The sequence below is a fragment of the Streptomyces sp. NPDC058685 genome (assembly GCF_042714725.1).
Taxonomy (GTDB): domain Bacteria; phylum Actinomycetota; class Actinomycetes; order Streptomycetales; family Streptomycetaceae; genus Streptomyces.
The window spans coordinates 62,304-117,942 of the sequence record NZ_JBHXSL010000002.1 but is presented as its reverse complement, the minus strand read 5'-3'; the positions used below and the strand labels follow the sequence as shown (position 1 = coordinate 117,942).

Below are 55,639 nucleotides of genomic sequence, written 5' to 3'. Positions count from 1 at the left end.
TGTCGGTCTTCGACTTGGCGTCGATGCCGTCTTCCTGGAGGTAGCCGACGACCTTCTCGCCGCCCTGCCAGCCCTCGGCGTACTGCCCGCGGACCGTACCGGTGCCGAGGTCCTTGGGCAGCTTCACCGCGCCCAGCACCTTGGTCTTCTCGGCGGCGAGGGCGTCCGCCTCGAAGGAGGCGGGCTCCTCCATCGCGGTCAGCGCGAGGAGTTGGAGAAGGTGGTTCTGGATGACGTCACGGGCGGCGCCGATGCCGTCGTAGTACCCGGCCCGGCCGCCGATGCCGATGTCCTCGGCCATGGTGATCTGCACATGGTCGACGTACGACCGGTTCCAGATCGGCTCGAAGAGCGTGTTGGCGAAGCGCAGGGCCAGGATGTTCTGGACCGTCTCCTTGCCGAGGTAGTGGTCGATCCGGAAGACCTCGTTGGCCGGGAAGACCTCGTGCACCACCTGGTTGAGCTCCTTGGCGGAGACCAGATCGTGGCCGAACGGCTTCTCGATGACGGCGCGGCGCCAGGAGCCCTCCTTCTGGTCGGCGAGCCCGTGCTTCTTGAGCTGCTGGACGACCTTGGGGAAGAACTTCGGCGGGACGGACAGATAGAAGGCGAAGTTGCCGCCGGTGCCCTGCTTCTTGTCCAGGTCCTCTATGGTCGCCTTCAGCTGCTCGAAGGCGTCGTCGTCGTCGAAGTCGCCCTGGACGAAGCGCATCCCCTGGATGAGCTGCTGCCAGACCTCCTCACGGAAGGGGGTGCGGGCGTGCGCCTTGACGGCGTCGTGGACCTCCTGGGCGAAGTCCTCGTCGTGCCACTCGCGCCGGGCGAACCCGACGAGGGAGAAGCCCGGCGGGAGCAGTCCCCGGTTGGCCAGGTCGTAGACGGCGGGCATCAGCTTTTTACGGGACAAATCGCCCGTGACACCGAAAATGACCAGGCCCGACGGCCCCGCGATACGCGGGAGCCGTCGGTCTGCGGGGTCACGAAGCGGATTGGCTTCGTACGTACCGGACAAGGTGGTCAGCCCTCCGAAGGGGCGAGGCGCTTGAGTTCGGCCTCGGTCGACTTGAGCAGGTCGTTCCAGGACGCCTCGAACTTCTCGACGCCCTCGTCCTCGAGCAGCTGCACGACGTCGTCGTACTTGATGCCGAGCTTTTCGACAGCCTCGATGGCGGCGCGCGCGTCGTCGTACGTGCCGCGAACCGTGTCACCGGTGATCTGGCCGTGGTCGGCCACGGCCTCCATGGTCGACTCCGGCATGGTGTTCACCGTGCCCGGCGCGACCAGCTCGTCGACGTACAGCGTGTCCTTGTACGCCTTGTCCTTCACGCCGGTCGAGGCCCACAGCGGACGCTGCTTGTTGGCCTGCGCCTTGTCGAGCGCGGCCCAGCGGTCGGAGGAGAAGACCTCCTCGAACGCCTCGTAGGCGAGCCGGGCGTTGGCCAGAGCCGCCTTGCCGCGCGCCTCCTTGGCCTCCGGGGTGCCCAGCGCGTCCAGCCGCTTGTCGATCTCGGTGTCCACACGGGACACGAAGAACGACGCCACCGAATGGATCTTCGACAGGTCGAGTCCGCGCTCCTTGGCCTGCTCCAGGCCGGAGACGTACGCGTCCATGACCTCGCGGTAGCGCTCCAGCGAGAAGATCAGCGTCACATTGACGCTGATGCCGCGGCCGATGGTCTCGGTGATCGCCGGCAGGCCCGCCTTGGTGGCCGGGATCTTGATGAGCGTGTTGGGCCGGTCCACCAGCCAGGCGAGCTGCCGGGCCTCGGCGACGGTGGCCCTGGTGTTGTGCGCCAGGCGCGGGTCGACCTCGATGGAGACCCGGCCGTCCTGGCCCTGCGTCGCGTCGTAGACCGGACGCAGGATGTCGGCGGCGTCACGGACGTCGGCCGTCGTGATCATGCGCAGGGCTTCCTCGACGGTCACCCTGCGGGCCGCGAGGTCGGTGAGCTGCTGGTCGTAGCCGTCGCCCTGCGAAATCGCCTTCTGGAAGATCGACGGGTTGGTGGTGACGCCCACCACGTGCTGCTGGTCGATCAGTTCGGCGAGATTGCCGGACGTGATCCGCTTGCGTGACAGGTCGTCGAGCCAGATCGCGACGCCTTCGTCGGAGAGGCGCTTGAGTGCGTCTGTCATGAGAGTTGCATCTCCTACTTGTCGTGTACCGGCGTCAGCGTGCGGCGGCTTCGAGAGACTCCCGCGCGGCCCTGGCGACATTGTCGGCAGTGAAGCCGAACTCGCGGAAGAGAACCTTGCCGTCCGCCGAAGCGCCGAAGTGCTCCAGCGAAACGATGCGGCCGGCATCACCGACGAAGCGGTACCAGGTGAGTCCGATACCGGCTTCGACCGCCACCCGAGCGCGTACGGCGGGCGGCAGCACCGAGTCGCGGTACGCCTGGTCCTGCTCGTCGAACCACTCGACCGACGGCATCGAGACCACCCGGGTCGGGATGCCCTCGGCCTGGAGCTGCTCGCGCGCCTCGACGGCCAGCTGGACCTCGGAGCCGGTGCCGATCAGGACGACCTGGGGCTCGCCGCCCTCGGCGTCGAAGAGGACGTAACCGCCGCGCGCGGCGTCCTCGTTGCGCTCGTAGGTCGGCACACCCTGCCGGGTCAGTGCCAGACCGTGCGGGGCGCCCTTGCCGAACTCCTTGGTCCAGCGGCGCATGATCTCGCGCCACGCGATCGCGGTCTCGTTGGCGTCCGCCGGACGGACGACGTTCAGACCGGGGATGGCGCGCAGCGAGGCCAGGTGCTCGACCGGCTGGTGCGTCGGGCCGTCCTCGCCGAGGCCGATCGAGTCGTGCGTCCACACATAGGTGACCGGCAGGTGCATCAGGGCCGACAGCCGCACCGCGTTGCGCATGTAGTCGGAGAACACCAGGAAGGTGCCGCCGTAGACACGGGTGTTGCCGTGCAGCGTGATGCCGTTCATGACCGCGGCCATCGCGTGCTCACGGATACCGAAGTGGATGGTGCGGCCGTACGGGTCGGCGCCCGGCAGCGGGTTGCCCGCGGGCAGGAACGACGACGTCTTGTCGATCGTCGTGTTGTTCGAGCCCGCCAGGTCCGCGGAGCCGCCCCACAGCTCGGGGATGACCGCGCCCAGCGCCTGAAGGATCTTGCCGGAGGCGGCGCGGGTGGCCACACCCTTGCCGGTCTCGAAGTCGGGGAGCTTCTCCTCCCAGCCGCCGGGCAGTTCGGTCGAGCGGATCCGGTCGAACTCCGCGGCACGCTCCGGATTCGCGGTGCGCCACGCGGCGAAGATCTTCTCCCACTCGCCACGGGCCTCACGGCCGCGGTCGAGCGCCCCGCGGGTGTGGGCGATGACCTCGTCGGAGACCTCGAAGCTCTTCTCCGGGTCGAAGCCGAGGACACGCTTGGTGGCCGCGACCTCGTCGTCGCCGAGCGCCGAGCCGTGCGCGGCCTCGGTGTTCTGCGCGTGCGGGGCCGGCCAGGCGATGATCGAGCGCGCCGCGATGAAGGAGGGGCGCTCGGTCTCGGCCTTGGCGGCCTGGAGGGCACGGTAGAGGCCCTCCGGGTCGAGGTCGCCGCTCGGCAGCTGCTCGACGCGCTGGACGTGCCAGCCGTACGCCTCGTAGCGCTTGAGGGTGTCCTCGGAGACGGCCGTCTCCGTGTCGCCCTCGATGGAGATGTGGTTGTCGTCCCACAGCAGCACCAGGTTGCCCAGCTTCTGGTGCCCGGCCAGCGAGGACGCCTCCGAGGAGATGCCCTCCTGGAGGCAGCCGTCACCGGCGATGGCCCAGATGGTGTGGTCGAACGGGGAGGTGCCGGGGGCGGCGTCCGGGTCGAACAGACCGCGCTCGTAGCGGGCGGCCATGGCCATGCCCACCGCGTTGGCGACACCCTGGCCGAGCGGGCCGGTCGTCGTCTCGACGCCGGTGGTGTGTCCGTACTCCGGGTGTCCGGGGGTCTTCGAACCCCAGGTCCTGAAGGCCTTGAGGTCGTCGAGTTCCAGGCCGTAACCGGCCAGGTAGAGCTGGATGTAGAGGGTCAGCGACGAGTGACCGGCGGACAGGACGAACCGGTCACGGCCGGTCCAGTCCGGGTCGGCCGGGTCGTGCTGCATCAGCTTCTGGAACAGGACGTACGCGGCGGGCGCGAGGCTCATGGCCGTACCGGGGTGGCCGTTGCCGACCTTCTGTACGGAATCCATGGCCAGGACGCGGACGGTATCGACGGCCCGCTGGTCCAGATCGGTCCACTCGAGGTCTGTGGTGGTCGGCTTGGTGCTCACCCTGAGTCAGGGCTCCTCTCCACATGTCGTATCCCGGTGACGACGGAAGCACCGGGCGTTGTCGAGCCTACCCCCGGAACAACGCGCACCTTTTCGAGTGCATGCCTTTCGAAAAATCGGACACAGCCAGGGTGCAGCCCCGGGGACGACTTCGCCTCCCGGCGGCGCGCTCGACGAGCTTCGACGACCTATACGCACAGGCCGGGGTCGCTGCTCAACACGACGCCACCCCCGTGCGGGACGACGTATGGGCAACGTCTAGAGTGGCGTGGTACGCGCAAGTCTTTACCGGGCCCTTTCTCCTTGCCCGGGCTTGCAAGGAGTCTCTGTCAGGGGTGTGCGTGACGGCCGTCGAATCCCGTCCAGCGGGTGGTGGCACCGCCCATGCCGTCGAGGCCGCGGGGGAGTTCCCGAGGAACCGCGGTCACCGGCCGTTCGGAGCCCGGGTCAAGGCCTTCGTGGCGTTGACCAAGCCGCGGATCATCGAGTTGCTGCTGATCACCACGGTGCCGGTGATGTTCCTGGCCGCTCAGGACGTGCCCGACCTGTGGCTGGTGCTCACCACCTGTGTCGGCGGTTACCTCTCCGCGGGTGGCGCGAACGCGCTCAACATGTACATCGACCGCGACATCGACGCGCTGATGGACCGTACGTCGCAGCGGCCGCTGGTGACCGGCATGGTGTCGCCGCGCGAGGGCCTGGTCTTCGGCCTCACCCTCACGGTGGTCTCCACCCTCTGGTTCGGACTGCTCGTCAACTGGCTGTCAGCGGCTCTCTCGCTCGGCGCGCTCCTCTTCTACGTGGTCGTCTACACGATGATCCTGAAGCGGCGCACCGCGCAGAACATCGTGTGGGGCGGCATCGCCGGCTGCATGCCGGTCCTGATCGGCTGGTCCGCCGTCACCAACTCGGTGTCCTGGGCCGCGCTCATCCTCTTCCTCGTCATCTTCTTCTGGACGCCGCCGCACTACTGGCCGCTGTCGATGAAGGTGAAGGAGGACTACGCGCGCGTCGGTGTGCCGATGCTCCCGGTCGTCGCCTCCAACAAGGTGGTGGCCCGCCAGATCGTCCTCTACAGCTGGGTGATGGTCGCGGTCTCCCTGCTGCTCACCCCGCTCGGCTACACCGGCTGGTTCTACACGGTGGTGGCGCTGGCGGCGGGCGGTTGGTGGCTGTGGGAGGCGCACGCCCTCCAGGCACGCGCCAAGGCCGAGGTGATGGGCGGCAAGCTCAAGGAGATGCGGCTCTTCCACTGGTCCATCACCTATGTCTCGCTGCTCTTCGTGGCGGTCGCGGTGGACCCCTTCCTGCGCTAGCGCCGCTTGCGGCGGGCTTTGCCCTGTCGCGGCACCAGCCCTCTTTCTCCGTGCCGTCCCGGATCTGATGCGGCCCCGCCGTGGCCCATGCCACGTGCACCCGCCGTGGCCGGTGCGCCCTACCCGCGAGTAGCATCGCCCCATGGCAGACACGCAGCAGGCAGACAGCCAGGTGGGGCGCAAGGCGGCCCGGATCGCCAAGCAGATCGGCGCCTTCGCCAAGGCGCACGGCGGCGCCGACGGGACCATCGAGTACCTCGGCCAAGCGGGCACCCGGATCGTGCTCATCGGCGAGGACGGCGAGTGGGGCGACCTCGTGGCGCCGACGCACGCGATCGCGGCCGCGGCCGCCGAGAAGGCCGGCCTCACCCTCCATGACTCCTTCGACGGCGACCTGGCCGCCAAGGTCCGCACAGGGCCGTACGAGTGGAGCCGTATGGCGGGCATCCAGGTCGGCGGTCCTTCCAACGGCTGAGCAACACCTCGCCGGGGTGTCACCCGTTAGGACTGTGGAAACACGGTCCACGACTGGGAGCCCGGATGATCGACACCCCGACCCTCGTGGACCAGTACTGTCACGGGGTGCTCCGCACCGAGCTGGGTCTCGGCACCTTCGAGGCGCATCTGGGCCGCACCACGGGACCGCCCGCGCCGGGCACGACCTTCTTCGACACCCAGACGGGGTTCGCCGTCCGGCGCTGGTGCCCGCCCCTGCTGGGGCTCGAACCGCACTGCCCGCCTGCCCGCTACCTCGCCCGGCGCCGTGAGCTCGGGGTGCTGGAGGCGGGCAGACGGCTGCTGAGAGGCAGCGGCATCTCCACCTATCTGGTGGACACCGGGCTGCCCGGGGATCTCACCGGACCGCCGGAGATCGCCGCCGCCGGCGCGGCCGAGGCCCGCGAGATCGTACGGCTCGAACTTCTCGCCGAACAGGTCGCCGACACCTCGGGCACCGTCGAGGGCTTCCTCGCCAACCTCGCCGAAGCCGTCCACGGCGCCGCCGCGTCCGCGGTGGCCTTCACCTCCGTCGCCGCCGTGTGCCACGGGCTCGCCCTCGCGCCGGATCCCCCCGGCCCCGGCGAGGTGCGCGGGGCGGTCGGGCGCTGGCTGGCGGCGCGCCAGGTCGGCGGCGCGCTCACCGACCCCGTCCTCGTACGGCATGTGCTGTGGGTCGCCGTCGCCTCCGGGCTGCCGCTCCAGCTCCATGTGGGGGTGGAGGACCCGATGCTGCTGACGAGTTTCGCCGCGGCGACCGCGGGGCTCGGAACCGACCTCGTGCTGCTGCACGGTTATCCGTACCACCGCCACGCGGCCCATCTGGCGAGTGTCTTCCCGCATGTGTACGCGGACCTCGGGCCGGCGCTCGTGCACACGGGCGCCCGGGCGGCCGCGGTACTGGCGGAGATCCTGGAGCTCGCGCCGTTCGGCAAGCTGCTGTTCTCCAGCGGCGCGCGCGGGCTGCCCGAACTGCATGTGGTGGGCGCCAGGATCTTCCGGGAGTCGCTGGCGCGGGTGCTCGGCGACTGGGTCGGCGACGGTGCCTGGTCCCGGGCAGATGCCCAGCGGGTGGCGACGATGATCTCTTCGGCCAATGCCCGCAGGGTCTACGGGCTCCGGGAAGCGGTGTGATCAGCGGGCCCTGACCGCGGCAGCGGGCGGTGAGTGGGTGCTCAGGCGCGGGACAGTGCCACGTCGCTCTGGGCCGGGATCTCCGCCGTCGGGCTGGGCCGCTCCCGCAGGCTCAGCGCGAGGCGCAGCACCGCGATCCACATCAGCGCGGACCCGAGCATGTGGGCGGCGACCAGGGCCTCGGGGACCTGGGTGAAGTACTGGACGTAGCCGATGACGCCCTGTGCCAGGAGCACCAGCAGCAGGTCGCGGGCGCGGGCCCGGGTGTCGTCGGGGGCGTCCACGACCCGCAGCACCAGCCACATGGCGAGCGCCAGCGCGCAGACCACCCAGGCCGCGATCGCGTGGATGTGTGCGGCGTCCACCCAGTCCCACGGCATGCGCGGTACGTCGCTGCTGTCACCGGCGTGCTTGCCGGAACCGGTCACCGAGGTGCCCAGCGTGATCAGCAGCGCGGAGGTGACGACGATGGCCCAGGACAGCCTGCGGACCGGGCGCGGGACCCGGGGACGCGGTGCGGTGTCGCCCTCGCCGGCCCGGTGCCAGGTGATCACCGCGACGGTGAGCAGCGCGTTGGCGGCCAGGAAGTGCCCCGCCACGGTCCACGGGTTGAGGCCCGCCCACACCGTGATGCCGCCCAGCACCGCGTTGCTCGCCACGATCCAGAACTGCGCCCAGGCGAGCCGGGTCAGCCCGCGGCGCCGCGGCTCGGTGGAGCGCGCCGCGATGATGGCCCAGCCGACCGCGGCCGACAGGACGTAGGTCAGCATCCGGTTGCCGAACTCGATCGCGCCGTGCAGGCCCTGCTCGGGTGTGGCGAAGAGGCTGTCGTCCGTGCACTTGGGCCAGGTGTCGCAGCCGAGACCGGAGCCGGTCAGGCGGACCGCGCCACCCGTGACGATGATGACCACGCTCATGACGACGGCGGAGAGCGCGGCGCGCCGGAGTGTCCTGGGGGTGGGCGTCCAGCGTCGGGCGATGAGGGCGAGGGGGGTTTGCACGGGCACCATGGTAGGCGGGGCCTTGTGCATGCATTCACGAGGGTCGGCTTCGGGTGCCGGAAGGGTCGGACATACGCCTGAATGCCGGGCGGGACCGTCCGTTCGCGTCCGCCGGATGCCCAGGCGCGTACGCCGCGAGCCGCCGGAGTCAGGGCGAGTGCACCCCGTCCGGCGGGTGTCGGGACGCCGCGTCGGGTCCGGGGTGTCAGGGCGCCCGCGCCGGGGCGACGGTGTCAGCTTGAGCCGGGGCGACGGTGCCAGGGCGCCCGCGCCGGGGCCGGCGGTGTCGCGTGCACACCTCGTGCGCCCTCGGGCGTCAGGGCGCGTCCGCCGTGGGCCCCGCGCCCGCTTCGGGCCGGGCGGCCTCCAGGCCCGCGCCTCCGCGCGCTCCCGCTCCCGGCTGCTGTTCCACCTCCGGCCCGTACGTCCGGCGGTACCGTGACCCGTCGAGGTGGTCCTCCTCCTCCCACCACACGGCGATCCGCCATGATGCCGACGGGCCCGGACGCGCGGGGGAGTGCAGGAACGCGTCGGTCAGCTCCTGTCCCACGGCCGCCGCACTGCGGTCCGTCACCGCGTCCATGCCCCGCCACGGGTACTCCATCGGGAGCCAGGGCCCGCCCTCCGCGCCACGGATGTCGAAGCGCCACACCGCTCGCCACGACCGGGCCCGCAGCATCCGGCGTACCTCCGCGGGGTCCAGGTCCAGGCCCTCGGCGATGGTGTCCGGTTCCGCGCCCTCGATGCGGGCGGCCACCACCGCCAGCGGGAGCAGCCGGTCGGGCAGCAGGTCATCGGACCGGAGCCGTGTCAGCCCGCCCTTGAACGGGCAGCGCCGCAGCCGCCGTTCCAGCTGGTCGCCCAGATGCTCCAGGGTCGCCGCCTGCAGACTCTCCCGCGCCTGCGCCCCCGACCACAGCTCGTGGTACTCCCGCTCCGCCCGCACGGCCCAGGCCGCCGCCTCCACCGGATCGCCGAGCTCCTCCAGCCGGTCGCCGAGGAAGGCATGGGCCTGGGCCAGGCCCTCCCGGTTCTGCGGGTCCGACAGATCGAGGCTCTCCCAGACCGTGATGGCGCGGTGGACGGCCGCCAGCGCGGCGATGCCGTCCGCGCGGGCCTCGGCCGGAGGCCGGTCGCCGACCGGCTGGAAGGCGTAGCGCGGCAGCCCCAGTTCGTCGCTGAGGGGTTCGGCGAGATACACGGCCTGGCTGATCAGCGCCCTGGCGTACCAGCGGGCGTGCTCGGGGTCGTGCACGGCAGGCTCCGCACACGTCCGTACGGCCTCGTGCACGGCGATCAGCGCGTCCGCGCGGCGGCCGGTGTCGAAGTGGTGCCGGGCCAGATCTCCGTAGCGCAGACTCAGCCGCGCGGTGAGCGGGAGATCGTGTTCGGCGTGCGGGGTGAGGGCGGCGATCAGCTCGATGAGCATCCGCTCTCGTACGTCCGGCGACACCCCGGCTCTGCCGGATCTGACCTTCGTCCACTCCGCGTCGAGCCGGAGTGCGGCAGTCCGTTCCATCGAGGCCTCCCACGCGCTGATCTTCGCAGCCATACTGGCGCGTGGGTCAGTACCTACGGAAGACGCCGGTCACTTCCGGCACGCAGGAAAGCGGGCGCGTCACTTCCGGCCCGGAGGAAAGCGGCGGCGCGTCACTCCCACTGGAACCAGCGGGCCGCCGCGCCGAGCCCGAGCACCGACCATCCGGCGAGGATGCCCAGATCGCCCCACGGCAGGGACGTGCCGTGCTGGAGAACATCGCGCAGCCCGTCGGAGAGCGCCGAGATCGGCAGCAGCGCGAGCACCGACTCCACACCGTCCGGGAACCGGTCCAGCGGCACGATCACCCCGCCGCCCACCAGCAGCAGCAGGAAGACCAGGTTCGCGGCGGCGAGGGTCGCCTCGGCCCGCAGGGTTCCGGCCATCAGCAGGCCGAGGCCGGAGAAGGCGACGGTGCCGAGGACGAACAGCAGCAGGACGGAGAGCGGGTCCCCGTGCGGGGACCAGCCGAGCGCGAAGGCGATCACCGTCAGCAGGGCGATCTGGAGCACCTCGGTGGCGAGGACGGAGAGCGTCTTGGCGCTCAGCAGGCCCCAGCGGGGCAGCGGCGAGGCGCCGAGCCGCTTGAGCACCCCGTAGCGCCGCTCGAAGCCGGTGGCGATGGCCTGGCCGGTGAAGGCGGTGGACATCACGGCGAGGGCGAGCACACCGGGGGCGAGGAAGTCGACGGGCTCACCCGTGCCGGTGTCGATGATGCCGACGGTCGAGAACAGCACCAGCACGAGCGAGGGGATGACGACGGTGAGCAGCAGCTGTTCGCCGTTGCGCAGCAGCATCCTCGTCTCGAACGCGGCCTGCGCCCCGATCATCCGGGCCAGCGGCGCGGCACCCGGCCGCGGTGCGTATGTACCGGCGCTCATCGGCGCAGCTCCTTGCCGGTCAGCTCCAGGAAGACATCCTCGAGGGTGTGGCGCTCGACGGAGATGCCGTCCGGCATCACCCCGTGCTGGGCGCACCAGGACGTGACGGTCGCCAGCAGCTGCGGGTCGACCTGGCCGGTTATCCGGTACGCGCCCGGCGTCAGCTCGACCGCCTCGGTGCCGTCGGGCAGTGCCTTCAGCAGCGAGCCGACGTCGAGCCCGGGCCGGCCGGTGAAGCGCAGGGTGTTCTCGGCCCCGCCCCGGCACAGCTGCTCGGGACTGCCCTGGGCGATGATCCGGCCCGCGTCGACGATGGCGACATCGTCGGCGAGGGCTTCGGCCTCGTCCATGAAATGGGTGGTCAGCACGGTGGAGACGCCGTCGGCGCGCAGTTCGCGCACCAGGTCCCAGGTGGAGCGCCGGGCCTGTGGGTCCAGGCCCGCGGTCGGCTCGTCGAGGAAGAGCAGCTCGGGGCGGCCGACGACGGCCATAGCCAGCGCGAGCCGCTGCTGCTGTCCGCCGGAGAGGCGCCGGTAGGACGTACGGCCGCAGCTGCCGAGGCCGAGCCGCTCGATCAGGGCGTCCACGTCGAGCGGGTGGGCGTGCAGCTTCGCCATGTGGCGCAGCATCTCCTCGGCGCGTGAGCCGGAGTAGACCCCGCCGGACTGGAGCATCACACCGATCCGGGGGCGCAGGTCCGCCGCGTCGGCGATCGGGTCGAGTCCGAGCACCCGGACCATGCCGCCGTCGGGGCGGCGGTAGCCCTCGCATGTCTCGATGGTGGTGGTCTTGCCGGCACCGTTGGGGCCGAGGACAGCGGTCACCAAGCCCTGGGGGACCTCGAGATCGAGGCCGTCCACGGCCGTCTTGGATCCGTACCGCTTGACCAGGCCCCGGATCTGGACGACGGACTCGCTTCGCATGCGGGGAAGTCTAGGCGGGCCATGTGGTGGTTCGGGGAGCGGGTCACAAGACGTACCGGATCGAGGCGGGCCACGCCGGGCCCGGGCACCTGCGTCTGCGTTTCCTGACCAATTCCGGCGTAACTTTCGCTGAATACGATCAAGGTTGAGCGGCCCGTTCCACCGCATCGAATTCCGGAGAACGGCCAGCTCAGAGCATGTTCGGAGGCTACCCGGCGGATGATTTCGTTAGGTAACCCTTAGTGACGCAGCGCACCGGTCCGTCGGCCGGACGGCGGTTGTCACCTCCGGAGGAATTACGCAACAATGGTGTTGTGAAAAACGTCGGCGAGGCTCCGCAGGAGGAACTCACGACCGGTGTGCGCTCGGACCATTCGACGCGCAACCGGGTCGCGCGGTCCGTGCTGGACCACGGCCCGTCCACCGTGGCCGACCTCGCCTCACGCCTCGGACTGACCCAGGCAGCCGTACGCCGTCACCTCGACACGCTCGTCGCCGACAATGTCGTCGAGCCCCGGGAACAGCGCATCTACGGCGCGCGCACCCGCGGCAGGCCCGCCAAGGTGTTCGCCCTGACCGACTGCGGCCGGGACGCCTTCGACCAGTCGTACGACGCACTGGCCGTGGACGCCCTGCGCTGGATCGAGCGGTCCGCGGGCGGCGGAGCGGCGGGAGAGGCGGCCGTCGCCGCCTTCGCCCGGGACCGTATCGAGGCCCAGGCGGAGACCTACCGCAAGGCCATCGATGCGGCCGCCCCCGACCGGCGCACGGAAGCGCTGGCCAAGGCCCTGAGCGCCGACGGGTACGCTGCTGCGGCGCGCAGCGCCCCCAATGCCCAGGCGGGGGAACAGCTCTGCCAGCATCACTGCCCGGTCGCTCACGCCGCCGAGCGGTACCCGCAGCTGTGCGAGGCGGAGACGGAGTTCTTCTCCCGCCTGCTCGGCACGCATGTTCAGCGTCTGGCCACCATCGCCCACGGCGACGGGGTGTGCACGACGTTCATTCCCAAGACCACACCATCATCAGCATCTGCAAGCACGGCCGGGAGGAACCCCGCATGACTCTCCCCACGGAGACTGCCCACCCCGAACTCGAGGGCCTGGGTACGTACGAATTCGGCTGGGCCGACTCCGACGCGGCAGGCGCCACGGCCAAGCGCGGCCTCTCCGAGGCGGTCGTCCGCGACATCTCGGAGAAGAAGAACGAGCCGGAGTGGATGCTGAAGCTGCGGCTCAAGGGTCTGCGTCTGTTCGACAAGAAGCCCATGCCGAGCTGGGGCTCCGACCTGTCGGGTATCGACTTCGACAACATCAAGTACTTCGTGCGCTCCACGGAGAAGCAGGCGGCGTCCTGGGAAGAGCTGCCCGAGGACATCAAGAACACGTACGACAAGCTCGGCATCCCGGAGGCGGAGAAGCAGCGCCTCGTCGCCGGTGTCGCGGCCCAGTACGAGTCCGAGGTCGTCTACCACCAGATCCGTGAGGACCTGGAGGAGCAGGGCGTCATCTTCCTCGACACGGACACCGCGCTGAAGGAGCACCCGGAGCTCTTCCAGGAGTACTTCGGCACGGTCATCCCGGTCGGCGACAACAAGTTCGCGTCGCTGAACTCCGCCGTCTGGTCCGGTGGCTCGTTCATCTACGTGCCCAAGGGTGTCCACGTCGACATCCCGCTCCAGGCCTACTTCCGTATCAACACGGAGAACATGGGCCAGTTCGAGCGGACGCTGATCATCGTCGACGAGGACGCCTACGTCCACTACGTCGAGGGCTGCACCGCCCCGATCTACTCCTCGGACTCGCTGCACAGCGCCGTGGTCGAGATCATCGTCAAGAAGGGCGGCCGCTGCCGCTACACGACGATCCAGAACTGGTCGAACAACGTCTACAACCTGGTCACCAAGCGGGCCGTGGCCTACGAGGGCGCGACCATGGAGTGGGTCGACGGCAACATCGGCTCCAAGGTGACCATGAAGTACCCGGCGGTCTACCTGATGGGCGAGCACGCCAAGGGCGAGACCCTGTCCATCGCCTTCGCGGGCGAGGGCCAGCACCAGGACGCCGGCGCCAAGATGGTCCACATGGCTCCGAACACCTCCTCCAACATCGTCTCCAAGTCGGTGGCGCGAGGCGGCGGCCGCACCTCCTACCGCGGTCTGATCGAGATCGGCGAGGGCGCGCCGGGCGCGAAGTCCAACGTGCTCTGTGACGCGCTGCTGGTCGACACGATCTCCCGCTCGGACACCTACCCCTACGTGGACGTCCGCGAGGACGACGTGTCCATGGGCCACGAGGCGACCGTCTCCAAGGTCTCCGAGGACCAGCTCTTCTACCTGATGAGCCGTGGCATGACGGAGTTTGAGGCGATGGCGATGATCGTGCGCGGCTTCGTCGAGCCGATCGCCAAGGAGCTCCCCATGGAGTACGCGCTGGAGCTCAACCGGCTGATCGAGCTGCAGATGGAGGGCTCGGTCGGTTAGTCCCGGCCCGCCCTTCCCGCAGCGACTGATTTCTTTACGCAGAGGCAGAGAGAGAGCACCCCGACAGCCATGGCTGAGGCTCAGAACATTCCGGTGGGATCCACCACCGCCGGTTCGATCGCGGTGGCCGCAGAGTCCACCGTCGCCACTCGTATGAGTGCGCCGCCCTCGTTCGACGTGGCGGACTTCCCGGTCCCGCACGGCCGCGAGGAGGAGTGGCGCTTCACTCCGCTGGAGCGGCTGGCCGGCCTGCACGACGGCACCGCCGTCGCGACGGGCGGTGCCGTCACCGTGGAGATCGACGCGCCCGAGGGCGTCACCGTGGAGACCGTCGGCCGCGACGACGCCCGGCTCGGCCGGGCCGGCACCCCGGTGGACCGGGTCGCCGCCCAGGCGTACTCCTCCTTCGAGAAGGCCTCGGTCGTCACGGTCCCCAAGGACACGGTGCTCACCGAGCCCGTCCGCATCACCGTGCACGGTGAGGGCGGCACGACCTTCGGCCACCAGCTCGTCGAGCTCGGCGCGTTCGCCGAGGCCGTCGTGGTCATCGACCACACCGGTGACGCGGTCCTCGCGGCCAACGTCGACTTCGTGGTGGGAGACGGCGCCAAGCTCACCGTCGTCTCCGTGCAGGACTGGGACGGCAAGGCCGTCCACGTCGCCCAGCACAACGCGCTGGTCGGCCGCGACGCCTCCTTCAAGTCCGTCGTGGTCACCTTCGGCGGCGACGTCGTGCGCCTGCACCCGCGGGTCTCCTACGCGGGCACCGGTGGCGAGGCCGAGCTCTTCGGCCTGTACTTCACCGACAAGGGCCAGCACCAGGAGCACCGTCTGCTGGTCGACCACAACACCCCGCACTGCAAGTCCAACGCCGTGTACAAGGGCGCGCTCCAGGGCGACGACGCACACGCGGTGTGGATCGGTGACGTGCTCATCCAGGCCGCGGCCGAGGGCACCGACACCTACGAGATGAACCGCAACCTCGTCCTCACGGACGGCGCGCGGGTCGACTCGGTGCCGAACCTGGAGATCGAGACCGGCGAGATCGTCGGCGCCGGCCACGCCTCCGCGACCGGCCGCTTCGACGACGAGCAGCTCTTCTACCTCCAGGCCCGCGGCATCCCCGCCGAGGAGGCCCGCCGACTGGTGGTCCGCGGCTTCTTCGCGGAGCTGGTCCAGCAGATCGGTCTCCCGGACGTCGAGGAGCGACTGCTCGCCAAGATCGACGCGGAGCTGGAGGCGTCGGTCTGATGTCCTTCGTCAAGGCCTGTGCGCTGAGCGAGCTGGAGGAGGACACCCCCAAGAGGGTGGAACTCGACGGCACGCCCGTCTCGCTCGTCCAGACCGAGGGCGAGGTGTTCGCGATCAACGACATCTGCTCGCACGCGAACGTCTCCCTGTCCGAGGGCGAGGTGGAGGACTGCCAGATCGAGTGCTGGCTGCACGGCTCCAGCTTCGACCTCCGCACCGGCAAGCCGTCCGGACTGCCCGCGACGCGCCCCGTCCCCGTATACCCCGTCAAGATCGAAGGGGACGATGTGCTCGTCTCCGTCACCCAGGAGTCCTGAGTCACCCATGGCAACGCTTGAAATCCGCGACCTGCACGTTTCCGTCGAGGCCGAGAACGGCCCCCGGGAGATCCTCAAGGGCGTCGACCTGACCGTGAAGCAGGGCGAGACGCACGCCATCATGGGCCCCAACGGCTCCGGCAAGTCGACCCTCGCCTACTCCATCGCGGGCCACCCCAAGTACACGATCACCGGTGGCACCGTGACCCTGGACGGCGAAGACGTCCTGGAGATGTCCGTCGACGAGCGCGCCCGCGCCGGCATGTTCCTCGCCATGCAGTACCCGGTCGAGGTCCCCGGCGTCTCGGTCTCCAACTTCCTGCGCACCTCCGCCACCGCGATCCGCGGCGAGGCACCCAAGCTGCGTACGTGGGTGAAGGAGGTCAAGACCGCCATGGAGCAGCTCCACATGGACCCGGCGTTCGCCGAGCGCAACGTCAACGAGGGCTTCTCCGGCGGTGAGAAGAAGCGCCACGAGATCCTTCAGCTGGAGCTCCTCAAGCCGAAGATCGCGATCCTCGACGAGACGGACTCCGGTCTGGACGTCGACGCGCTGCGCACCGTCTCCGAGGGCGTCAACCGCGTCCGCGAGACCGGTGAGGTCGGCACCCTGCTGATCACCCACTACACGCGCATCCTGCGCTACATCAAGCCCGACTTCGTCCACGTCTTCGCGAACGGGCGGATCGCCGAGTCCGGCGGTGCCGAGCTCGCCGACAAGCTCGAGTCCGAGGGCTACGAGGCATACACGAAGGGTGGCGTATCCGCGTGACACAGCTGCCGGGCCTCCTCGACACCGAGGCGATCCGCAAGGACTTCGCGATCCTCGACCGGGTGCTCCACGACGACAAGAAGCTCGTGTACCTGGACAACGCGGCGACCTCGCAGACGCCGCGCCAGGTGCTGGACGCCGTCACCGAGTACTACGAGCGTCACAACGCCAACGTCCACCGCGGTGTGCACGTCCTCGCCGAGGAGGCCACGGCGCTGTACGAGGGCGCGCGTGACAAGGTCGCGTCCTTCATCAACGCTCCGAGCCGCGACGAGGTGATCTTCACCAAGAACGCATCGGAGTCGCTCAACCTCGTGGCCAACATGCTCGGCTGGGCCGACGAGCCCTACCGGGTGGACCACGAGACCGAGATCGTCATCACGGAGATGGAGCACCACTCCAACATCGTTCCGTGGCAGCTGCTCTCGCAGCGCACCGGCGCGAAGCTGAAGTGGTTCGGCCTCACCGACGACGGCCGGCTCGACCTGTCCAACATCGACGAGCTCATCAACGAGAAGACGAAGATCGTCTCCTTCGTGCTGGTCTCGAACATCATGGGCACGATCAACCCGGTCGACGCGATCGTCCGCCGTGCGCAGGAGGTCGGCGCGCTGGTGCTGATCGACGCCTCGCAGGCCGTGCCGCACATGCCGGTCGACGTCCAGGCGCTGGGCGCGGACTTCGTGGCCTTCACCGGCCACAAGATGTGCGGCCCGACCGGTATCGGCGTGCTGTGGGGCCGGCAGGAGCTGCTCGAGGACCTGCCGCCGTTCCTCGGTGGCGGCGAGATGATCGAGACCGTGTCGATGCACTCGTCCACGTACGCTCCCGCGCCGCACAAGTTCGAGGCCGGTACGCCTCCGATCGCCCAGGCCGTCGGTCTCGGCGCGGCGGTGGACTACCTGAACGCCATCGGCATGGAGAACGTCGCCGCCCACGAGCACGCGATCACCGAGTACGCGGTGAAGCGGCTCCAGGAGGTGCCCGGTCTGCGGATCATCGGCCCCGTGACGGCCGAGGACCGCGGTGCCGCGATCTCGTTCACGCTCGGTGACATCCACCCGCACGACGTCGGCCAGGTCCTGGACGAGCTGGGCATCGCCGTCCGTGTCGGCCACCACTGCGCCCGCCCGGTCTGCCTGCGGTACGGAATTCCTGCGACCACGCGAGCGTCGTTCTATCTGTACTCCACGCCCGCCGAGGTCGACGCACTCGTCGACGGGCTGGAGCACGTCCGTAACTTCTTCGGATGAGGGATTGACGCGTGAAGCTGGATTCGATGTACCAGGAAGTCATCCTGGACCACTACAAGCACCCGCACGGGCGTGGTCTGCGGGACGGCGACGCCGAGGTGCACCACGTCAACCCGACGTGCGGTGACGAGATCACGCTGCGCGTGAAGTACGACGGCGACCGCATCGAGGACGTGAGCTACGAGGGCCAGGGCTGTTCCATCAGCCAGGCCAGCGCCTCCGTGCTCAACGACCTGCTGGTCGGCAAGGACCTCGCGGACGCGCAGAAGATCCAGGCGACCTTCCTGGAGCTGATGCAGTCCAAGGGCCAGATCGAGCCCGACGACGCGATGGAGGAGGTGCTGGAGGACGCGGTCGCGTTCGCCGGTGTCTCCAAGTACCCGGCCCGGGTGAAGTGCGCACTGCTGAGCTGGATGGCTTGGAAGGACGCGACCGCACAGGCGCTGGGCGAGAGCCCCGAGAGGAAGACGGCATGACGGAGAACGCAGGGGCGGCGCTGAAGCCGGCCTCCGAGGAAGAAGTCCGCGAGGCGCTGTACGACGTCGTCGACCCCGAGCTGGGTATCGACGTGGTCAACCTCGGTCTGATCTACGGCATCCACATCGACGACGCCAACATCGCGACGCTGGACATGACGCTGACGTCGGCGGCCTGCCCGCTGACCGATGTGATCGAGGACCAGGCGAAGTCGGCGACGGACGGTCTCGTCAACGAGCTGAAGATCAACTGGGTCTGGATGCCGCCGTGGGGTCCGGACAAGATCACGGACGACGGGCGCGAGCAGCTGCGCGCGCTGGGGTTCAACGTCTGATCCGTCTTCCCGTACGACACAAGCGGCCGTGACCGCCGGGCCATCCGGTGGACACGGCCGCTTCGTCGTGTGTGCATCCGGGTGTTGTGTACGGCTGTACGCAACGTTGTGTACGCTTGTACGCATGGGATACGGACTGCTCGCCGCGGCCATCGTGGCGGAGGTGGCCGGCACCACGGCCATGAAGTACAGCGACGGATTCACCAGGCTGTGGCCCTCGGTGCTCACCGTCATCGGCTATGTGATCGCCTTCTCGCTGCTCGCCCAGACCCTCAAGACCATGTCCGTGGGCACCGCCTATGCGATCTGGGCGGGCATCGGCACCGCGGCGGTGGCCGCCATCGGCATGATCTTCCTGGGGGAGTCGGCCGGCCTGGTGAGGATCGGCGGCATCCTGCTGGTGATCGCCGGAGTGGTGGTGCTGAATCTGGGCGGGGCGCACTGATGCCCCGCCGTTACGACCCCGAGCGCCGCCAGCGCATCATCGACGCCGCGATCCGGGTGGTCGGGCGCCGCGGGATCGCCGGGCTCAGCCATCGCACGGTGGCGGCCGAGGCCGATGTGCCGCTCGGTTCGACGACGTACCACTTCGCCTCGCTGGACGAGCTGCTGGTCGCCGCGCTGCGGCAGGCCAACGAGGGCTTCGGCGCGGCGGTGCGCGACAGCCGGGCGCTCGCCGACCCGGACGCCGATCTCGCCACCGAACTCGCCCGGCTGATGGGGGAGTGGCTCTCGGGCGAGCGAACCGGGGTGGAGCTGGAGTACGAGCTCTATCTGGCGGCACTGCGCAGGCCCGCCCTGCGGCCGGTGGCCGCCGAGTGGACCGACTCGGTCGCCGAGATCCTGGCCCGCAGGACCGATCCCGTCACGGCCCGCGCCCTGATGGCGATGATGGACGGCGTCTGTCTCCAGGTGCTCCTCACCGACGCGTCGTACGACGCGGAGTACGCGCGCGACGTGCTGGCTCGCGTCATCGGCTGACCGGCCGCCGTTCGACCGGCCGCCGTCCGAACAGCCTCTGAACACCGCCGCGGACAAAGCCCGTTGACCTTGATCCGGCCCGCTGCGATAGTCAGTTCCCTATAGAGACTCACTCGGGGGGCGGAGTGACCATGCTGCGGAACGTGCCACGGACCGTGCGGATGCTCGCCTTCGGCGCGTTCTTCAACTCCGCCGTCAGCTTCACCTTCGTCTATCTCTTCCTCTATCTGACCGGCCCTCGCGGTCTCACCGTCGCCGAGGCGGGCGTCATCAGCGGAATCGGAGGCGCCGGCCTCGTCGCCGGCAACTTCACCGGCGGATGGTTCGGCGACCGCCACGGTCATCGCAGGGCCCTCCTCGCCGGCGCGACGGTCGCCGGCGTGGTGCTCGTCGCCCTGCCCGTGCTCCCGATCCCCGTGCTCTGCGCCGCCCTGCCGCTCGCCGAGTACGCCACCGGGGTCGTCCGCGCCGCGAGCGCCGCCCTTGTCGCCGTCTCCGTCCCCGAGGGCTCGCGCCGTCAGGGCTTCGCCGTGATGCGCTTCGCGGGCAACGCCGGCTTCACCCTCGGCCCGCCGCTCGGCGCGCTGCTCGCCACCACCGTCTCCTACGACTGGCTCTTCGTCGCCGACGGCCTCGGCACCCTCGCCTTCGCCGGCTACGCCTCGCGCGTGCTCCCGGCCCGGGCGGCCGTGCACGCCAAGCCCGTTCGCGACCCCGACGCCCCTGGCGTCCTGCACGAACTGCGCGCGCGGCCCGCCGTGCTGGTGCTGCTCCTCGCGATCGGCTGCGTCGATCTCGTCTACCGGCAGCAGTACTCGACCCTGCCGCTCTCGCTCGCCGACCACGGCCTGGACACCCAGGTCTACGGCTGGCTCCTCGCCGTCAACGGCGGGGTCATCCTGTGCCTCGAACTCCCCGTCGCCCACGCCCTGCGCAGACGCGCGCCGCTCCCCGTCATCGGTACCGGGCTGCTGCTCGTCGGGCTCGGCTACGCCTTCCTGATACCCGGCGCGGGACTCCTCTTCGCGATCACCATGATGCTGTCGCTGACCGCCGGCGAGATCCTCTACAAGACCACCGCCACCGCCTATGTGGCTGACGAGGCGCCCGCCCACGCGCAGGGCAGGTTCCAGAGTCTGTACGCCGGCGCCTCCATCAGCGGGCAGGTGCTGGCCCCGCCGATCGGGGGTCTGCTGTACTCGGCCGCCCCCGGTCTGCTGTGGCCGGCGTGCGCGGTGCTCGCCGGAGCCGCGGGGCTCGCGGTCCTCGCGACCGGGACGTGAGACCGGTTCGCCCGGCGGGCGCCGCGCCGGTTAGGTTTTCCCCATGACCGACACCACTGCTCCTCGCACCACCGGCGCCGTCGCCGCCGGGCTCGCCACCATCGCGGCCGACGGCACCGTCCTCGACACCTGGTTCCCCGCCCCCGCGCTCACCGCCGAGCCGGGTCCCGCCGGCACCGAGCGGCTCACCGCCGAGCGGGCCGCCGAACTGCTCGGCGAAGGAGCCGCGAAGGCCGTCGGCCCCGACGCCCGCCGCGGTGTCGAGGTCGTCGCCGTCCGCACGGTCATCTCCTCGCTCGACGAGAAGCCGCTCGACGCGCACGACGCCTACCTCCGCCTCCACCTGCTGAGCCACCGGCTCGTCAAGCCGCACGGCCAGAGCCTGGACGGACTCTTCGGCCTGCTCGCCAACGTCGCCTGGACCTCGCTCGGTCCGGTAGCCGTCGACGCGCTGGAGACGGTACGGCTCAACGCCCGTGCCGAAGGACTGCACCTTCAGGTGACCAGCGTCGACAAGTTCCCGCGGATGACGGACTACGTCGCCCCGAAGGGCGTCCGTATCGCCGACGCCGACCGGGTGCGCCTCGGCGCGCACCTCGCCGAGGGCACCACCGTGATGCACGAGGGCTTCGTCAACTTCAACGCCGGCACGCTGGGCACCTCCATGGTCGAGGGCCGGATCTCCGCGGGTGTCGTCGTGGGCAACGGCTCCGACATCGGCGGCGGCGCCTCCACGATGGGCACGCTCTCGGGCGGCGGCAATGTCATCATCTCCGTCGGCGAGCGCTGCCTCGTCGGCGCCGAGGCCGGTGTGGGCATCGCGCTCGGCGACGAGTGCGTCGTCGAGGCCGGTCTGTACGTCACGGCGGGCACCCGGATCACCATGCCCGACGGCCAGATCGTCAAGGCCCGTGAACTCTCCGGCGCCTCCAACATCCTCTTCCGCCGCAACTCGGTCACCGGCGCCGTCGAGGCCCGGCCGAACAACGCGGTGTGGGGCGGCCTCAACGAGGTCCTGCACAGCCACAACTAGGGTCCCCTGTCAGGGGCTCAGGGGCTCAGGGGCTCCGGCCTCACGCGTCTCCGAGGGCGGCGAGCAGTTCGCCGTACGCCCTGCGCAGCCCGTCGGCCGCCTCGCGGCCGGCGGGCTGCAGCGGTTCCCGGACCGGCCCCGCGTCCAGCAGCGCCTTCGCCGTCACCGTGCCCGGCAGCCCGGAGGCCATCATCAACTCCGTGAGCGGCAAGAGGAGTTGGTTCAGACGGGCGGCCCGGGCGGTGTCACCCCGGTCGAAGGCGTCGAGCACCGCGCGCAGCGGCCCCGGGACGATGTTGGCGACCGTGCTGACGAAGCCCGCCCCGCCGACCGCGTACAGCGGCAGATTCAGCTCCTCGCACCCGGAGTAGTACGCGAGCGGGGTCCGCGCGATCACCTTGGTGGAACCCAGCAGGTCGTACGCGCAGTCCTTGACCGCCACGATCCGCGGATGGTCCGCGAGCCGCAGCATCGTCTCGACCTCGATCCGGGTGCCTGTGCGGCCCGGGATGTCGTAGAGCATCACCGGGACGCCGACGGCGTCCGCGACCCGGCGGAAGTGCGCCTCCAGGGCCGCCTGCGGCGGGCGGCTGTAGTACGGGGTCACCACCAGGACCCCGTCGGCGCCCGCCGCTTCGGCGGCCCGCGCCTGTTCCACCGTGTGCCGGGTGTCCGCGGTGCCGGTGCCCGCCACGACCGGCACGCCGTCGCCCACCGCCGCGCGCACCGCCCGGACCAGGGCCGTCTTCTCGGCGTCCGACGTGGTGGGGGACTCGCCGGTGGTCCCGCTGAGAACCAGCCCGTCGCAGCCCTCGGCCACCAGATGGGCGGCATGACGTGCGGCGGCGTCCAGATCGGGTCCGCCGGCGTCGGTGAACGGGGTGATCATCGCGCAGAGCGCCCGGCCGAAGGGGTGCGGTGTGGTCATCCCAGCAGTCTCGGTCCGCGAGACCGTGAAGGTCTACTTAGATCTTCTTGGGGTGAGGGGCAAGCAGAACTGAAAGGTTGTCCGGCGTACGTCTGGCATGATCGCCCCCAGGGACATGTCACAGGGGAGGGGGCCCGGCATGACAGGCGGGACAGGCGGGACAGAGGGGACAGGCGGGGCAGTCAGGGCGCGACGGAACGGCGCGGTGCCGGTAGCGGCGCTCACGGCGGTGGCCGCGCTCGTGCTCGCGGGCTGCGCGGAGGCGTCGGGCGGTGCGGGGGAGAGCGCTGCGAGCGCGTCGCCCGACTCGCGGTGGAAGGTGCGTGCCGACAAGCTCACCGGGACACCGGCTCCGTACACCGCTCCTCCGTCGATCACGCCGGGGCCGCGCATCCCGAACGACGGGGAGCAGTTCCAGGAGCCCACGCCAACCGCCTGTCCCGACACGGGAGTTGCCGTCGTCACCGGTGTCGTCGACGCCGCGATGGGGCGGCGGGCCACCACGATCCGGCTGACGAACTGCGGAAAGAAGCCGTACCGCGTCGAGGGGTATCCGCGGATCGGCGCCCTCGACAAGGACCGTGACCCGCTGAAGCTGAAGGTCACGCACGGCGCGTACGCGTACACGGACTCCAGCAGGGACCAGGGGCCTCGGCCCCTGACGCTGGCGCCCGGCAGGAGCGCCGTGTCGGTCCTGAACTGGAACAACAGGGTGACCTCGTTCGACGCCGTCCGGCCGGGGGCGTATCTGGTGGTCGCGCCCGTCCGCGGGGAGAAGGAGCAGACCGTGCCCTTCTTCCTCGACATCGGCACCTCGGCCGAGTTGGACGTCACCGCCTGGGCACTTCCGCGGGAGGAGCCGGGCAGTTGACCTCGACCGAGGTTGATGTTTCAGGCTGGTGATCAGCGGCGCACCGCCGGGGTGCGCCGAGCCGAGGGGACATCGCCATGACCGTGACCGTGCAGCCCGACGCCAGACCTGACCTCACCCGCCCGGGCGTCGGTGTCGTCAAGGCCTCGACCTGGGACGTCGGCACCCCCGAGCGGCAGCGGGCCACCGTCGACGCCATCGCCACGGCCTGGCGGAGCAGGGACTGGCCGGACTCCGGACTGCTCTCCTACACCGTCCACCGGGGCGAGGACGGGCGCACACTGCTGCACTACTCGCAGTGGACCGGCGAGGACGCCTATCAGGACTTCGTGCGGACCTTCCGGGACGACCGGAACGCGGAGATCGACGTGGCCGTGCCCGGTATCGAGCGGCTCGGGCTGCACTCCTACGAGCTCTACCGCAGCGCCTCGCTCGGCGGGGACGACCGGCGGGTGCCGGGCTGTGTGGTGATCGTGGACGTCGAGTTCGACGGACCCGACGCGGAACGCGCGCGGGACTGGGTGGACACCGTCTTCGTCGCGCTGGAGAGCGAACCGCACCCGCACCCCGGCGGGATCGCCGGTCACTTCCACATCGGTACGGACGGTACGCGGGTGCTGAACTACGCCGAGTGGGAGAGCGCCGACGCGCATCGCGAGGCACTGGGCGCGCCGGGCGCCGGTATCGGCTCGCCCACCGGGCCGTGGGAGAGGGTCCGCACCTATCCCGGCGTGAGCGGCGGCGGCGTGAACCGCTACGTGCCCGCGCTGAGTCTCGGCGCGGGCACGTAGTGGCGGTGCTGCGGGTTCTCACGGGACCCGCGGACCGCGGGTCCACGGGGTCACATGACTACGGCGTCACGGCCGGAAGCGCAGCACCTGCGGGTCGTGGTCGCTGTTCTGGTCCGCGAACTCCGCGTTGATGTGCACGCTGTCGTACTCGAAGTGGTCGATCGACGGGCTGGTCAGGATCTGGTCGAGCACCTGGCTGTTGCCCTGGTAGACGTAGGAGTAACGCTCCGGCTTCGGCAGGGACTTGATTGCCGGGCGGAGCGCGCCGCCGTCGGTGAGCGCCTTCGTCGTCGCCGAGAACTCGAAGTCGTTGATGTCGCCGAGCACCAGGACGTCGGCGTGGCGGTCGGCCGTGAGGATCTGCTTCACGAAGGTGTTCACGGTCTGGGCCTGCTGGAGCCGCTTGACCTCGGAGGAACGGTTCGGCGGCTGCCGGTGGGCGGTGAGGGCCTCGTCGCCGCCCTTCGAGCCGAAGTGGTTGGCGATCACGAAGACCGTACGGCCGCGGAAGGTGAACTCACCGGCCAGCGGCTTGCGGCTGGCCTCCCACGCGGCGTTCGCGGGGTCGACGCGTCCGGGGGACAGCGTCAGCGCCGCCCGTCCGCGCTCCTCGACGACGCCGGTAGCGGTACTGGCGTCGCCGCCGGCGCGGTCGGTGAAGGAGACCCGCTCGGGGTTGAAGAGGAAGACCTGACGGATGTTGCCGCCGGGCTCGCCGCCGTCCTTGTTGTTCTCCGGGTCCACGCTGCGCCACTCGTACGCCGGACCGCCGGCCGCGGCGATCGCGTCCGTGAACTTCTTGACCGTCTGGTCGGCGGCGACCGTGCCGTCGTTCTTCGCGCCGTTGTTGTCCTGGATCTCCTCCAGCGCGAGGATGTCGGGCGAGGACAGGTTCTCCACGACGGCCTTCGCCAGCGCGTCGAACTTCTCCTGCGGGTCGGACGGGTCGAGGTTCTCCACGTTGTACGTGGCGACGGCGAGTTCGCCCCGGCGCTGCGCGCGGGTCTCCTCGGCCTCCAGGCCACGGTCGACGACCGTGCCGAGTGTGCGCGCGGTCAGCGTGTAGCCGCCGAACTGGTTGAAGTCCAGGGGCCCTTCGGTCCGTCCGGCGAGCACGTCTCCGACGTTCGCCTTGGGGAAGGGCTGCTCGGCCGTGGGCGTCAGCGACTGGATCTGGAGCCGGCCGGTGTTCTGTGAGGTGTACGAGCCGTAGAGGGTGCCGCCGGACGCGGTGATGTTCTCGTGCGGCTTGACCGTCACCCACAGTTCGGCGAACGCGTCGGTCGCACCGACGACGCGGGAGGTGCCGACGCGGACGTTGGTGCCCTCGAGGGACTCGTAGTAGTCCAGGGCGTACTTGCGGGGCTTCAGCGGCAGGGCGTTGATGCTGCCGCCGTTGGCCGGGTCGCCGGCCGGGGTGTACGCCGTGGGCACGGAGCGGCCGGCGATGGTGACCGGAGCCGGCAGCGGGTTGTCGGCCGAGACGACCGTGATCGTCGGCCGGGAGATCTGCGTCAGCGACTGGTTGCCGGAGGAGGTGCCGCCCGGGATGAACTCGCCCACGGTGCCGGAGACCAGCACCGAGTCGCCGGTCTTGACCGTCGGGGTGGAGCCGGTGAAGACGAAGATGCCTTCGCTGGTGGCGGGGTTCTTGTCGGCCTGCGGGTCCTGGAACCAGAAGCCGCGCGACGAGCCGTAGGTCCGCACGCCCGTGACGATGCCGGCGACGTCGGTGACCTGCTGCCCGACGAGCGGGGATATCCGGGTGGAGCCCTGGATGTCATGGATCCGGGTCCCGGCCTCGGCGGCAGCCGAGGCGGAGGATCCGGCCAGCAGGCCGGCGGCCAGCGCGGAGGCGACTAGGGCCGCGACGGCGGCCGTTCTCGGTACGACAGAGGAAGGCATCGAGGAACTCCGGAATCGAGGGTGAGGGGTGATTCGCTTGCTGCACTTCTGTTCTACGCGCGTCAATCTCTTTGCTGAGCAGCCCACTTGTCAAGAGTCGCCGGGTGTACGGCGACCGACGGACGGATGAACGCCCTCATGGGAGCGTTCCCGCGGTCCCCGGCCGCCCCGTGCGCCCTGCCGGAGCGCGGCGAAACCCGGTGAAATACGTCTACGCTGGGGGCGGCCCCGGGCCCTCGCCCCTGCCTCTCGGGCATGCGGCGGTCACCCCAGCCCGGACCCGTACGCCCCGAGGAGAAGCAGCAGATGCCCGAAGACCGCCCCACCCTGCCGCCGGCGCGGCTGCACTCGGAAGCGGAGCTGGCGCGGGACGCGCTGGCCACCCCGCTGCTGACCAGGGCCGTGAAGCTCGCCCGTTGGGCGGGGCCGGACACCCGGGTGGGTGCGGGCGGCGAACTGGCCGAGGAGCAACTGGCCGCGGCGGCGGCGGAACTGGGTCTGGGCGCCGAGGACGACGGGCCCGCGTACGCGAGCGAGGCCTGGCGTACCGCCGTCGACACCGGTCTGGTGGACGTCGAGGACCCGGAGGACGACGAGGCCGAGTACGGCACCGCCGCCGCCGGGGAGAACCTGGCGCTGATCACCTCCGGCGGACCGCAGGACGTCCTCACGATCTGGCTCGACGCGCTGGAGGCCGTGCACGCCGACGCGATCGCCCCGCTGCTGGACGACCTGGCCGAGGCGATCGGTGACGACGGCGAGATCGACTACGACGCGCTGGACTGGGACCCGGACGCGGAGGCCGAGTTCCTCGACGGTGTGCTCGGCAATCTCTATCTGCTGACCGTCACGGACGTCGGGGCGGGCGACGAGCCCGTGCCGCTGCCGGCGCTCGCCGCGTCGATGATCGTGCCGGACGACATGGGCGAGCCGACCGACGACGTGCTGGAGCAGGTCTCGGTGGCGATGATGCGGCTGGACGACCAGTTCCGGCTGCTGGAGCCGGTCGGTCTGGTGGAGTACCGGCCGGTGGACGAGGCCCTCATGGCCGAGGTCCCGGACGACGCCGAGGCCCCGTCCGCGGTCGACGAGGCGGACGTCTCGCGGTACGGCCTGGTCAAGCTGACCCCCCTCGGTCTCTACGGCATCCGCACGCGGATGCTGGAGGGCGGCATCGACGCGCCCGCCGTGGGGGACCTCGCCGACAAGGGCGCCGACGTCCTGCTCGACGGACTCGCGCACTACCCCGAGCGCGCCGCCCGCGCGGAGACCGAACAGTGGCTGGCCCGCCGCGAGCCCGCGGTCGCCGCGCACGAACTGCTCGGCGCGGCCCGGGGCGTCGACAAGGGCGCGCCGCTGCGCCGGCTGCACTGCCAGCAGGCGCTCACCCTGGTCGGCGCACAGGCCGAGTCCGAGGTCCGCGCGGTTCTCGACGACGCCGAACTGGGCGGTCTCGCACGGGTCTGGCTGGCCGAGCGGGGCGCCTCCGACGTGCCCGCACCGCCCGAGTCGATGATCTTCTGGCTCGCCATCGACACGATCGCGGCGCAGCTCGACGCGGACGGTGAACTGGAGGAGCTCCAGGGCCTGGTGGAGGGTCTCGCCGGTCAGCACAGCGGCTTCTTCGACGCTGCCTGGCGGGTGGACCACCCGGCGACGGCGGACGTCCTGGAGACGATGGGCCGTCTGCACCCGGACAAGAAGGTGGCCAAGGACGCGCGCAAGGCGGCGTTCAAGGCCCGTTCCAAGCCGGGCGCCTGAGGGCGAGGGCCTGGGTAGGCGGCGGGCGCGCGCAAGGCAGTGGCGGGGTGCTGACAGCGGCCGGGACCCGCACGCGGCACGCGCGCCGGCTGCCCGCACGGGGTACGCGCGCCGGCCGCTCGTGCTGCGGCTGAGCATCTGCCCTGGCCGCCGTGGGGCGGCTGACCACCCGCCCCGGCCGCCCGCGTGCGGTTGAGCCATCGCGCCGGCCGACCGCACTGGCCCCGCCCCGGCCGCTCGTGCCCCGGCCGCTCGTGCCGCGGCCGGCCCGTGCCGCGTCAGGTCCGCAGATGCGACGCCCCGTTGAGGTCGAGCACCGCGCCCGACGACCACTCCGCCGCCGGGGACGCCAGCCACAGCACCGCCGCCGCGATCTCCTCGGCGGACGCCACCCGGCCGAACGGACTCTGCGCGCGGATCGCCTCGCCCTCCGCGCCGCTCAGCCGGCCCGCCACGCGCTCCGTCTCGAAGAAGCCGGGCGCCACCGACGCGACGGCGATGCCGTAGGGCGCGAGGGACACCGCGAGCGACTGGCCGAGCGCGTGGACGGCTGCCTTGGTCGCCCCGTACGCGGGATGGTCCGGCTCGCCGCGGAACGCCCCGCGCGAGCCGATGTTGACGATCCGTCCGCCCGTGCCCGCCTCGATCATCCCGCGGGCCGCCAGATGGCTCAGGTTCGCCGTCGCCAGCAGGTTGACGGCCACATGCCGCTGCCAGACGGCCGTCCAGCGGTCGTACGGCGTCGAGGGGAGTGGATGCGCCTCGTTGACGGCCGCGTTGTTGACGAGCACATCGATGCAGCCGAGTTCCTCCGCGGCCCGTGCGGCGACCGAACGCGCGCCCTCCGGATCCGACAGGTCACCGCCGAGCAGCACATGCCCGGTGCCGGGGAGGGAGCCGAGCGTCTGCCGCGCCTCCTCTTCGCGTGAGCCGTAGTGCACGGCGACCCGGTCACCGTTGGTGGCGAAAGCCTGCGCGACGGCGCGGCCCAGGCCCCGGGAGGCACCGCTGACGAGGACGCGCCTGCCGGTTGCGGGGAAAGTCATGGACTTCAACGGCCTTTCGGAGTCGGGACGTCTACCGTGCCCTGTCTACGCCATGCGACGCGTGGGCCGGCGACCGGCCCTGTCGCATCCGTTGCCTCATCGGCCGTGTTCGCGAAAAACCCTTCGCGCCGCCGGACACCCGCCTTTTAGAGTGATGCCTGTCCAGGTGCGAAGGCAGGACCTACTTCCACTGTTAATGGGGCGGTCGCGGGTTCGAGTCCCGCCATCGGCTTTCCCGCCGATGTAGCTCAGACGGCAGAGCACCTTGTCGGTTCCGCCGGCTTCGACCTCTGGACACATGCTCATGCACCTCCCGGTGCGCAGGCTGCGGCTACTTCCTTATCCGAAATCACGCCGCCGCCACCTTTGATCTCGGGAGGCCGGCATGCGGGGGGTCACCAACGCGCGGAGAGTGTTTTCCGCATTCCCCGATGCCGCCCTTCCCCGCCGAATTCGGGGGAATTCACATGGCACGTTTCAATGTGCGCGGCGCGAAGGCGTCGGTCACCTCGCCCGTCCGCTCGATCGGCCGTACGCTCCGTACGCATCAGGGCGGCAAGGGCGTCGAGCGCGACGCGCGTTCCGAGCTCTTCCTGCTCGCCGTGGCCAACTTCGTCTCCCAGCAGACCTTCTACGAGTCGGGCGAGGACCGCGACAGCCGATTCGCGCAGCTCGTGCGCGAGCTCGCCGTCGAGGACCCGGAGTGGACCGCGGGTCTGCTCGGCTGGCTGCGCGGCGAGGGGAATCTGCGTACCGCCTCGATCGTCGGCGCCGCCGAATACGTCAAGGCGCGGCTCGACGCGTCCGCGACCGCCGGCCCGTCGAACCGTCAGGTCGTCGCCTCCGTCCTGCGCCGTCCCGATGAGCCGGGCGAACTGCTCGGCTACTGGACCTCGCGGTACGGCCGGAACGTGCCCAAGCCCGTCAAGCGCGGCATCGCCGACGCGGTCGCCCGCCTGTGGAACGGCAAGGCCCTGCTGAAGTACGACACCGCCGGCAAGGGCTACCGCTTCGGCGACATCCTCAACCTCGTGCACGCGAAGCCCGATCCGGCGAAGCCGTGGCAGGGAGAGCTGTTCCGCTACGCGCTCGACCGCCGGCACAACCCGGACTCCGCCGAGCCGCCGGCCTCCAACCGCACGCTCGTCGCGCACCGCGCGCTGATGGCCACTCCCGTCGCCGAGCGGCGCGCGGTGGTCACCGCGCCGGACGGCGCCGCCCGCCTCGCCGAGGCGGGCATGACGTGGGAGGCGCTCGCGGGGTGGCTCCAGGGCCCGATGGACGCGGCGGCCTGGGAGGCCGTCATTCCGTCGATGGGACCGATGGCGCTGATCCGCAATCTGCGCAACTTCGACGAGGCGGGTGTCCGTGACGAGGTCGCGGAGAGGGTCGCGGCCGAGATCTCCGACCCCGACGTGGTCGCGCGGTCACGGCAGTTCCCCTTCCGCTACCTCGCGGCGTACCAGCACGCCCCGTCGCTGCGCTGGTCGTACGCGCTGGAGAAGGCGCTCGGCCACTCGCTGGCGAACGTGCCGTCGCTGCCGGGCCGGACGCTCGTCCTGGTCGACCGCTCCGGCTCCATGTGGGCGCGCCTGTCGGAGCGTTCCGAGCTCAACCGGGCGGACGCCGCGGCGGTGTTCGGCGCGGCCGTGGCCATGCGGGCGGCCCACGCCGACCTGGTGGAGTTCGGCACGACCAGCTCCCGGGTGAGGTACCGCCGGGGCGAGTCGGTGCTGAAGGTGCTCGGCCGCTTCGGCGACCTGGGCGGCACGGACACGACACGGGCCGTACGGGCGCACTACCGGGGCCACGACCGGGTGCTGATCGTCACCGACGAGCAGGCCGCGTACAGCCACTACGGCGACCCGACCGAGCAGGTCCCGGCACAGGTGCCCGTCTACACCTGGAACCTGGCGGGGTACCGGGCGGGCCACGCGCCCTCGGGCGGTCCCGGCCGGCACACCTTCGGCGGACTGACCGACGCGGCGTTCCGGATGGTGCCGCTGCTGGAGCGCGGTCACAGCGCCGACTGGCCGTGGGTCCCGACCCCCTGAAGGCCGGGCCGTTGTGCTCCCCGGTGGTTGACATCTAACATGTCAGTTCATGGGAGCACTGCGGCCCGTCGGGCGGACCCTGCTGCGGGACACCGCGTACGCGGCCATCCGCGACGCCATCGTGTGCGGCGAGCTGCCGCCCGGGGAGCCGGTGCGCGACGCCGACCTCGCGGGCCGGCTCGGCCTGTCCCGGGCACCGGTCCGTGACGCCCTCGCCCGGCTCGCCGAGGAAGGACTCGTCGAGACCAAGCCGCAGAGCTACACGCGGGTGACCCGGCTCGACCCGCGGGCCGTGCGCGAGGCCGCCGTGGTGGTGCGGGCGATGCACGAACTCGCCGCGCGGACCGGAGTGCCCCTGCTCGGGGCGGACGACGTCAAGGCCATGCGGGAAGCCAACGAGCGCTTCGTACGGGCCACCCGTACCGGTGAGGTCGGCGAGGCGCTGCGGGCCGACGACGACCTTCACGAGGTGCTCGTCCGGGCCTGCGGCAACCGTGCGGTCGCCGCGACGATCGCCCGCTTCACACCGCTGCTGCGGCGGCTGGAGTGGCGCCGGTTCGCCGAGGCGGGAGCGCTGGAGTCGGCGGCCCGGCACGAGCGGCTGATCGACGCCTGCGCCGCGGGGGACGCCGACGAGGCGGCCCGGATCACCGCGACGATCTGGCACTCCCTCGAAGATCTCGCCGACGACCCGGACGACCCCGCGCCGGTCAGGGCCGACCCCGCTCCTGTCCGGGGAGAGGGGGCCGGCATCACGCAGGCCGACGGCGAACAGGACACCGCCCCCTGACCCGAAGGAGCTCAGCATGTCGATCTCGTCGTACGAGCGCCATCCGCTGCTGTTCGGTCCCTCGCCGGTGCACCGCCTCGAACGGCTCACCCGTCATCTCGGCGGAGCCGACCTATGGGCCAAGCGCGAGGACTGCAACTCGCCCCTCGCGTTCGGCGGCAACAAGACCCGCAAGCTGGAGTACCTCGTCGCCGACGCGCTCGCCCGGGGATGCGACACGCTCGTGTCGATCGGGGGCGTCCAGTCGAACCACACCCGCCAGGTCGCCGCCGTCGCCGCCCGCACCGGGCTCGCCTGTGTGCTGGTGCAGGAGAGCTGGGTGGACTGGCCGGACGCGGTCTACGACAAGGTCGGCAACATCCTCATCAGCCGCCTCGCGGGCGCGGACGTCCGTCTGGTGCGCGCGGGATTCGGGATCGGCGTCAAGGAGAGCTTCGAGCAGGCGCTCCGCGAGGTGGAGGAGGCCGGCGGCCGCCCCTACGCCATCCCCGCCGGCGCCTCCGACCACCCGCTCGGCGGACTCGGCTTCGCGAACTGGGCGTGCGAGGTCGCCCAACAGGAGAGGGAGCTGGACGTCTTCTTCGACACCATCGTGGTCTGCTCGGTCACCGGCAGCACCCAGGCCGGGATGATCGCCGGGTTCGCCGCGCTCGAAGAGGCGGGCGGGCGTCCGCGCCGGGTCCTCGGGATCGATGCCTCGGCGGCTCCGGACCGCACCCGCGAGCAGATCGGCCGTATCGCCCGGAACACCGCCTCACTCGTGGGGGTGGAGCGGGAGCTGCGGGACGAGGAGATCGAACTCGACGAGCGCTATCACGCGGGCACCTACGGCATCCCCGACGAGGCGACGCTGGACGCCATGCGACTCGCGGCCCGTACGGAAGGAATGGTGACGGACCCGGTGTACGAGGGTAAATCGATGGCAGGGCTCATCGACCTGGTCGAACGGGGAGAAATCGGGTCCGAGGCTGTCGTGCTTTATGCCCATCTGGGCGGGCAGCCGGCGCTCAATGCCTACAGCGCGTTGTTCTGATGCGGCCCGAGGGGCCATACTCACGGTAATGACCAAGTCAGCCGGATCCCGGCGCCATCTGCCCTCCAGTCCCTTCAACAGAACGGCCCCGGCAGCCCCGCCGATCGAGCAGTACGAAGTGGGTGACCGGGTCTCGCACGACCAGTTCGGCCTCGGCAGAGTCATCGCAGTCGAGGGTGACAATGCTGCTGTGCTCGTCGATTTCTCCGGTCGCAAGGGAAGAATTCCGAGCCCTTACTCCAAGCTGGCCAAGCTCTGAGCCCCACCGCCGCCGGGCCCGACGTCGATGCGAACGACGGAGGGCCCGGCGGCTGCGGTTACAGGGCCTGAGCGGCAGGCTTCACCATGCCGCGCACGGTCCGGGACTTCACGAAGTCCCCGATGGCGGTCATCTCCCACTCGCCGGAGAACTGCTTGATCAGCTTCGCCATCATCACGCCGGTCTGCGGCTCCGCGCCGGTGAGGTCGAAGCGCACCAGCTCCTCGCCAGACGCCGCGTCGATCAGCCGGCAGTAGGCCTTGGCGACCTCGGTGAACTTCTGGCCGGAGAAGGAGTTCACCGTGAAGACCAGGCCGGTGGCGTCCGCCGGGAGCCTGCCGAGGTCCACGACGATCACCTCGTCGTCTCCCGCGCCCTCGCCCGTCAGATTGTCGCCGGAGTGCTTGATCGCGCCGTTCAGGATGGTCAGCTTGCCGAAGTAGCAGCTGTCCAGGTGGTTGCGGTTGGGGCCGTACGCGATGACGGAGGCGTCGAGGTCGATGTCCTTGCCGCGGTAGGCGGGCTCCCAGCCGAGGCCCATCTTGACCTGGGACAGCAGCGGACGGCCGCCCTTGACCAGGGACACCGTCTGGTTCTTCTGGAGACTGACGCGGCCCTTGTCGAGGTTGATCTTCCCGGCGCCGGGGGCGGGCGCCGCCGGGGGAGCGGCGGGGGCCGGAGGGGCCTGGGCGATCCGCGGGTCGGGCGCGGCGGGTGCGACCGGGGCGGGCTGCGCCGCGGGAGCCGCGGGTGCGGGGGCCGCCGCGGGCTCCTCGTCGACCGAGACGCCGAAGTCGGTGGCGATGCCCGCCAGTCCGTTGGCGTACCCCTGGCCGACCGCGCGGGCCTTCCAGGCGCCGTTGCGCAGATAGATCTCCACGATCACGAGCGCGGTCTCGGAGCCGAGCTGCGGCGGGGTGAAGGTGGCGAGCGCGCTGCCGTCGTCGGCGTTGCGGATGGTGGCGGTCGGCTCGATGCCCTGGAAGGTCTGTCCGGCGGCGTCGGGGCTCGCCGTCACGACGATCTTCTCGATGCCGGGCGGGACGGCGGCCGTGTCCACGATGATCGCGTCCGGGGCGGTGCCGCCGCCGGAGCGGTGACTCACACCGGGGCCCGCCGGCTGGTTGTAGAAGATGAAATCGTCATCGGAGCGCACCTTGCCGTCGCCGGTGAGCAGCAGGCCCGAAACGTCGAGCCGCACCGGGGCGGCGACGTCCACCGCCACGCGAGCGGCGGAGAGAGGGATGTTCGAGCCGGGGGTCATAGCTGTCATGCCAGGGGTAACGAGCGAGGGCGCTTTACCGTTCCCTTACTGTTCTCACCGGTTGCGGGGGTGATTTCTGGCCGCCCGCTCGTTCCCGAACTTGTACGCGCCGGTCCAGCGGGCCATCACCAGTTGCGCGTCACCGGACTCCACCTCCGCCAGGAACTTCTCGGCGCGCGGACCGCGCAGGGTGCCCGCCGACCGGCCGCGGTGGGTGATGACGACGCTGCCGTCGCCGCGCTGTTCGTACGTGAATCCGAAAGGTCTCGCCATGGCGGCCATCCTGGCCGGTGCGGGGCGCCGACGGCACGCGAATATTCGTCGGCCCCGGAGCCGGTCCGCACGGGGCTTGTCGGTAGGGGCCGGTCAGTACGGCCACAGGGGCGGGTTGGTGACGAAGTGACCCCCCAGATACGCGTGGTCCGGGTTGTCCGGGTCCAGTTCGCCCTGTTCGGCGACGAGCTTCTCCGCGTACTGCTCCGAGTCGTCCTGCGGGTCGTACCCGAGCGCGCGTGCCGTCGAGAGGTCCCACCACAGGCGGGTGTTGGCGGACGAGCCGTAGACGACGGCGTGGCCCACCTCCTCGGCGGTCAGGGCGGCGTGGAAGAGACGTGCGCCGTCGCCGGGGCTCATCCACACCGAGAGCATCCGCACCGACGTGGGCTCCATGAAACAGGAGCCGATGCGGACCGAGACACTTTCCACGCCGTGCTGGTCCCAGTAGAGCTGGGCCAGGTCCTCGCCGAAGCACTTGGACAGGCCGTAGTACGTGTCCGGCCGGCGGGGTGTGTCGATCGGGATGAGCGCGGACGGCGCGATCGGGGCTTCGCCCCGCGGGCGCGGGGTGAAGCCGACGGCGTGGTTGCTGGAGGCGAAGACCACGCGCCGGACGCCTTCCTCGCGGGCCGCCTCGTAGAGGTTGTACGTGCCCTCGATGTTGGCGCGCAGGATCTTCTCGAAGGGGGCTTCCAGCGAGATGCCCGCCAGATGGATGATCGCGTCGACACCGCGGACCGCCTCCCGCAACGCCTCCTTGTCGGCCAGGTCGGCGGTCACGGCCTCCGGCTCCCCCTCGATCGGGGTGGCGTCGAAGAGCCTGAGTTCGTAGCCGTACGCGGGAAGCAGTCCCCGCATCAGCGTGCCGAGGCCGCCTGCTGCGCCGGTGAGCAGGACGATGCGGGGAGCGGGCATGGATGGTTCTCCTTGAAATGCTCAGGTCCGTAGACAGCATTCACATGCATGGACACGCTAGGGAGTCGTCGGGGCACCGTCAAGTGTGGCCCGGACGGTCCGGCTCCGCCTCTGAGTTGCGGTTTTCCGTCTTGACCGGCGCCGCCCGGCTGCCCTAGCGTGACGGCGTTCAGAGATATGGACGTCGATCAGAATTGTGCACGAGTCACGGAGGCTCGGTGCACGGCCCAGGGAGCGCCCGTGACCACAGCCCCGCTCGCCGCCCGGCTCACCCGGGTCCAAGGACCGCTGTTCTTCCCCGTCACCCCGTACGGGCCGGACGGCTCCGTCGATCTCGACACCCTCCGGGCCCATGTGCGCGCGGGCGTCGACGCCGGCGCGGCCGCGGTGTTCGCCTGCTGCGGGACGGGCGAGTTCCACGCCCTCACCCTCGAGGAGTTCGCTCAATGCGTCGCCGCGGCGGTGGACGAGACCGCCGGCGCGGTGCCCGTCGTCGCCGGAGCGGGCTACGGCACCGCCCTCGCCGTCCAGTACGCGCGGACCGCCGAAGAGGCGGGCGCCGACGGACTGCTCGCCATGCCGCCCTACCTCGTCGTCGCCGACCAGGCCGGACTGCTGCGCCATTACACGGAGCTGGCCGCGGCGACCTCCCTCGACGTCATCGTCTACCAGCGCGACAACGCGCTCTTCACCCCCGAGACCGTCGTGCAACTCGCCGCGACCGACGGGATCATCGGCCTCAAGGACGGCTACGGCGACCTCGACCTGATGCAGCGGATCGTCAGCGCCGTCCGCCGGGACGCCCCCGAGCGGGAGTTCCTCTACTTCAACGGGCTGCCCACCGCGGAACTCACCGGGCTCGCCTACCGCGGCATCGGCATCTCCCTCTACTCCTCCGCCGTCTTCGCCTTCGCCCCCGACATCGCCATCGCGTTCCACCGCGCGCTGGCGTCCGGCGACGACAAGACCGTGAACCGGCTGCTCGACGGCTTCTACGTGCCCCTGGTCGAACTGCGCAACCTGGGCCGCGGCTACGCCGTCTCGCTCGTGAAGGCCGGTGTGCGTCTCGAAGGGCTCGACGTCGGCGGGGTGCGCCCGCCGCTCAGCGAGCCGGCCGAGGTCCACGTCAAGGCGCTGGCCGCACTCGTCGAACGCGGCCGGGCACTGCTGGAGGAGCCCGCGTGAAGACCTCTGTCTTCCTCTACCCCTGGGACGTCGTCGGGGACCCGGACGCCGCGGCCCGGATCGCCGCCCTCGGTGTCCGACAGGTCACCCTCGCCGCCGCCTACCACTCCACCCGCGCCCTGACCCCCCGCCACCCGCGGCACCGCATCGTCACCGCCGAACACGCCGCCGTGCTCTACGAGATGGACGAGCAACGGTGGGCGGGGCGTGAGCTGCGGCCGTACGCCCCCGGAGCCTGGGCGTCCGGCGACGCGTACGGGGAGGCGGCGGCCGCCCTCGCCGACGCCGGCCTGGAGGTGCACACCTGGGTGGTCCTCGCCCACAACTCCCGGCTGGGCGCCGAGCATCCGGACACCTCCGTCGTCAACGCGTACGGCGACCGCTACCCCTGGGCGCCCTGCATCGCGCGCCCCGCCGTCCGGGAACTGGTCGTGAACCTGGCCGCCGAGGCGGCGGCGAGGCCCGGCGCGCGCGGCACCGAGCTGGAGTCCTGCGGCTGGTACGGCCTCGCCCATCTGCACGCCCACGACAAGATCGCCGGCGTGGGCCTCGGCGACGCGGCCCAGTATCTGATGTCCCTGTGCTTCTGCTCCGTCTGCCGCGAGGGATACCGGCAGCTCGGCGCGGAACCCTCCGTGCTGGCGGCCGCCGTACGGGGGGCGCTGGAGCCGGTCTGGGCGGGGGAGGCCCCGGTGGACGTGAGCATCGACAAGCTGCTGGGCGCCGAACTCGCCGCGGCGACACTCGACTTCAGGACCCGCACCGCGCGGACGCTCCAGGAGGACACGGTCGCCGCGGTGCGTGCCGCGGCTCCCGACGGATTCCAGGTGCTGCTGCACGCCGACCCGGTGGCGTACCACTGCGGGGCCAACGCGGGCGTCGACCCGGCGCACATCCTGTCCGTCGCGGACGGCGTGGTGGTGCCGTGCACCGGTGGCACGCAGCTGCTGAAGCCGTTCGCGGACCGCCGCGGGAGCGCGGACGTACTGGCCGCCAACCTCACCGTCGTCGGCGGGATGGGCGGCAGCCCGGGCACGCTGGCCGAGGACGCCGCGCGGGCCGCGGAGCTCGGGGCGACGGAACTGCGGCTGTACCACGCGGGGTTGGCGTCGGACGCGGACCTGGAGCTGGTGGCGGCAGCGGTGTCACGGGTGGGCTGAGCCTCCCGCGGGCCCTCGGGCGCGGGACGGGACAGGCGCGCCCCGCCGCCCTCCAAGGGCCAGTGCCAGTACCAGTCCCGCCGCGCCCGTCACCGACAGCAGCACCGTCACATCGGCCACCGCGACCAGCCCCGCACCCACCGCGAGGGCCACCGCGTTCGGGGCGAAGACCAGGGTGTTCGCGGTGGCCGCAGTGCGGCCGAGGAGCGCGTCCGGCGTCTCCCGCTGCACCGCCGTCAGCGCCGCGACCAGGACGCACGGCAGCCCCAGCCCGATCGCCGCGCTGCACGCCAGAGCCGCCGCGTCGAACGGCAGGGAGCGCAGCGCCACCGCCACCGCGAACAGCGCGGCGCCGGCCGCGGCGTAAGCCCGCTCCGGCATCCTCCGCAGCAGCGGGCCGGCGAGAAGTCCGCTGATCACCGAGCCGACGCCCTGCACCGCGTACAGCACGCCCACATACGTGGGGGAGCGGCCGAGCACATCGTCGGTCACGGCGAAGATCAGCGCGCCGTTCAGGCCCGCCAGCAGCATCACCGTGCCTCCGCCCAGCACCAGGGGACGCAGCACCGGCGAGTGCCACAGAAACCTCGCACCCTCGGCGGTCTGCGCGCGCCAGGTGCCCGCGGCCGGGCGGACCGGCCGCTCCTCCGGTACCCGCAGGGTCATGAAGACGCCGGCGGCCAGCGCGAACGAGAGGGCGTCCAGCATCGCCACCGAGGCGCCGCCGAACCGGGCGAAGAGGCCCGCCCCGGCGAGCGGCGCGATCAGTTTCATGCCCTCGTTCGCCGTCAACCGCAGCCCGTTGAAGTCGCCGAGCAGTCTGCTGTCCACCACCGTCGCGACCAGTCCCGCCTCCGCCGCGTCGTGCACGACGGTGCTCATCCCGTAGACGACGAGGACGGCGAACAGGATCCACACCCGCGCGGCCGAGTCCACCGCCGCCAACGGCAGCAGGAGCAGGCACATCGCGAGGTTGACGCGGATCAGCAGCGGCCGGCGGCGCACCCGGTCCGCGACCGTGCCCAGCAGCGGACCGGCCAGCACCGGAGCCCACATCGCGAACGTCGTCAGTGCCGCCAGACTGTCCGACCCGGTCAGCGACTTGACCCAGATGCCGGACACCAGCCACATCGCGGACGAGCCGAAACCCGACACGACCACCCCGGCCAGATACAGCCCCGCATCGCGGTCCCGCAGCACCGCACCCGCCCGCCGCCCCACAGCCCACCCGCCTCCTTCGACCCGTCGTGCGGATCAGCGTGACGGCTGAGGAGGCCGCGGCGGATCGGGCAGATGCCCTACGTCGTGTCCGGCCGGGCCATGCGGTCCTCGTCGTGGGTCTTGACGCGGGACGCGGTCCGCGGACAAGCTCAACAGCGCCGTACGTCGTATCTCATATATGACCAGCAGAACGCGAGCCGTCGATGTCCTTTGCTCCGGCCTCCATCCCCTCCCGCACGCAGTACGTGCTCGACACCGTCAAGCACGCGATCCTCACCGGCCGGCTGCGGTCCGGGCAGGCGCTCGTCGAGAGCGAACTGGCCGCGCAGTTCGGGGTGTCGAAGACACCGGTGCGCGAGGCGCTCAAGACGCTCGCCGGCACCGGCCTGGTGGTGATGAGCCAGTACAAGGGCGTCACCGTGCGCACGGTGGACACCGCCATGGCGCACGAGGTGTACGACGTGCGGCTGCTGCTCGAACCGGAGGCAGTGCGCCGGTCGGTCCGCCGCTCGGCCCCTCTGGACGCCGCGGGCGAGGCGCTGGCGAAGGCCGACGCCGCCGCCGACCGCGCGGAACGCTCCCTGGCCAACCGGGAGTTCCACCGCGCGCTGTATCTGTCCTGCGGCAATCCGATGCTGGTCAGGATGCTCGACGACGTGCGCGACCAGGCCGCGCTCGTCTCGGCCGTCGCCTGGGCCGCCGATCCGTCGTGGGAGCGGGAGGCGGCCGAGCACCGGGAGATCCTGCGGCTCGCGCTGGACGGTGACGCGGAGGGGGCGGCCCACGCCCTGTACGACCACGTCGCCGCCTTCCTCCGCCGCGCCTTTCCCCAGCAGGGCTCCGCAGAGCCGCGCTCCCCCGAGGAGGACCACCGATGACCGAGGAACGCCTCACCGTCCTGCGCGCCGCGCTCGCCGATGTCGTGGCCATCCCCGTGACCCCGTTCGCCGAGGACGGCACGGTCGACGAGAAGGCCCAACGCGCCCTGCTGCGCAGGATGATCGACGCCGGGGTCACCACACTCACGCCCAACGGCAATACCGGCGAGTTCTACGCCCTGACCCCCGACGAGCGCCGCCGGGCCGTCGAGGTGACCGTCGAGGAGGCGGACGGGGCGGCCACGGTCGTCGCGGGCGTCGGACACGAGGTACCGGCCGCCGTCGCGGCCGCCCGGCACGCGGCGGACGCCGGGGCCGGGCTGGTGATGGTGCACCAGCCGGTCCATCCATACGTCTCCCAGGACGGCTGGATCGACTACCACCGCGCGATCGCCGACGCCGTACCGGAGCTGGGTGTCGTCCCGTACATCCGCAACGCGCACCTCACCGGCGGCACGCAGGCCGAACTCGGACGGCTGTGCCCCAATGTCGTCGGCGTGAAATACGCGGTCCACGACGCCGCCGCCTTCGCCGCCTTCGCCCGTGACGCCGGCCTCGACCGTTTCGTCTGGGTCGCCGGGCTCGCCGAACTCCACGCACCCTCGTACTGGGCCGGCGGTGCCACCGGCTTCACCTCCGGACTCGTCAACGTCGCCCCGGAGATCTCCCTCGCCCTGCGGGACGCCCTGCGCGAGGGCCGGTACGCGGACGGCATGGAGATCTGGGAGCGGATCAGGCCCTTCGAGGAACTGCGCGCCGCCCACCAGTCGGCGGACAACGTGAGCGTCGTCAAGGAAGCTCTTGCCGCGCTCGGCCTGTGCCGCCGTGACGTGCGTCCGCCCAGCAGCGTCCTGGCGGGGGAGCAGCGTGCCGTGGTCGCGGATCTCGTCCGGGACCGGTTCGTATGACCGACCGGAGTCCCGAACAGCTGCGCAGTCACCAGTGGTACGGCACGGAGGGGCTCCGCTCGTTCAGTCACCGTGCCCGGACCCGGCAGCTCGGCTATCTCCCCGAGGAACACCTCGGCAAGCCGGTCATCGCGGTCCTCAACACCTGGTCCGACATCAACCCCTGCCACGTCCATCTGCGCGACCGCGCCCAGGCCGTCAAGCGCGGGGTCTGGCAGGCCGGCGGCTTCCCGCTCGAATTCCCGGTCTCCACGCTCTCGGAGACCTTCCAGAAGCCCACCCCCATGCTCTACCGCAACCTGCTGGCGATGGAGACGGAGGAGCTGCTGCGCTCCTATCCCGTCGACGGCGCGGTGCTGATGGGCGGCTGCGACAAGTCCACACCCGCCCTGCTGATGGGCGCGGCCAGCGCCGACCTGCCCGCCGTCTTCGTCCCCGCCGGGCCCATGCTCCCGGGCCACTGGCGCAACGAAGTGCTCGGCAGCGGCACGGACATGTGGAAGTACTGGGACGACAGGCGCGCCGGACTGATCGGTGACGCCGAACTGGCGGAGCTGGAGAACGGTCTGGCCCGTTCGCCCGGCACCTGTATGACCATGGGCACCGCCTCCACGCTGACCGCCGCCGCCGAGGCCCTCGGCGTGACCGTCCCCGGTGCCTCGTCCGTCCCGGCCGTCGACTCCGGGCACGAGCGGATGGCCGCCGCGTCCGGCCGACGGATCGTCGACCTCGTACGCCAGGACCTCAGGCTGTCGCGCATCCTCACCCGCGAGGCATACGAGGACGCCGTCGCCACCGTGCTCGCGCTCGGCGGCTCCACCAACGCCGTCATCCATCTGATCGCGATGGCCGGCCGCTCCGGTGTCGCGCTCACGCTCGACGACTTCGACCGCATCGCCCGCACGGTCCCGGTGCTGGCGAACGTCCGCCCCGGCGGCCGGTATCTGATGGAGGACTTCCACTTCGCGGGCGGACTCCCCGCCTTCCTCAGCCGGCTCACCGACGTCCTGCATCTGGACCGGCCCACCGTCGCCCACCCCACCCTGCGCGAACAGCTCGCCGGGGCGCTCGTCCACAACCCCGACGTCATCCGACCCCGGGACAACCCGCTGGCCGACGAGGGCGGGGTCGCGGTGCTGCGCGGCAACCTCTGCCCCGACGGCGCCGTCATCAAGCACATCGCCGCCGATCCCCGGCTGCTGAGGCACACCGGCCCCGCCGTCGTCTTCCCCGACTACCGGACCATGCAGCGCACCATCGACGACCCGGCACTCGGCATCACCGCCGACCATGTGCTGGTGCTCCAGGGCGCGGGCCCCCGAGGCGGCCCCGGCATGCCCGAGTACGGCATGCTGCCGCTGCCCGGCCATCTGCTGCGGCAGGGCGTACGCGACATGGTCCGGATCTCCGACGCCCGGATGAGCGGCACGAGTTACGGCACCTGCGTCCTCCACATCGCCCCCGAGTCGCACATCGGGGGCCCGCTGGCCCTGGTCCGCAGCGGCGATCCGATCACGCTGGACGTCGCGGCCCGGACCCTGCGGCTGGAGGTGCCGGACGCGGAGCTCGCCGAGCGGCGGGCGGCCTGGACACCACCGCCCGAGCGATACGAACGGGGGTACGGCGCGCTCTACGGCGAGCAGATCACGCAGGCCGACACCGGCTGCGACTTCGCCTTCCTCGCCCGGCCGGGCAGGAACCCGGACCCGTACGCGGGTTGAGCCGCGGGCCCGGCGGGTGTCCGTCGTACGATGCGGCCTGCCCGTCGTCGTACTCAAGGGGTACCGCCGTTGCGTTCCACGAGGCTCGCCGCACTTCTGGGCGCCGTACTGATCCTGGTCACGGCGCAGTTCACCGGGGAGGCGAGCGCGCGGGCCCACTCCGAAGACATCCGCGGGCAGCTGGAGCGCATCCCCGGTATGACGGTCGTCGCGGTGGGGGAGAAGCAGGGCCACCCGCACTACACCCTCACCTACGCCCAGCCCGTCGACCACCGCCGGCCCCAGCGCGGCAGCTTCACCCAGCGGCTCACCCTCTGGCACAAGGCGACCGACCGGCCCACGGTGCTGCACACCGGCGGCTACACCCTGGCCTCCGGGACCGCCCAGGTCACCACGGTGCTCGACGCCAATCAGGTGTCCGTGGAACACCGCTACTTCGGCCCCTCCCGGCCCGCGGGCGCGGCCGCGGACGACTGGTCCGAGCTCACCGTCTGGCAGGAGGCGAGTGACGAGCACCGGGTGACGCAGGCGCTGCGCGTCATCGAACGCGGCCGGTGGCTGGGCACGGGGGCGAGCAAAGGCGGTATGGCGGCGACCTATCACGAGCGGTACTACCCCGGCGATCTCGACGCCGTCGTCGCCTTCGTCGCACCGAACGACGCCGACAACGCGGACGACAGCGCCTACGACCGCTTCTTCGCGACCGTCGGCACGGCCGAGTGCCGCCGCGCGCTCGACGCCGTGCAGCGCGAGATGCTGGTCCGGCGCGAGCGGCTGCTGCCGATGTTCGAGGCGGACGCCCGGGAGAACGGCGACACCTTCGAGGAGACCCTCGGCACCACGGACCGCGCCTACGAGTTCGCCGTGCTCGACCAGGTCTGGAACTTCTGGCAGGGTGGCAGCGCCGACGACTGCCCGGACGTCCCCGACGCGCGGACCGCCGACGACGACGAGCTCTACGACTGGTCGAAGAAGCACGGTCTGCACGTCTACAAGGACGAGAACCTCGGCACCAACGGCTCGGGCCCCTACTACCGGCAGGCCGCCACCCAACTGGGCTGGGCGGACCTGGCGTTCGCGCATCTGCGCGGGGTCCGCCGCCACCCCGGGCTCTACCGGCCCGACTCGGTGCTCCCGGCCGCGATGCGCGGCGCGTACGACAACGGGCCCATGGCCGACGTGGATCGCTGGGTGCGGACCAGCGGCCGGCGGATGATGTTCGTCTACGGCGAGAACGACCCCTGGAGCGCCGAGCAGTTCACGCCGAGCCGCCACGACTCGTACCGCTTCGTGGCTCCCGGCACCAACCACACGGCGCAGCTCACGGATCTGCCCGCGGACCAGGAGGCGGCCGCGGTCGCGACGCTCAAGCGGTGGGCGGACGTTACACACCGTTGACCTGAAAACGCTCGCCCGAGGGGCACAATCCCAGCTGTCTTCACCGGCCGGACCGTCCCCGAGGAGAGCCATGTCCGCACAGGTCGACCAGTATTTCCGCATCAGCGCACGAGGCTCGACCTATGCGCGGGAGATCCGTGGCGGCTTCGCCACGTTCTTCACGATGGCCTACATCCTCGTACTCAACCCGATCATCCTCGGCAGCGCCGAGGACAAGTTCGGCCACCAGCTCTCCGCGGCCGAACTGGCCACGTCCACCGCGCTGGTGGCGGCCGTGATGACCGCGATCATGGGCCTCGGCGGGAATCTGCCGCTCGCCGTCGCCGCCGGGCTCGGGCTCAACGCCGTCGTCGCCTTCCAGATAGCCCCGCTGATGAGCTGGCCCGACGCGATGGGTCTCGTGGTGCTCGAAGGCATCCTCATCTGCGTCCTGGTGGTCACCGGACTGCGCGAGGCGATCATGCACGCCATACCGTCCTCGCTGAAGCAGGCGATCAGCGTGGGCATCGGGCTCTTCATCGCCTTCATCGGGTTCGTCGACGCCGGATTCGTCACCCGCATCTCCGGCGACGAGGGCACCGTGCCGGTGCAGCTCGGCGGCAGCGGTCAGCTCTCCGGCTGGCCCGTGCTCGTCTTCTGCTTCGGGGTGCTGCTCACCGTCGCGCTGATGGCGCGCAAGGTGAAGGGCACGATCCTCATCTCCATCGTCGTGACGACCGTCCTCGCGATCGTCATCAACGAACTCGCCACCGTCGACCGGCTCGCCTGGGGGCTGACCGTGCCGGCCGTGCCCGACGACGTCGTGGCCGCGCCCGACTTCGGACTCGTCGGCGCCTTCAGCCTCTTCGGCGCGTTCGAGCAGATCGGCGTCATCACGCTGGTGCTGCTGGTCTTCACCCTGATCCTCAGCGACTTCTTCGACACCATGGGCACGGTCGTCGGTATCTCCAGCGAGGCGGGTCTGCTGGACGAGGACGGCAAGGTCCCGAACCTCGGCCGGGTCCTGCTGATCGACGGCGCCGCGGCGGCCGCAGGCGGGGCCGCGTCCGCCTCCTCCAACACCTCGTACATCGAATCGGCCGCCGGCGTGGGCGAGGGCGCCCGTACCGGGCTCGCCTCCGTGGTCACCGGCGCCCTCTTCGGACTGGCGCTCTTCCTCACCCCGCTGCTGACCGTCGTCCCCGCCCAGGCGGCCGCCCCGGCGCTGGTCGCCGTCGGCTTCCTGCTGATGGCCCAGGTACGGCACATCGACTGGGAGCGGTACGAGATCGCCATCCCCGCGTTCCTGACGATCGCGGTCATGCCGTTCACGTACTCCATCACCAACGGCATCGGCGCGGGCTTCATCGCCTACGTCGTCATCAAGGCGGTGCTCGGCAAGGCACGCGAGGTGCACTGGCTGCTGTGGGGCACGGCGGCGCTGTTCGCGGTGTACTTCGCCATCGACCCGATCGAGCAACTCCTCGGAGTCTCCTAGCCTTTGGCCGGGTGGGCGCGCTCGGGGAAGAATGCGCCCACCCCGACGGAACGTTTCGCGCGGACGGCTCCTCTGGAGGGTGACGGATTTCCGAGTCGCCGCAGGAGGACCCATGTCGTACCGGCTCAGCACCACCGCTCCGCCCACCCGCGCAACCGTGCTCGTCGTCTCGGTGCTCACCGTGGACGCCCTGCTCCACCTGTACTGGGCGACGGGCGCGACCTGGCCGGCGACCGACGAAAGGAGCCTGTCCCGAGCGGTTCTCGGTACGGACGTGCCGTTCACCCCGCCGGTCCTGCTCCCTCTGGTCGCCCTCCTCCTCACCGCGGCCGCCCTCGTCGTCGCCCACTTCCGCCGCCCCGGCCATCCGGTCCTCCGTCTCGGCACCCTCGCCGTGGCCGCGGGCCTCTCGCTGCGGGCCCTCGCGGGGATCTACTGGCTGTTCGCCGAGGAGACCGGCACCGTCTTCCACCGGCTCAACCTCGCGCTCTACACCCCGCTGTGCGCCCTCCTGGCCTGCGCAGCTCTGCGCGTGGCGTGGTGGAAGGACGCGGCCCGTGCCCGTTGAGCGGCCGGACGACCCGACGGCCCGGCTCGTGCGAGCCGCCCAGCGCGGCGACACCCTCGCCATGGCCGAACTCCTGGACCTCCTCGCACCGTACGTGGGACGCGTCTGCGCGCCCATCGCCCTGGACCAGGGGGCGGACGCGGCGCAGGAGGCCCTGGTGGCGGTCTTCCGGTCGCTGCGCACCCTGAAGGACCCGGCCGCCCTGCACGGGTGGGTCCGGACGATCGCCGTGCGCGAGGCGGTCCGCACCGCCCACCGCTCCGCCCGTGCCGTACCGGCCGATCTCAGCGCGCTCCCGGCCCGAGGCGACCCCCAACTCTCCGCCGACATCAGGGACGTACTGGACCGGCTCTCCCCGGAACACCGCGCGGTGCTGATGCTGCGTGACGTGGAGGGCCTGGACGAGCGCACCGCAGCGGCCCTGCTCGGTGTGCGCACGGGCACCGTCAAGTCGCGGCTGCACCGTGCCCGCGACACCTTCCGGAAGGCGTGGACGTCATGAACGAACGCTGGCCGACCACCGACCTCGACCCGGTACGCCGCCTGCACGCTCTGGCCGCGGGCATCCGCGGCGCCGAGGTGACCGAGGCATACGTCGACGCCCCCTTCGAGCGGGTCTGGTCCCGGCTGGGCGATCTGGAGGGCGGATTCGGGCAGGTCGTGACGGACATGGAGCGGCTGCGCCTCGTGAGCCGACAGGGGGAACGTGTCGAGGCGCTGGCCCGCAGCAGGTTCGGCATGCGGGCCCGGCTGCGCGGTGTGCAACGACCGGGCTGGTGCTGGCTGCAGAGCCGCTTCCTGCTGATCGGCGTCGCGGCGACTCCCGAAGGCGGCGGTACACGGGTGGCGTTCACCGGGGGCGTACGACTGCCGTCCCGCGCCGCGTTGATCCCCGTGGGAGTGCGCCGGGAGGGCAACCGCAGCGTCGAGAAGCTGAGGGCGCTGCTGTGAGCCGGACAGCGTCCCTCGCGAAGGACGGCATGGGCCGGCCGGATGTCAGGACGGCACGTCCTCGCCGGGAACGGGTCGTCGCGCACCGCGTGATCATGGCGCTGTGTGCCGTCTCCTGACGCGCAGTTATCATTGATCTTGACCACTGCCGTGTCCCGGGGGGACGCGGCTGTCTCTTGGGGGGAAACATGACGGCAAGGTTCACATCGAAGAAGGCGGTCAGACGCACGACAGCGGTGGCCGCCGCAACCCTGGCGCTGATCGGCGGCAGCCTCGTGACCGGGCAGCCGGCGTCCGCGGTCACCTTCAGCGGACGGCTCATGAACGCCGCCACCCGGCTCTGCATGGACGGCAGCGGTGCCGCGGGGCCCGGTGCCGCGGTGATCCAGTGGGAGTGCAACGGAGGCGCGAACCAGCACTGGTACACGAGCACCGACTCCCGGGGGCGACAGACGATCGTCAACTCCGCGAACGGTCTGTGCCTGGACCGGCACGACGACACCCGCGCGGGCGCCAAGCTGATCCTGTGGCACTGCAACAGCAAGTGGAACCAGGTCTTCAGCGGAGGCACGGGCGCCAACCCCATTGTGAACGACCCCTCCGGCCACGTGATCGACGTACCGGGAGGCACCGGCGTCTGGGGCACGCAGCTCATCATGTGGGAGCGCAACGGGGGCTCCAACCAGGGCTGGTGGCTCGTCTAGTGCTGCTCGCGGCAAGCTTCGCCCTGTCGAGGCACTAGTGCCGCTCGCGGCATGGGGGTCCGGCCGATCACGCAGCTGATCAACGGGGCCGCCGGCGATGTCCGGCGGCCCCGTGCCGACACCGCTACCTCAGCGCCGCCTTCATCATCTTCTGTGCGATCGGCGCCGCCAGGCCGTTGCCGCTGACCTCCGAGCGGGCCGCGCCCGAGTCCTCGATGAGGACCGCCACCGCGACCTCCTTCCCGCTGTCGGAGCTCTTGGCGTACGACGTGAACCACGCGTACGGCGTCTTGCTGTTGTTCTCGCCGTGCTGCGCCGTGCCCGTCTTGCCGCCGACCTCGGCGCCGTCGATCCGCGCGTTGGTGCCGGTGCCCTCGTCCACGACCGTGACCATCGCGCTGCGCAGCTCCTCGGCGACCGACTCCGAGACGATCCGCTCCGACGACCCGTCCTCGTACGAGTCCAGGGTGTTGCCGTCGCCGTCCACGGTCTTCGAGACCATGTGCGGGGACTCCATGACCCCGCCGTTGGCGATCGCGGCCGAGACCATGGCCATCTGCAGCGGGGTCGCCGTCACGTCGAACTGGCCGATGCCCGACAGCGCCGTCTGCGCCTTGTCCATGCCGCTCGGGTAGACGCTCGGGTAGGCCCGCACCGGGACGTCCTGCTGCTTGTCGTTGAAGCCGAACTTCTCCGCCGTCTCCCGGACCTTGTCCTGGCCCAGGTCCGCCGCCAGCTTGGCGAAGACGTTGTTGCAGGAGTACTGGAGCGCCGTGCGGATGGTGGCGTTCTCGCAGGGCGCGGAGGCGTTCTCGTTCTTCAGGACCGTCGTCGTACCGGGGAGGGTGTACGGGTCGGGGCTCTCGGTCCTCTCGTCCACCGAGCCGTACAGACCGTCCTCCAGCGCGGCCGCGGCGACGACCAGCTTGAACGTCGAGCCGGGCGGCAGCGGCTGCCGAAGCGCCCGGTTGACCAGGGGCTTGTCCGGGTCGTCGAGCAGCTTCTTCCAGGCGGCCGAGTCCGACGTCCCGGAGATCGACGAGGGGTCGTACGAGGGCGTGCTCACCATCCCGAGGATGGCGCCCGTCTTCGGGTCGATCGCGACCGCCGCGCCCTTGGTGTCGCCGAGCGCCTTCGAGGCCGCCTTCTGCACCGCCGGATCGATCGTGGTCAGCACGTCGCCCGGCTTCTGCTGCTTGCCGGTGAGCGCGTCCACGGGGTTCTTCAGCCGGGTGTCGGTGCCGTCGAGGATCGTGCTGTGGATGCCCTCGAGCTGGGTGGCTCCGTACGCCTGCGAGCTGTAGCCGGTGACGGCCGAGTACAGCGAGCCGTCGGTGTAGGTGCGCTTGTACGCCAGATCACTGCCGGCGGTCCGCTGGGAACCGGTGACCGGTGATCCGGCCACGATGATGTCGCCGAGCGGCTGCGCGTACTGCGCGATGATCTTCCGTCGGTTGTGGTCGTTGTCCGCGAGTGCCTTGGCCTCGTACGCCTGCACCCAGGTGACCCGCACCAGCAGGGCGAGCACCAGCAGCAGACTGAAGGCGGCGGCGTTCCTGATCGTCTTGTTCATCCCATGCAAGGGACGAGTGGAACGGGGCGGGGCGTTCCCCCGTGCCCCCTTTTCTCAGGATTTACTCATCTCCCCGGCGGGGCGTCGGCGCTCAGCGGGGCCCCTGACGCGAGCTCCCCGTGCGGGCCCTCAGCGCGGCGAGACGAACCCCGACTCGTACGCCGCGATCACCGCCTGGGTGCGGTCCCGCGCCCCCGTCTTCGCCAGCACGGAGGCCACATGCGTCTTCGTCGTCGCCGGTCCCACGCCCATCCGCCCGGCGATCTCCGCGTTCGTCAGCCCCGTCGCCATCAGCCGCAGGACCTCGGCCTCCCGATCGGTCAGCCGCTGCGCCCACGGCGGGGGAGCGGCGGTCCTCTGCCGGGCGTACTCGGCCGCGAGCGAGCGCACCGCGGCCGGGAAGAGGAGCGAGTCGCTGCGCGCGACCAGCCGCACCGCCTGCACCAGCTCCTCCGCCCTGGCCCGCTTGAGCAGAAAGCCCGCGGCGCCGGCGCGCAGCGCGTCGTACACATAGGAGTCGTTCTCGAACGTCGTCACCACGACGATCCGCGGCGGGTCCGCGAGGGTGGCGAGGATCTGCTCGGTCGCCCGGATGCCGTCGATCTCCGGCATCCGCACATCCATCAGGACCACGTCGGGCCGCAGCTCACGCACCACCGACACCGCCTCGGCGCCGGTCGCCGCCTCGCCGACCACCTCCAGACCGGGCTCGGCGTCCAGGATGACCCGCAGCGCGGTGCGGACCATGCGTTCGTCGTCCGCGAGGACGACCCGCACCGCGCTCACCGGGCACCGCCCAGCGGCAGCCGGGCGTGCAGCCGCCACACGTCGCCGTGCGGTCCGGCGTGGGCGTCCCCGCCCAGCAGCGCCGCACGCTCGGCGATGCCGCGCACACCACGGCCGCCTCCCGGGCGCACCGTCGCGGCCCTGGAGGGCAGCGGGTTCTCCATCGTGATCTCCAACTCCTCGCCGCGTACGGCGATCCACAGCGAAACCGGGCGCGCCCCCGCATGGCGCAGGGCGTTGCTGAGCCCTTCCTGGACGATCCGGTACGCCTCACGCGAGACGGACGGGGGCACGGCAGCCCGGTCCCCCTCCGCGGTCAGCGAGACGGGCACCCCGCTGCGCGATATCAGCCCGTCCAGAGCGTCGAGTACGGGACCGGTGGCCACTGTGCCCTCGGCGGCCTCGTCTGCCTGGTCCTGCTCCCCCCGGCGCAACAGGCCGAGGACGGAGTCGAGTTCGCCGACCGTACGCCGGGTGGTCTCCTCGATCGCGGCCAGCGCCTCGCGGACGAATTCCACATCGGTGTCCAGGACCTTGCGCGCCGCGCCGGCCTGCAGGGTCACCGCGCTGAGCGCATGGCCCACGGAGTCGTGCAGTTCGCGGGCGAGACGGTTGCGCTCGGCCAGCTCGGTGGCGCGGCGCTCGGCGGCGGCGAGCCGGTCGGCGGGGGTGGGGCCGAGGAGCAGGGGTGCCTGGCGGGCCAGCAGCGCGCCGGCCGCCGCGACGCAGGCCGCGAGCGCCACGAGCATCGCGATCCCGGCGATCGGGAACAGGGCGAGCTGCCAGGCGGGGTAGTCCGGCGCGCGGACCCACTCGCGCACCGCACCGGAGAGCGGCAGCAGCATCAGCGTCACCGCGAACGGCGGCAGCGCGAGCGAGGCCCCGCTGATCAGACCCCCGAGCCCGATATGGAGCGTGAACCAGGCCGAGGTCCGTCCCCGTGCCGCCCGCGAGTGCGCCGGTCCGTCCGCGAGCAGTTGCCCCGGCACCCCGCACAGCGCCCTCGCCGCCGCCACCGACAGCGGTCTGGCCGGCGGGAACAGCGCGGTCAGCGCGGCGATCGGCAGCGCGACCGCGTACGCCCCGAACTGGTGGGGCAGCGAGCCGCCGAAGGCATTGTCGGAGCCGACGACCGGGCCGATCACCACGGTGCCGACGAGCCAGTACGGCATCAACAGCGCGCCGCCCAGGACGAGATGCAGCCAGCGCAGTCTGGCCCGGGACCCGAACAGCGCCCTGGTCCAGGCCCGGAGCAGGGCTGCCGCACGCCCTGTCACGCGCCGCGCCGCCGCAGTCGGGAGACGACGGCGCCGATGAGGAGGACGCCCGCGATCATCTCGACAGCGTAGGTCAGAGGGAGCAGCCCGGTGGTGCGGTTGAACCGGTCGTCCTGCGGCATCAGCGAGGCGATGAGCAGCCAGCCGCCCCAGGCGGCGAGGGCGCCGGAGCCGACCCAGGCCGCCCCGAGCGGGACCTTCACGGGCAGCGAGGATGCGCGCCGGTGGCCGAAGGCGAGGAGAAGGGTCCCGGCGACGGCGGTGAGGACGAAGGCAAGACGTACGCCCTCCAGTACGTGGAAGTCGGCGGCGCGCTCGTCGATCCTGCGGGCCGAGAGGCCGAGCGTCGCACCGCACATCCACAGCAGATGCATGACGGCCGGCAGCAGCGCGGCGAAGGCGCCCGCAACGGCCGCCCTACCGGCGGAGGGTGAGGCCGGCAGGGCGCGCAGCCTGCCCTGCCACAGCGCGGCCCAGCGACGGCGGGCGTAGCGGACGAAGAGCGCGCCGAGGGCGAGGCCCTGGAGGATGAAGCCGCTGTAGACGACGCCGAAGACCCAGTCGTCGAGGAACGGCTCGGCGGCCGTGTCCGCGGACGTCGTCCCGCCGACGGCGGAGACGAGCAGCTGGAGCGGGTAGCCGGCCATGATCGGTGAGAGCAGCCCGGTGGCGACCCAGAGGGGGAGGGCGAGCAGCCAGGTCCGCACCCGCATCCCCCACGGCCGGGTGAGCAGCAGTGCGAGGACCACGACGGCCGAGTCCATCAGGACGGTGACGCCGTTGGCGAGCCCCAGCGTCGCGCGGTTCCCCAGCAGGACGCTCCCCTCGGGTATGCCGATGGTGCTGCCCGCCATCCACGCGGTCTTCAGGGTGACGTACGGGACGCAGGCGACGATCGCCGCGGCGCGCAGGACGGCGGCGGCGCGTGACGGCTGTATCGCGGCGGGAGGCGCGGGGGCGAGGGGTGTCCGGGTCATGGCTCCACGCTCCCGGGCCGTGACCGTGCGCACGTCGTGCGTGGTGAGGAACCGCCTCCGCCGCGCGGCGGAGGCGGGCCGCCGGCGTCGGTAGGTGAGGCGGGCCGTCAGCGATCGTGCGTCGGGGGCGTGAGCCGGACCGTCCCGGCCGCGTGCCGGGAGCGGGCCGCCGGCGTTCGTGCGTCGGGGGCGTGAGCCGCGTCGTCAGAGCCTGCGCGTCGCGAGCGTGAGGCGGTCGCGCGCGTCGAACAGCGCGTCCTTGATCATCTGCTCGTGGGCGGGGGTGAGCCGGGCCACCGGGACCGAGCAGCTGATCGCGTCACGGGCCGGTGTGCGGTAGGGGATCGCGATGCCGAAACAGCGCAGCCCGAGGGTGTTCTCCTCGCGGTCCACGGCGTAGCCCTGCTCGCGGATGAGGTGCAGTTCCTCGATGAGCTTCTCGCGGTCGGTGAGGGTGTGCTCGGTCAGGGACGACAGGGTCTCCGGGAGCATCTTGCGGACCTGCTCGTCGCTGTGGGTGGCGAGCAGCGCCTTGCCCAGCGAGGTGGAGTGGGCCGGCAGCCTGCGGCCGACACGGGTGAAGGGGCGCAGATAGTGCTGCGACTGCCGGGTGGCGAGGTAGACGACGTTCGTCCCGTCGAGGCGGGCGAGGTGGATGGTCTCGGTGGTGTCGTCGGAGAGCCGGTCCAGCGTCGGCCGGGCGGCGGCCACGACCTCGTCGCCGTCGATGTAGGAGGTGCCGACCAGCAGGGCGCGGACGCCGATGCCGTAGCGCGTGCCGGTGGCGTCCGTCTCCACCCAGCCGAGCTCGACCAGGGTGCGCAGCAGCATGTAGAGGCTGGACTTGGGGTAGCCGACGGCCTCCTGGACCGCGGCCAGGGAATGCATGCCGGGGCGTCCGGCGAAATACTCGAGCAGTTCCACCGTCCGCACCGCGGACTTGACCTGTGCCCCACCAGAATCCGCCGTCGACATTGCTCTCGCTCCTTCTTGACCGCGCAGAACGCCCGGAAATAGAGTCCCCACACATTCACCATCGGGAACGCTGTTCAGAATACCGAACAACTCCTGGTGGGTGGCAAGAAGACCGGGAAGGAAGCCGCGGTGGCAGCAGCACCAGTCTGGAGTGTCGACCCCCGAACCGGGAACCCGCGGGAGCAGGTTGCGGTGGAGTCGACGGCCGAGGAGATCGACCGCGTGGTCCGTTCCGCCCACGCCGCCCGCCCCGCCCTCGCCGACCGGAGTGTACGTGCGCGTCTGCTCCGCACCGCCGCCGACCTGCTCGACGAGGCCCGCGAGCACGTCATCGAGGCGGCGGACGCCGAGACCGCGCTCGGCCCCACCCGTCTCACCGGTGAACTCGCGCGCACCACGGCGCAGTTGCGGGCGTTCGCCGAGGTCGTCGACGAGGGCGCGTATCTTGACATCCACATCGACCACGCGGACGCGAACCGCACCCCGCCGTGGCCCGACCTGCGCCGCTACAAGATCCCCCTCGGTGTCGTCGCCGTCTATTCCGCCAGCAACTTCCCGCTCGCCTTCTCCGTGCCCGGCGGCGACACCGCCAGCGCGCTGGCCGCGGGCTGCCCGGTCGTCGTCAAGGCCCACCCCGACCACCCGGCGACCGCCGAGCTGTGCGCGTCCGTGCTGCGCAGGGCCGCGAAGCAGGTCGGCCTGCCCGAGGACGTGCTGAGCCTCGTGCACGGCTTCGAGGCCGGCGTCGAACTCGTGCGGCACCCGCTGGTCGCCGCGGCCGGCTTCACCGGTTCCGTACGCGGCGGGCGCGCCCTCTTCGACGCCGCCGCGGCACGCCCCGCCCCCATCCCCTTCCACGGCGAACTGGGCTCGCTCAACCCGGTGGTGGTCACCGAGGGGGCCGCCGCCGAGCGCGCCGAGCAGATCGGCTCCGGACTCGCGGGCTCCATGACCCTCGGGGAGGGGCAGTTCTGCACCAAGCCCGGCTTCGTCCTGGCCCCGGCCGGCGACGCGGGCGACCGGATGCTGAAGTCGCTCACGGACGCGGTCAGCGAGACCGAGCCCGGCGTGATGCTCGACCACCGGATGCGCGGCGCCTTCGTCGAGGGCGTACGGGAACGGGCGGACCTGCCGTTCGTCGAGGCCCCGATCACCCCCGGGTCCGGCGGCGATCACACGGTGAGCGCCGGCTTCCTGTCCCTGCCGGCGCGGCTGCTCACCGCCGACGGCCCGCACGATCTGCTCCTGGAGGAGTGCTTCGGCCCGGTCACCGTGGTGGCGCGGTACGAGACGGACGACGAGATCACCGCCGTGCTCGGACGCCTGCCCGGCAATCTCACCGCCACCCTGCACCTGTCGGCCGCCGAGGCCGCGGGGGAGGGCCGCGGCGCGGAGCTGCTCGCCGAACTCACCCCGCTCGCGGGCCGGGTGCTGGTGGACGGCTGGCCGACCGGTGTGGCCGTCGCCCCCGCCCAGCACCACGGCGGCCCCTACCCGGCGACCACCTCCACCTCCACCTCGGTCGGCGCCACCGCGATCGAGCGCTGGCTGCGGCCGGTCACCTACCAGACGACCCCGGAGGCTCTCCTTCCGCCGGAGTTGCGGGACGGTAACCCGCTCGGTCTGCCGCGTCGGGTGGACGGACGCCGCGAGACTCCCGCAAGCTGAGCGGGTGACCGACTCCATCGAGCTGCCCGAACTCCCCTTCCCTCTGCGCCCCTACGGCCCCGACGCCAACTGGTCGTACGAGAAAGGGGTGCTCACCGGCTGGGCGGGAGCCCGGCAGGATCGTTTCGTGCCACCCGCGGGCGACTCGCTGGACCCCGCCTCCGACGCGCCGCGTCTGCTCGGCTCGCCGGAGGGGGACTTCCAGCTGATCGCCCGCGTCACGGTCGGATTCGCCGCCGCCTTCGACGCCGGTGTGCTCTATCTGCACGTCGGTGAGCGGGAGTGGGCCAAGCTCTGTCTGGAACTCTCCCCGGACAGGCCCACCATCTGCACGGTGGTGACCCGCGGCTACTCCGACGACGCCAACTCCTTCGAGGTGGACGGCGACAGCGTCTGGCTGCGGATCAGCCGTACGGGCAAAGCCTTCGCCTTCCACGCGTCGACGGACGGCAAGCGCTGGACCTTCGTCCGGATCTTCACGCTCGGCACCGAGGAACAGGCCGGCGCCGCGCTCGTCGGGTTCCTCGCCCAGTCGCCGGTCGGCGAGGGGTGCGTGGTGACCTACGACGAGATCGAGTTCCGCGAGGGCTGGCC

Annotated in this window: 54 protein-coding genes and 1 tRNA gene (2 of these 55 only partly in view); 36 read left to right on the top strand and 19 right to left on the bottom strand. The window is 71.2% G+C overall.

Going from position 1 to position 55,639, the window contains the following annotated elements; translation table 11 throughout:
- The 3 genes in view from zwf to tkt are tightly spaced (at most 34 nt apart) and all read right to left on the bottom strand, a layout consistent with a single transcriptional unit that may run on beyond the window.
- On the bottom strand, positions 1-1,012 hold the 5' portion of the coding sequence (zwf, locus tag ACFWU3_RS02310; RefSeq protein ID WP_384429882.1) for a glucose-6-phosphate dehydrogenase. The gene continues 521 nt to the left of window position 1, outside the view; the window shows 1,012 of its 1,533 coding nt (coding positions 1-1,012); it begins with the start codon at positions 1,010-1,012; its stop codon lies beyond the left edge, outside the window.
- 5 nt (positions 1,013-1,017) lie between these two features.
- The gene (tal, locus tag ACFWU3_RS02305) at positions 1,018-2,136 is read right to left on the bottom strand and encodes a transaldolase (RefSeq protein ID WP_384429879.1); all 1,119 of its coding nucleotides are present in this window, start codon (positions 2,134-2,136) and stop codon (positions 1,018-1,020) included.
- A 34-nt stretch (positions 2,137-2,170) separates the two neighbouring features.
- Positions 2,171-4,258, bottom strand: a complete 2,088-nt coding sequence (gene tkt / locus ACFWU3_RS02300; protein WP_384429876.1) for a transketolase — start codon at positions 4,256-4,258, stop codon at positions 2,171-2,173.
- Positions 4,259-4,593: 335 nt separating this feature from the next.
- Here tkt and ACFWU3_RS02295 point away from each other — a divergent pair, with 335 nt between their 5' ends.
- The 3 genes from ACFWU3_RS02295 to ACFWU3_RS02285 all read left to right on the top strand — a co-directional run bounded on the left by ACFWU3_RS02295 (position 4,594) and on the right by ACFWU3_RS02285 (position 7,203).
- The gene (locus ACFWU3_RS02295) at positions 4,594-5,574 is read left to right on the top strand and encodes a heme o synthase (protein ID WP_384429874.1); all 981 of its coding nucleotides are present in this window, start codon (positions 4,594-4,596) and stop codon (positions 5,572-5,574) included.
- A 142-nt stretch (positions 5,575-5,716) separates the two neighbouring features.
- A complete protein-coding gene (locus tag ACFWU3_RS02290; RefSeq protein ID WP_384429871.1) occupies positions 5,717-6,049 on the top strand; it encodes a hypothetical protein in 333 nt (110 codons plus the stop codon).
- A gap of 65 nt (positions 6,050-6,114) precedes the next feature.
- Positions 6,115-7,203, top strand: coding sequence for an amidohydrolase family protein (locus ACFWU3_RS02285; RefSeq protein ID WP_384429868.1), 1,089 nt, complete (start codon positions 6,115-6,117; stop codon positions 7,201-7,203).
- Positions 7,204-7,244: 41 nt separating this feature from the next.
- Here ACFWU3_RS02285 and ACFWU3_RS02280 read toward each other — a convergent pair whose 3' ends face one another.
- The 4 genes from ACFWU3_RS02280 to ACFWU3_RS02265 all read right to left on the bottom strand — a co-directional run bounded on the left by ACFWU3_RS02280 (position 7,245) and on the right by ACFWU3_RS02265 (position 11,545).
- Positions 7,245-8,213 carry a heme A synthase gene (locus tag ACFWU3_RS02280; protein WP_384429865.1) on the bottom strand — a complete coding sequence of 323 codons (969 nt, stop codon included), beginning with the start codon at positions 8,211-8,213 and terminating at the stop codon, positions 7,245-7,247.
- Positions 8,214-8,520: 307 nt separating this feature from the next.
- Entirely contained in the window at positions 8,521-9,723 is a 1,203-nt protein-coding gene (locus tag ACFWU3_RS02275) for a hypothetical protein (protein WP_384429862.1), read from the bottom strand.
- Between the two features lie 131 nt (positions 9,724-9,854).
- Positions 9,855-10,622, bottom strand: a complete 768-nt coding sequence (locus ACFWU3_RS02270) for an ABC transporter permease (RefSeq protein ID WP_384429859.1) — start codon at positions 10,620-10,622, stop codon at positions 9,855-9,857.
- Entirely contained in the window at positions 10,619-11,545 is a 927-nt protein-coding gene (locus ACFWU3_RS02265; protein WP_384429856.1) for an ABC transporter ATP-binding protein, read from the bottom strand. Before ACFWU3_RS02265 ends, ACFWU3_RS02270 begins: the two co-directional genes overlap by 4 nt.
- 314 nt (positions 11,546-11,859) lie before the next feature.
- Between ACFWU3_RS02265 and ACFWU3_RS02260 the strand changes: the two genes are divergently transcribed.
- The 12 genes from ACFWU3_RS02260 (at position 11,860) to dapD (ending at position 21,725) form a co-directional block, all read left to right on the top strand.
- Positions 11,860-12,606 (top strand): helix-turn-helix transcriptional regulator, encoded by a 747-nt coding sequence (locus ACFWU3_RS02260; protein ID WP_384429853.1) that lies wholly within the window; start codon positions 11,860-11,862, stop codon positions 12,604-12,606.
- Positions 12,603-14,024: a Fe-S cluster assembly protein SufB gene (gene sufB, locus ACFWU3_RS02255; protein ID WP_384429850.1), complete on the top strand. Its 1,422-nt coding sequence runs from the start codon at positions 12,603-12,605 to the stop codon at positions 14,022-14,024. The genes ACFWU3_RS02260 and sufB overlap by 4 nt, the downstream gene beginning before the upstream one ends.
- A gap of 69 nt (positions 14,025-14,093) precedes the next feature.
- Complete coding sequence (gene sufD / locus ACFWU3_RS02250) at positions 14,094-15,275, top strand: Fe-S cluster assembly protein SufD (protein ID WP_384429847.1); 1,182 nt, start codon at positions 14,094-14,096, stop codon at positions 15,273-15,275.
- Positions 15,275-15,592, top strand: a complete 318-nt coding sequence (locus tag ACFWU3_RS02245; RefSeq protein WP_384429845.1) for a bifunctional 3-phenylpropionate/cinnamic acid dioxygenase ferredoxin subunit — start codon at positions 15,275-15,277, stop codon at positions 15,590-15,592. Before sufD ends, ACFWU3_RS02245 begins: the two co-directional genes overlap by 1 nt.
- Positions 15,593-15,599: 7 nt before the next feature.
- Positions 15,600-16,364, top strand: a complete 765-nt coding sequence (gene sufC / locus ACFWU3_RS02240; RefSeq protein ID WP_313947036.1) for a Fe-S cluster assembly ATPase SufC — start codon at positions 15,600-15,602, stop codon at positions 16,362-16,364.
- Positions 16,361-17,617 (top strand): cysteine desulfurase, encoded by a 1,257-nt coding sequence (locus ACFWU3_RS02235; protein WP_384429842.1) that lies wholly within the window; start codon positions 16,361-16,363, stop codon positions 17,615-17,617. Before sufC ends, ACFWU3_RS02235 begins: the two co-directional genes overlap by 4 nt.
- Positions 17,618-17,628: 11 nt before the next feature.
- On the top strand, positions 17,629-18,093 hold the full coding sequence (gene sufU, locus ACFWU3_RS02230) for a Fe-S cluster assembly sulfur transfer protein SufU (protein ID WP_313947038.1): 465 nt from the start codon (positions 17,629-17,631) through the stop codon (positions 18,091-18,093).
- Entirely contained in the window at positions 18,090-18,428 is a 339-nt protein-coding gene (locus ACFWU3_RS02225) for a metal-sulfur cluster assembly factor (protein WP_384429838.1), read from the top strand. Before sufU ends, ACFWU3_RS02225 begins: the two co-directional genes overlap by 4 nt.
- A gap of 124 nt (positions 18,429-18,552) precedes the next feature.
- Positions 18,553-18,873, top strand: a complete 321-nt coding sequence (locus ACFWU3_RS02220; protein WP_384429837.1) for a DMT family transporter — start codon at positions 18,553-18,555, stop codon at positions 18,871-18,873.
- Complete coding sequence (locus ACFWU3_RS02215; RefSeq protein WP_384429834.1) at positions 18,873-19,409, top strand: TetR/AcrR family transcriptional regulator; 537 nt, start codon at positions 18,873-18,875, stop codon at positions 19,407-19,409. The genes ACFWU3_RS02220 and ACFWU3_RS02215 overlap by 1 nt, the downstream gene beginning before the upstream one ends.
- A 125-nt stretch (positions 19,410-19,534) precedes the next feature.
- Positions 19,535-20,692 (top strand): MFS transporter, encoded by a 1,158-nt coding sequence (locus ACFWU3_RS02210; protein WP_384429832.1) that lies wholly within the window; start codon positions 19,535-19,537, stop codon positions 20,690-20,692.
- 43 nt (positions 20,693-20,735) lie between these two features.
- On the top strand, positions 20,736-21,725 hold the full coding sequence (dapD, locus tag ACFWU3_RS02205; RefSeq protein ID WP_313947043.1) for a 2,3,4,5-tetrahydropyridine-2,6-dicarboxylate N-succinyltransferase: 990 nt from the start codon (positions 20,736-20,738) through the stop codon (positions 21,723-21,725).
- Positions 21,726-21,765: 40 nt separating this feature from the next.
- Here the strand turns inward: dapD and dapA are convergent, their stop codons facing one another.
- Entirely contained in the window at positions 21,766-22,653 is an 888-nt protein-coding gene (gene dapA / locus ACFWU3_RS02200; RefSeq protein ID WP_384429829.1) for a 4-hydroxy-tetrahydrodipicolinate synthase, read from the bottom strand.
- Positions 22,654-22,858: 205 nt separating this feature from the next.
- On the opposite strand from dapA, the gene ACFWU3_RS02195 reads away from it, so the two are divergent.
- A complete protein-coding gene (locus ACFWU3_RS02195; RefSeq protein ID WP_384429826.1) occupies positions 22,859-23,524 on the top strand; it encodes a DUF4232 domain-containing protein in 666 nt (221 codons plus the stop codon).
- Positions 23,525-23,601: 77 nt separating this feature from the next.
- Positions 23,602-24,315 (top strand): antibiotic biosynthesis monooxygenase, encoded by a 714-nt coding sequence (locus ACFWU3_RS02190; RefSeq protein WP_384429824.1) that lies wholly within the window; start codon positions 23,602-23,604, stop codon positions 24,313-24,315.
- Positions 24,316-24,381: 66 nt separating this feature from the next.
- Here the strand turns inward: ACFWU3_RS02190 and ACFWU3_RS02185 are convergent, their stop codons facing one another.
- On the bottom strand, positions 24,382-26,220 hold the full coding sequence (locus tag ACFWU3_RS02185; RefSeq protein WP_384429821.1) for an endonuclease/exonuclease/phosphatase family protein: 1,839 nt from the start codon (positions 26,218-26,220) through the stop codon (positions 24,382-24,384).
- A 306-nt stretch (positions 26,221-26,526) separates the two neighbouring features.
- Between ACFWU3_RS02185 and ACFWU3_RS02180 the strand changes: the two genes are divergently transcribed.
- Positions 26,527-27,981 (top strand): hypothetical protein, encoded by a 1,455-nt coding sequence (locus tag ACFWU3_RS02180; protein WP_384430252.1) that lies wholly within the window; start codon positions 26,527-26,529, stop codon positions 27,979-27,981.
- Between the two features lie 278 nt (positions 27,982-28,259).
- Here ACFWU3_RS02180 and ACFWU3_RS02175 read toward each other — a convergent pair whose 3' ends face one another.
- A complete protein-coding gene (locus ACFWU3_RS02175) occupies positions 28,260-29,027 on the bottom strand; it encodes an SDR family NAD(P)-dependent oxidoreductase (protein ID WP_384429818.1) in 768 nt (255 codons plus the stop codon).
- A gap of 156 nt (positions 29,028-29,183) precedes the next feature.
- On the opposite strand from ACFWU3_RS02175, the gene ACFWU3_RS02170 reads away from it, so the two are divergent.
- The 5 genes from ACFWU3_RS02170 (at position 29,184) to ACFWU3_RS02150 (ending at position 33,163) form a co-directional block, all read left to right on the top strand.
- Positions 29,184-29,259, top strand: a tRNA-Asn gene (locus ACFWU3_RS02170).
- 235 nt (positions 29,260-29,494) lie between these two features.
- Positions 29,495-31,081, top strand: coding sequence for a TROVE domain-containing protein (locus ACFWU3_RS02165; protein WP_384429815.1), 1,587 nt, complete (start codon positions 29,495-29,497; stop codon positions 31,079-31,081).
- A 49-nt stretch (positions 31,082-31,130) separates the two neighbouring features.
- Positions 31,131-31,871: a GntR family transcriptional regulator gene (locus tag ACFWU3_RS02160; protein ID WP_384429812.1), complete on the top strand. Its 741-nt coding sequence runs from the start codon at positions 31,131-31,133 to the stop codon at positions 31,869-31,871.
- A 16-nt stretch (positions 31,872-31,887) separates the two neighbouring features.
- Positions 31,888-32,904 (top strand): 1-aminocyclopropane-1-carboxylate deaminase, encoded by a 1,017-nt coding sequence (locus ACFWU3_RS02155; RefSeq protein ID WP_384429809.1) that lies wholly within the window; start codon positions 31,888-31,890, stop codon positions 32,902-32,904.
- A 28-nt stretch (positions 32,905-32,932) separates the two neighbouring features.
- Entirely contained in the window at positions 32,933-33,163 is a 231-nt protein-coding gene (locus tag ACFWU3_RS02150; protein ID WP_313947053.1) for a hypothetical protein, read from the top strand.
- Positions 33,164-33,221: 58 nt separating this feature from the next.
- Here ACFWU3_RS02150 and ACFWU3_RS02145 read toward each other — a convergent pair whose 3' ends face one another.
- The 3 genes from ACFWU3_RS02145 to ACFWU3_RS02135 form a co-directional block, all read right to left on the bottom strand.
- A complete protein-coding gene (locus tag ACFWU3_RS02145; protein ID WP_313947054.1) occupies positions 33,222-34,436 on the bottom strand; it encodes a TerD family protein in 1,215 nt (404 codons plus the stop codon).
- A gap of 45 nt (positions 34,437-34,481) precedes the next feature.
- Complete coding sequence (locus ACFWU3_RS02140) at positions 34,482-34,700, bottom strand: hypothetical protein (RefSeq protein ID WP_384429807.1); 219 nt, start codon at positions 34,698-34,700, stop codon at positions 34,482-34,484.
- A 93-nt stretch (positions 34,701-34,793) separates the two neighbouring features.
- The gene (locus ACFWU3_RS02135; protein ID WP_384429804.1) at positions 34,794-35,618 is read right to left on the bottom strand and encodes an NAD-dependent epimerase/dehydratase family protein; all 825 of its coding nucleotides are present in this window, start codon (positions 35,616-35,618) and stop codon (positions 34,794-34,796) included.
- 240 nt (positions 35,619-35,858) lie between these two features.
- Here ACFWU3_RS02135 and ACFWU3_RS02130 point away from each other — a divergent pair, with 240 nt between their 5' ends.
- Together ACFWU3_RS02130 and ACFWU3_RS02125 are read left to right on the top strand one after the other, a co-directional pair.
- Positions 35,859-36,803, top strand: a complete 945-nt coding sequence (locus ACFWU3_RS02130; RefSeq protein ID WP_384429801.1) for a 5-dehydro-4-deoxyglucarate dehydratase — start codon at positions 35,859-35,861, stop codon at positions 36,801-36,803.
- Complete coding sequence (locus tag ACFWU3_RS02125) at positions 36,800-37,963, top strand: hypothetical protein (protein ID WP_384429798.1); 1,164 nt, start codon at positions 36,800-36,802, stop codon at positions 37,961-37,963. The genes ACFWU3_RS02130 and ACFWU3_RS02125 overlap by 4 nt, the downstream gene beginning before the upstream one ends.
- On the opposite strand, the gene ACFWU3_RS02120 is transcribed toward ACFWU3_RS02125, so the two are convergent.
- Positions 37,949-39,184 carry an MFS transporter gene (locus ACFWU3_RS02120; protein WP_384429795.1) on the bottom strand — a complete coding sequence of 412 codons (1,236 nt, stop codon included), beginning with the start codon at positions 39,182-39,184 and terminating at the stop codon, positions 37,949-37,951. The two genes, ACFWU3_RS02125 and ACFWU3_RS02120, sit on opposite strands and share 15 nt — an antisense overlap.
- A 203-nt stretch (positions 39,185-39,387) precedes the next feature.
- On the opposite strand from ACFWU3_RS02120, the gene ACFWU3_RS02115 reads away from it, so the two are divergent.
- The 9 genes from ACFWU3_RS02115 (at position 39,388) to ACFWU3_RS02075 (ending at position 47,789) form a co-directional block, all read left to right on the top strand.
- Entirely contained in the window at positions 39,388-40,062 is a 675-nt protein-coding gene (locus ACFWU3_RS02115) for a GntR family transcriptional regulator (protein ID WP_384429792.1), read from the top strand.
- Positions 40,059-40,970, top strand: coding sequence for a dihydrodipicolinate synthase family protein (locus ACFWU3_RS02110; protein ID WP_384429789.1), 912 nt, complete (start codon positions 40,059-40,061; stop codon positions 40,968-40,970). Before ACFWU3_RS02115 ends, ACFWU3_RS02110 begins: the two co-directional genes overlap by 4 nt.
- Positions 40,967-42,691 (top strand): L-arabinonate dehydratase, encoded by a 1,725-nt coding sequence (araD, locus tag ACFWU3_RS02105; RefSeq protein WP_384429786.1) that lies wholly within the window; start codon positions 40,967-40,969, stop codon positions 42,689-42,691. Before ACFWU3_RS02110 ends, araD begins: the two co-directional genes overlap by 4 nt.
- Positions 42,692-42,760: 69 nt before the next feature.
- Positions 42,761-44,089 (top strand): S28 family serine protease, encoded by a 1,329-nt coding sequence (locus ACFWU3_RS02100; protein ID WP_384429783.1) that lies wholly within the window; start codon positions 42,761-42,763, stop codon positions 44,087-44,089.
- 70 nt (positions 44,090-44,159) lie between these two features.
- Positions 44,160-45,566: an NCS2 family permease gene (locus ACFWU3_RS02095; RefSeq protein ID WP_384429780.1), complete on the top strand. Its 1,407-nt coding sequence runs from the start codon at positions 44,160-44,162 to the stop codon at positions 45,564-45,566.
- A gap of 112 nt (positions 45,567-45,678) precedes the next feature.
- Positions 45,679-46,134: a DUF3995 domain-containing protein gene (locus tag ACFWU3_RS02090; protein ID WP_384429777.1), complete on the top strand. Its 456-nt coding sequence runs from the start codon at positions 45,679-45,681 to the stop codon at positions 46,132-46,134.
- The gene (locus tag ACFWU3_RS02085; protein ID WP_384429774.1) at positions 46,124-46,636 is read left to right on the top strand and encodes an RNA polymerase sigma factor; all 513 of its coding nucleotides are present in this window, start codon (positions 46,124-46,126) and stop codon (positions 46,634-46,636) included. Before ACFWU3_RS02090 ends, ACFWU3_RS02085 begins: the two co-directional genes overlap by 11 nt.
- The gene (locus ACFWU3_RS02080) at positions 46,633-47,085 is read left to right on the top strand and encodes a hypothetical protein (RefSeq protein WP_384429771.1); all 453 of its coding nucleotides are present in this window, start codon (positions 46,633-46,635) and stop codon (positions 47,083-47,085) included. The genes ACFWU3_RS02085 and ACFWU3_RS02080 overlap by 4 nt, the downstream gene beginning before the upstream one ends.
- Positions 47,086-47,273: 188 nt before the next feature.
- Complete coding sequence (locus ACFWU3_RS02075) at positions 47,274-47,789, top strand: RICIN domain-containing protein (protein WP_384429768.1); 516 nt, start codon at positions 47,274-47,276, stop codon at positions 47,787-47,789.
- A gap of 124 nt (positions 47,790-47,913) precedes the next feature.
- Here the strand turns inward: ACFWU3_RS02075 and ACFWU3_RS02070 are convergent, their stop codons facing one another.
- The 5 genes from ACFWU3_RS02070 to ACFWU3_RS02050 all read right to left on the bottom strand — a co-directional run bounded on the left by ACFWU3_RS02070 (position 47,914) and on the right by ACFWU3_RS02050 (position 53,377).
- Positions 47,914-49,362, bottom strand: a complete 1,449-nt coding sequence (locus ACFWU3_RS02070) for a peptidoglycan D,D-transpeptidase FtsI family protein (protein WP_384429765.1) — start codon at positions 49,360-49,362, stop codon at positions 47,914-47,916.
- A 129-nt stretch (positions 49,363-49,491) separates the two neighbouring features.
- Complete coding sequence (locus ACFWU3_RS02065) at positions 49,492-50,109, bottom strand: response regulator (RefSeq protein ID WP_384430250.1); 618 nt, start codon at positions 50,107-50,109, stop codon at positions 49,492-49,494.
- 35 nt (positions 50,110-50,144) lie between these two features.
- Positions 50,145-51,425 carry a sensor histidine kinase gene (locus tag ACFWU3_RS02060; RefSeq protein WP_384429762.1) on the bottom strand — a complete coding sequence of 427 codons (1,281 nt, stop codon included), beginning with the start codon at positions 51,423-51,425 and terminating at the stop codon, positions 50,145-50,147.
- A complete protein-coding gene (locus ACFWU3_RS02055) occupies positions 51,422-52,402 on the bottom strand; it encodes a hypothetical protein (RefSeq protein ID WP_384429759.1) in 981 nt (326 codons plus the stop codon). Before ACFWU3_RS02055 ends, ACFWU3_RS02060 begins: the two co-directional genes overlap by 4 nt.
- Positions 52,403-52,606: 204 nt before the next feature.
- The gene (locus ACFWU3_RS02050; protein WP_313947072.1) at positions 52,607-53,377 is read right to left on the bottom strand and encodes an IclR family transcriptional regulator; all 771 of its coding nucleotides are present in this window, start codon (positions 53,375-53,377) and stop codon (positions 52,607-52,609) included.
- Positions 53,378-53,506: 129 nt separating this feature from the next.
- Here ACFWU3_RS02050 and ACFWU3_RS02045 point away from each other — a divergent pair, with 129 nt between their 5' ends.
- Together ACFWU3_RS02045 and ACFWU3_RS02040 are read left to right on the top strand one after the other, a co-directional pair.
- On the top strand, positions 53,507-55,045 hold the full coding sequence (locus ACFWU3_RS02045) for an aldehyde dehydrogenase (NADP(+)) (RefSeq protein WP_384429755.1): 1,539 nt from the start codon (positions 53,507-53,509) through the stop codon (positions 55,043-55,045).
- 4 nt (positions 55,046-55,049) lie between these two features.
- Positions 55,050-55,639, top strand: the 5' portion of a protein-coding gene (locus ACFWU3_RS02040) for a DUF1349 domain-containing protein (protein ID WP_384429752.1). It continues 25 nt past the right edge of the window; 590 of the gene's 615 nt are visible here — the first part of the coding sequence; its start codon is at positions 55,050-55,052; the stop codon falls past the right edge of the window.

What these genes read in the sequence shown, in the direction of transcription:
- tal (WP_384429879.1), bottom strand. Translation starts at nt 2,136, where the DNA reads ATGACAGACGCACTCAAGCGCCTCTCCGACGAAGGCGTCGCGATCTGG.
- ACFWU3_RS02290 (WP_384429871.1), top strand. Translation starts at nt 5,717, where the DNA reads ATGGCAGACACGCAGCAGGCAGACAGCCAGGTGGGGCGCAAGGCGGCC.
- ACFWU3_RS02285 (WP_384429868.1), top strand. Translation starts at nt 6,115, where the DNA reads ATGATCGACACCCCGACCCTCGTGGACCAGTACTGTCACGGGGTGCTC.
- ACFWU3_RS02280 (WP_384429865.1), bottom strand. Translation starts at nt 8,213, where the DNA reads ATGGTGCCCGTGCAAACCCCCCTCGCCCTCATCGCCCGACGCTGGACG.
- ACFWU3_RS02275 (WP_384429862.1), bottom strand. Translation starts at nt 9,723, where the DNA reads ATGGAACGGACTGCCGCACTCCGGCTCGACGCGGAGTGGACGAAGGTC.
- ACFWU3_RS02270 (WP_384429859.1), bottom strand. Translation starts at nt 10,622, where the DNA reads ATGAGCGCCGGTACATACGCACCGCGGCCGGGTGCCGCGCCGCTGGCC.
- ACFWU3_RS02265 (WP_384429856.1), bottom strand. Translation starts at nt 11,545, where the DNA reads ATGCGAAGCGAGTCCGTCGTCCAGATCCGGGGCCTGGTCAAGCGGTAC.
- sufB (WP_384429850.1), top strand. Translation starts at nt 12,603, where the DNA reads ATGACTCTCCCCACGGAGACTGCCCACCCCGAACTCGAGGGCCTGGGT.
- sufD (WP_384429847.1), top strand. Translation starts at nt 14,094, where the DNA reads ATGGCTGAGGCTCAGAACATTCCGGTGGGATCCACCACCGCCGGTTCG.
- ACFWU3_RS02245 (WP_384429845.1), top strand. Translation starts at nt 15,275, where the DNA reads ATGTCCTTCGTCAAGGCCTGTGCGCTGAGCGAGCTGGAGGAGGACACC.
- sufC (WP_313947036.1), top strand. Translation starts at nt 15,600, where the DNA reads ATGGCAACGCTTGAAATCCGCGACCTGCACGTTTCCGTCGAGGCCGAG.
- ACFWU3_RS02225 (WP_384429838.1), top strand. Translation starts at nt 18,090, where the DNA reads ATGACGGAGAACGCAGGGGCGGCGCTGAAGCCGGCCTCCGAGGAAGAA.
- ACFWU3_RS02220 (WP_384429837.1), top strand. Translation starts at nt 18,553, where the DNA reads ATGGGATACGGACTGCTCGCCGCGGCCATCGTGGCGGAGGTGGCCGGC.
- ACFWU3_RS02215 (WP_384429834.1), top strand. Translation starts at nt 18,873, where the DNA reads ATGCCCCGCCGTTACGACCCCGAGCGCCGCCAGCGCATCATCGACGCC.
- dapD (WP_313947043.1), top strand. Translation starts at nt 20,736, where the DNA reads ATGACCGACACCACTGCTCCTCGCACCACCGGCGCCGTCGCCGCCGGG.
- dapA (WP_384429829.1), bottom strand. Translation starts at nt 22,653, where the DNA reads ATGACCACACCGCACCCCTTCGGCCGGGCGCTCTGCGCGATGATCACC.
- ACFWU3_RS02190 (WP_384429824.1), top strand. Translation starts at nt 23,602, where the DNA reads ATGACCGTGACCGTGCAGCCCGACGCCAGACCTGACCTCACCCGCCCG.
- ACFWU3_RS02185 (WP_384429821.1), bottom strand. Translation starts at nt 26,220, where the DNA reads ATGCCTTCCTCTGTCGTACCGAGAACGGCCGCCGTCGCGGCCCTAGTC.
- ACFWU3_RS02180 (WP_384430252.1), top strand. Translation starts at nt 26,527, where the DNA reads ATGCCCGAAGACCGCCCCACCCTGCCGCCGGCGCGGCTGCACTCGGAA.
- ACFWU3_RS02175 (WP_384429818.1), bottom strand. Translation starts at nt 29,027, where the DNA reads ATGACTTTCCCCGCAACCGGCAGGCGCGTCCTCGTCAGCGGTGCCTCC.
- ACFWU3_RS02165 (WP_384429815.1), top strand. Translation starts at nt 29,495, where the DNA reads ATGGCACGTTTCAATGTGCGCGGCGCGAAGGCGTCGGTCACCTCGCCC.
- ACFWU3_RS02160 (WP_384429812.1), top strand. Translation starts at nt 31,131, where the DNA reads ATGGGAGCACTGCGGCCCGTCGGGCGGACCCTGCTGCGGGACACCGCG.
- ACFWU3_RS02155 (WP_384429809.1), top strand. Translation starts at nt 31,888, where the DNA reads ATGTCGATCTCGTCGTACGAGCGCCATCCGCTGCTGTTCGGTCCCTCG.
- ACFWU3_RS02150 (WP_313947053.1), top strand. Translation starts at nt 32,933, where the DNA reads ATGACCAAGTCAGCCGGATCCCGGCGCCATCTGCCCTCCAGTCCCTTC.
- ACFWU3_RS02145 (WP_313947054.1), bottom strand. Translation starts at nt 34,436, where the DNA reads ATGACAGCTATGACCCCCGGCTCGAACATCCCTCTCTCCGCCGCTCGC.
- ACFWU3_RS02140 (WP_384429807.1), bottom strand. Translation starts at nt 34,700, where the DNA reads ATGGCGAGACCTTTCGGATTCACGTACGAACAGCGCGGCGACGGCAGC.
- ACFWU3_RS02135 (WP_384429804.1), bottom strand. Translation starts at nt 35,618, where the DNA reads ATGCCCGCTCCCCGCATCGTCCTGCTCACCGGCGCAGCAGGCGGCCTC.
- ACFWU3_RS02115 (WP_384429792.1), top strand. Translation starts at nt 39,388, where the DNA reads ATGTCCTTTGCTCCGGCCTCCATCCCCTCCCGCACGCAGTACGTGCTC.
- ACFWU3_RS02110 (WP_384429789.1), top strand. Translation starts at nt 40,059, where the DNA reads ATGACCGAGGAACGCCTCACCGTCCTGCGCGCCGCGCTCGCCGATGTC.
- araD (WP_384429786.1), top strand. Translation starts at nt 40,967, where the DNA reads ATGACCGACCGGAGTCCCGAACAGCTGCGCAGTCACCAGTGGTACGGC.
- ACFWU3_RS02095 (WP_384429780.1), top strand. Translation starts at nt 44,160, where the DNA reads ATGTCCGCACAGGTCGACCAGTATTTCCGCATCAGCGCACGAGGCTCG.
- ACFWU3_RS02090 (WP_384429777.1), top strand. Translation starts at nt 45,679, where the DNA reads ATGTCGTACCGGCTCAGCACCACCGCTCCGCCCACCCGCGCAACCGTG.
- ACFWU3_RS02080 (WP_384429771.1), top strand. Translation starts at nt 46,633, where the DNA reads ATGAACGAACGCTGGCCGACCACCGACCTCGACCCGGTACGCCGCCTG.
- ACFWU3_RS02075 (WP_384429768.1), top strand. Translation starts at nt 47,274, where the DNA reads ATGACGGCAAGGTTCACATCGAAGAAGGCGGTCAGACGCACGACAGCG.
- ACFWU3_RS02070 (WP_384429765.1), bottom strand. Translation starts at nt 49,362, where the DNA reads ATGAACAAGACGATCAGGAACGCCGCCGCCTTCAGTCTGCTGCTGGTG.
- ACFWU3_RS02065 (WP_384430250.1), bottom strand. Translation starts at nt 50,109, where the DNA reads ATGGTCCGCACCGCGCTGCGGGTCATCCTGGACGCCGAGCCCGGTCTG.
- ACFWU3_RS02055 (WP_384429759.1), bottom strand. Translation starts at nt 52,402, where the DNA reads ATGACCCGGACACCCCTCGCCCCCGCGCCTCCCGCCGCGATACAGCCG.
- ACFWU3_RS02050 (WP_313947072.1), bottom strand. Translation starts at nt 53,377, where the DNA reads ATGTCGACGGCGGATTCTGGTGGGGCACAGGTCAAGTCCGCGGTGCGG.